Origin of the sequence: Desulfurobacterium sp. (assembly GCF_027028515.1) — a bacterium.
In the GTDB taxonomy this organism is placed as follows: Bacteria; Aquificota; Aquificia; order Desulfurobacteriales; family Desulfurobacteriaceae; genus Desulfurobacterium_A.
In genome coordinates this window covers 1-48805 of sequence record NZ_JALVIW010000107.1, presented here as the reverse complement: position 1 = coordinate 48805, position 48805 = coordinate 1, and the positions used below count along the sequence as shown (strand labels likewise).

Below are 48805 nucleotides of genomic sequence, written 5' to 3'. Positions count from 1 at the left end.
GAAATTTCCCTTCCCCAGAATGGAAAGCGTTTAACAACGGTGAGAAAGTAATCAAGTGTTTTCTCAGGAGTTCCTCGATAAAATCTTGTTAGACTCTCGTATCCTACGAGACCAAGAGAATAAACCATCAAAAGGACAACCGTGTTAAAAGGAAGGGCAAAAACAGGAATACCAAAATGCTGCCAGAACGTTTTCGTTGACTCAACAACAGGAACAGCTACAAGAGAAGCAATCAAAGCCATAAAGTAACTTTTAGGCGAAGGAATTAAAAAAACACCACCCACAGCCATAGCTATGAGTATGTAGTTGAACGCTGAAATATCCGTAAATGCCTTTTCAAGAGAACCGGTCATAAGAGCTGTCACAAAAGTAGCCCCGACGTAACCTATAAAAGCCAGAAATGAAAGTATCCGCGAGTAAACAAAGAGAGCTAGAAAAATCACTATACCTGGAAGTGTATAAGGAGAAAAAAGAATCGTCCCCATAGAGTCAAAAAAACCTTTTAGAAACAGCGGAAGATGAAAATCCCATTCAGGATAGTGGGGACATAAACTTGTAACAAAAAGGTTGGAGTAGCGTAAAGAAGCAAGGTAAACGATAAAGCTCCCTATAACAAATGGAATACTTAAAACAGGCAGTTTAAAATAGTAAGAAAAAATAGAAGATAGAGAATATGTCATCAAAAATGTAAGGATACCAAGACTTATTAAAAATATAAGCGTAAGGGGACCTAACTTAAACAGATAACCTATTGCAAGACCAACAAGGAGAGGATTGTAAATGTAAAAATCAAGACCCAAAAATGTTTCTTTAAGACCAAGAAGTCTGGCAAACAGATAGGCTGAAAGAACACACAGAAATCCGGCAAATCCCATATTGAAATTAATTATAGAAACCAGAAAGAGAACCGCTCCAAACACAGGTTCAGAAATGAAAAAGATGCCGGCATAACTATTAAAAAAGGCACGGAAAAATTTCCTCAATCTATCATCACTTTTCATTCGTAAATTCCGTAAGATTATATGATAGGGAAATTATAGAACAGATTTGGAAAGAAAGAGAGAGAAAATCTTGAGTAAAATAAGGTAGAGGCCACAAACCTCTACCATCTGCACCAGCCAGGACCTCTTCCCCAGCCTCTTCCTCTGCCTCTTCCAAATCCACCGCGCCAGCCGCCTCTAAACCTGAATCCCCAGCCGGCACCTGCACCTCTCCTGCCCCACCATCCTGGTGGCACATCTTCAAATCTTTCCTCTTTTCCTTCCTCGGTTTTCGTACCAATTCTCACAATATTTTCGCTACCGCAGGAAGGACAGCTAAGCATCCATCTTGGTTTTCCAAATGGCGCCTCAAACTCTTTACCACAGTCAAGGCACTTAAAAATTCTAACCGGCGTCTTCATATTAGCACCTCCTAACTTTATTCGTTAATTAAAATAAACCCTCCTTGCTCGATTTTCAAGTAAGAGTAAAAAGAATTTTGATAGAATTAGCTTGAATTACTATTCATGTCCTTAAAACAGGAGGAAAAATGTTACAACTTGACGTTGCAATAATAGGTGCAGGCGGTGCAGGACTTTATGCCGCTCTCTCTGCTGTAAAAAAGAATCCCTCATTAAAAGTGGGCGTTATTTCAAAAGTATTCCCAACCCGTTCACATACCGGTGCAGCCCAAGGTGGCGTAAATGCGGCTCTGTCCAACGTTGCTGAAGACTCTCCGGAAAAACATACATATGACACCATAAAGGGAAGTGACTTTTTAGCTGACCAGGACGCAGTTGAACTTATGTGTCACATAGCCCCTAAGATAATAAGAGAAATGGAACACATGGGACTTCCATTCTCAAGACTCGAAAATGGAAAGATTGCCCAGCGACCATTTGGCGGTGCGTCGTTCCCGAGAACCTGTTACGCTGCTGACAAAACAGGACACGTGATGCTCCAGACTCTATATGAACAGTGTATCAGGAGAAACGTAAAATTTTTCAATGAATGGTTTGTAACCGCACTTGTTCACGACAGTCAGAAAGTTTGCGGACTCATTGCCATAGACATGAAATCTGGAAAAATAGAAGTAATAAGAACAAAGGCTATCATCCTTGCCACCGGCGGACACGCAAGAATTTACTGGAAAAGAACATCAAATGCCCTCGGATGTACAGGAGATGGAACAGCAATAGCACTCAGAGCAGGTGTCCCTCTTAAAGATATGGAATTTGTCCAGTTTCATCCTACAGGTCTTAGAAGAACAGGTATTCTTGTTACCGAAGGTGCAAGAGGTGAAGGTGGTTATCTCATAAACAAAGACGGTGAAAGATTCATGAAAAGGTACGCTCCTGAAAAGATGGAACTTGCGCCAAGGGACATGGTATCAAGAGCCATAGAAATGGAAATAGCAGAGGGAAGAGGTTTCAAAGACAACGAAGGAAACGAATTTGTCTATCTTGACCTAAGACATCTTGGTAAGAAAAAGATCCTTGAAAGACTTCCACAGATAAGAGAACTAACGATAGACTTTGAAGGTATAGACCCTGTAGAAGAACCAATTCCAATAAGACCAACTGCCCATTATTGTATGGGTGGTATTGACACCGATATAGATGGAAAAACCATCATAGAAGGTCTCTTTGCTGCAGGAGAATGCGCCTGCGTATCGGTTCACGGCGCCAACAGGCTTGGAGGAAACTCTCTGCTTGACATAGTGGTATTTGGAAAAATAACAGGCGAACTGGCTTCAGATTATGCAGCCTCATCGCAACTTCCTGAATTTCCAACCTCTGCACTAAAAGATGAAAGAGAGCGAATAGAAAGCCTCTTTGAAAAAGATGGAAAAGAGAAACTTGCAACCCTCAGAAATGAACTAAGCGATATCCTCACCTACGGTGCCGGTATATTCAGAGAAGAGAGCAGGCTTAAAGAAGCCCTCAATAAAGTAAGAGAAATTAAAGAAAGGGCACAACATCTAAAGGTTGAAGACCTCTCTTATACGTTTAACACTAACCTTCAACAAACCCTTGAATTTCTCAACATGATTGAGCTTGCAGAAGTAACAGTAATGACAGCTCTTGAAAGGAGAGAAAGTAGAGGAGCCCATTATAGAGTTGACTATCCAGAGAGGAACGACAAGGAATTTCTCAAACATTCAATAGTAACATTTGAAAACGGTGAGTATAAACTCTCATACAAACCGGTAAACATAACCAAGTACAAACCTGAAGAGAGGAAATACTGATGGCTGAAACAAAAAAGGTGGTCTTTAGAATAAGCAGGTTCAACCCTGAATTTGACGAGAAACCTCACTTTCAGGATTTTAAAATAGAAGTACCGAAAGGAATGACCGTCCTTGAAGCTCTCTATTTCATAAAAGAAAACATAGATCCTACCCTTACATTTAGAGGATTTTGCAGAAGTGCCATATGTGGCTCATGTTCGGTAAAGGTTAACGGCCATCCAAAGCTTGCGTGCAAAACGCAGGTCTGGGAAGAGGTAAAAAGGTTCAAAACCAACGTTCTTAAATTAGAACCTTTGGGAAACATGAAGGTTATCAGAGACCTGGCCGTTGACTTTTCTGAAGCTGAAGAAAAATTCAAAAAGGTTAAACCTTTCCTGATCCCTGACCCTGAAGTGGTTCCGGAAACAAACGAAGAAGAATCGATTGTCTATCCGGAAGAGATGGAAAAGTTTGATAAGTTTACAGACTGTATCCTGTGTGGCACTTGCTACTCAATGTGTCCGGCCGTAATGTTCGTTGATGATTATGCAGGTCCCTTCCAGTTTGGAAGAATTTTTAGATTTGCGGAAGACCCAAGAGACGGACTCAAAAAAGAGCGCTCAAAAATAGCTTACGCATTTGAACTGTGGAAATGTATCAGGTGTGAAAGATGTGCGGATATCTGCCCGAAGCACATTCATCCTGTAGAAGCTGTAACCCGCCTGAGAGCCATGTCCATTGAAAAAGGACTAACACTAAATCCCGGTGCAAGGCACGCCATAGCATTTTACAAAAGCGTAACATCAACAGGTATGTTGAACGAGGCCATTCTTCCGATTATGTCAAAAGGTATAAAAGGCGTTTTAGAAAATATGCCGGTGGCACTCTCTTTCCTGCTTAAAGGAAAGATGCCGCCACCAATAGTAAAACCCATAGAAGACATTGAAGGCTTTAAAAAGGTCGCTTCTCTCTCCGCGGAGGTTGAATAATGAAAAAATACGCTTTCTACCCGGGTTGTGCCCCTAAAGGTGCATCGATAGAATCCTACATATCAGCAAAAGCAGTAATGGATAAATTAGGTATAGACTACACAGAACCTGCATCTTTCAGCTGCTGTGGTGCAGGAAACGTTGAAGAGGTAAAACCCTCAGTAGCTCTTGGAATAAACGCAAGAAATTTAGCCATAGCAGAGAAAGAGGATAGAAATATCCTTACAATATGTAGCACCTGCTACTTAGAACTTAGAAAGGCAAAGAAGACTCTTGACGAAAACGAAAGGCTTAAAGAAGAGATAAATGAAATCCTGTCAGAAGTGGGCTTAAGGTACGAAGGCAAAGCTGACATAAAGCTCCTGCACCAGGTAATTTTAGACGAGTTTAAAGAAAAACTTTCCTCTCTCGTAACAGATAGACTTGAAAATCTCAAAGTCTATCCTTTTTATGGTTGCCACACCATAAGACCAAGAGACATTACAGGTTATGACGACCCGGAAAATCCTTCATCCCTCGAAGAATTGATAAAACTTTTAGGTGCAACACCCGTATCTGGAGCTCGCAGGATTCTCTGCTGCGGGTTTCACGCTTCATTCTCAGCATCTGACATAGCCATGAAGCTGACAGGACTAAACCTTAAAGAAGCCCACGACATGGACGCCGACTGTGTAATAACACCCTGCCCTTTATGTCATCTGAACATGGATGCCAATCAGAAAAAAGCACTGAACACAATAAAAAGCCAATTTATAATGCCTGTTCTTCACGTTCAGCAGTTAATCGGGATAGCGATAGGCCTTTCTCCAGAAGAGGTGGCCCTTCAGAAAAACGTTATTCCGGCACTTTACATAGTTTAAAGGGGGAAACACCCCCTTTTACTTTTGTGACTTTAAAAATTCATTCAGCAATTCCACAGCCTTATACGCCGCCGTATAAGTAATTGATTTACAGAAAACGACTCTCCTTTCATCGTCAAGTCCGGCGTGCTCTTTTTTAATTAATTTAATTAATCTAAAAACCATTCCACCACACGTAAGGTCAGGAAGGGAAACCCTTACAGGATTTACATTATAAGGTGCAAAGGCCGGCTGCATTTCTGCCAGGAAAAACTTTAAAAGTTCATCAACAAGCGGTTTAACCTTTGAATCGTCTCCTTCAAGAACTGTACTTATTGCGGCACAAGCACCGTTCACTGCACCACATGTCCCATCCCACGCATATATTCCGGCCTTCCCATAAGACATAATGTAAGAAGGAATACTCTTATAAGGCTCACCAACTTTCTCCGCGAGCGTTTCAATAATAGCTTTAAAAACGCTCTCCGCACACTTTAATTCTGGAAAATAGTTAAACGCCTTCAACGCAACCTCTGCAGGTTCCAATTCCACATACCTCATAATCACCTCCCTAAAGTTTTTATAACAATATTCAGGGCAACCAGTAGAAGAACAATCGAAAATATCTTTCGAAGTTTCTCGGGATGGCTCTTATGCATAACCTTTACACCCATTTTAGTACCAACAAATATAAAAGGTATCATAAAAATCAGCGCCGGAAGATAAACATACCCCAAGAAAAAGGGTAACTTTGTACACTTCCAGCCATAAACAATGTAGTTTAACGTTGAAAAGAGAGAGTTAAAGAAAACAACACCTGTATTTGTAGCCATAGCTTCTTTGATAGGTATTCCGGCAAAAGAATGAAGTAACGGAGTTATAAGGGCTCCACCGCCAACGCCAAGCATGGAAGCTATAAATCCGGCAAAAAAACCTATGATAGCAATAACTTTAGCCGAAGGCAGAGAGGAAATTATTTCCTCACCGTTTCCATTCTTTTTCAAAAGCATTTTAAAGGACATAAAAGCAAGAAAGAGAGCAAAGAGAATTTTCGTTACATGAGGAGGAAGGAAAACAGCCGTCATAGCACTTCCGGCAAAAACACCGGGAATTGCACCAGTAATTAGAGCAAGAAAGATTTCCCTCCTAAAAAACTTTTCCTTTATGTGATGATAAGCTGAAGTTGATGAAGTAACTGTCATACATGCAAGAGATGTTGCAACCGACGATTTAACAATGATTTTACCCGGAATATCCAAAAACGGAAAAACAAACCAGAAAACGGGGACAAAAAGCATTCCTCCACCAATCCCAACGAGTCCGGCAAGAAAACCTATGAAAAATCCCGAAACAGAAAGAACTGCTGCAGCCTCAATGAGCGCTGAAACCAACATAAACCACCTCCCTCTCGAGTTAGTATGTGCTAACCTAAATTTAGACAATCATCAAAATATGTCAACTTTAAAACCCGCAGAACACACAGACTGCGTTGCTTTCATGGATTTCCATATTTTCATATAAAACTTATAATTTGGTTTTACTGTTTAGTTATATGTAGTCCTATAATAAATACCAATGTGATAATAAAGTGCACCTTGTATTACTCAATAAAAATATGTTGACATCTTGACAACGTTATTTTCAATCTGGTAGCATTAGTTAAAATAAAAACTAAGGAGGTAACACGATGAGAAGAATTCTCAGATTGGCTACTGCAGCTTTCATTTCAATGACTGCAGCAGCAAACGCACACTTCCTTTTATTAAAGCCAAATACAGACATGATCGGGGAAGGACAGAGCAGAGTACTCAAAATTGAAGCGAAGTTCACCCATCCTATGGAAGGCGGGCCGAACATGCCTTTTAGAATCGTAGATAGTGGAGCTGTAATAAACGGTAAAAAGTACAGGCTTCACTGGAAAAAAATTATGATCCCTGCCATGAAAGGAAGCAGCAAGAAAGTTCCCATGTATGAAACCACTTTTAAAATAAGAAGACCGGGAGTCTACCAGTTTTACGTAAATCCTACTCCCTATTATGAACCCGCGGAACAAAAATTTATTAAACAGATAACCAAAGTTTATGTAGAATCCTTTGGACTGGAAGATGGCTGGGATAAACCCATTGGACTACAGGCAGAAATAGTTCCTCTCACAAGACCTTTTGGTATCTGGGAAGGAAATACGTTTAGAGGCAGAGCTTACCTGAACGGCAAGCCTCTTGCAAATGCCGATGTTGAAGTTGAATACTTAAATACCAAAAACGTAAAAGTTCCCGCAGACCCCTTTGTAACACAGGTTGTTAAAACAGATAAAAACGGTTACTTTGAATACACAATCCCGTGGGCAGGCTGGTGGGGATTTTCAGTTCTCGGATACGGTGGAAAATTGAAATATAAAGATGGGAAATATTATCCTGTAGAGCTTGATTCCATTGTCTGGGTAAAAGCATATCCTAAACCAAGAGAGGTAAGATAAAATGCATATCTCTGAAGGTGTTCTTCCTGGATGGATGTTGCTCACAGGCTGGGGATTGACAGCTGCCGGAACTGCCCTGGGACTTAAGCAACTTGACAACAAAAAGATACCTGCAGCGGCCCTCCTGGCTGCTGCGTTCTTCGTGGCTTCACTAATTCATGTTCCAATAGGACCAACCAGCGTTCACTTGATTCTAAACGGACTGGTCGGCCTGTTGACCGGGTGGGTTACATTCCCAATTCTACTCGTAGGACTTTTTCTTCAGGCTGTTTTGTTTCAATTCGGAGGAATAACTGTTTTGGGAGTTAATACCTTTAACATGGCTTTTCCTGCCGTTATAAGTTACTACCTATGCAGAAATCTTTTAAAATCTGACAAACATTCTACGGTGGCTCTTGCTGGTGTAATTGCAGCGTTTGTGTCAATCATGGGTGCGGGTATACTCGTTGCTACAGAACTTTACTTAACAGGCCAGCAGTTTAAAAGCGCTGCAGAACTTGTTCTTCTGGCTCATGTACCGGTAGCAGTAATTGAATCAATTATAAACGTCTTTGTTCTTCTGTACATTAAAAAATCCATGCCGGAACTTCTCGGAGGAAGAAAATGAAAAAGTTAGCTATACTGATTTTTATATTTCTTCTATCAATAACCTCTGCTGCTTTTGCCCATAAAATATCTGTATTTGCAGATGTTGACAACGGAAAGGTTAACATAATGGGATACTTCAGTGACGGAACACCATGTAAAAACTCGGAAGTAAAGGTGTATGATGCAAAAACGGGAAAGCTTCTACTTACGGGGAAAACGGACAAAGAAGGAAATTTTTCATTCAAGCCTCCAAAAATAACCGACCTGAAAATTGTAGTAAACGCAGAATTGGGACACAGAGCAGAAACTATAGTGCCGGCTTCAGAGCTATCTGGAAGTGAAAATTCAGATATTTCCACAGAATCTTCTGCCGAAGAAAATCAAACGGCAGTTTCAGTTAAAACTCAAGAATCTACCTTTTCTTCTAACCCGACTATATCTAAAGAAGAACTCCAGAAGCTGGTAGAAAAAGCTGTAAATAAAGCAGTTGACAGAGAATTAAAGCCCATCCATCAGGAACTACTTGGAATAGAAATGGCTCTTACCAAACCTTCCATAGCAGAAATATTTGGTGGAATAGGCTGGATATTTGGACTTTTTGGAACTGCAGCCTATTTTTATTCAAGAAAGGAGAAAGATGGAAAATAAGCTTGCTGAAGGAAAAACACTCTTACATAGGCTCGATCCGAGGGTTAAAATAATTGTATTTCTTATGTTTGCCGTTTCCTGTGCCCTTTCTTCCTCTATATCTTTTCTCTTCTTCTCTTCCTTATTTATCCTTCTAATGGGCTTTGTCGTCAGACATGATCTGACGAAAGCCCTGAAATCTTTAATATTCGCAGACAGTTTTCTAATATTCCTTATAATAACCATGCTGTTCACGTATGATAAGGGAAGTAGTATTAAACTCGGAATAGTACATTTCTATCCGGAAGGATTAAAATATGGAGCCTTTCTTTTCTTCAAATCAAACGTTATCCTGCTGTTTATGCTCTTTCTCCTTGCAACCTCCACTGTTTTTGAAATAGCCCATGCACTACACCATTTAAAAGTACCGGCTAAACTTGTTCAAATACTGTTTTTCACGTTTAGATACATCCATGTAATAAGAGACGAATACAGAAGACTCCTGAAAGCTGCTGTCGCTCGCGGATTTAAACCAGGCACTAACATACATACTTATAAAACTTATGGTTACATTGTAGCCAACTTAATCATTAGAAGCTATCTTAAAGCAGATAGAATATATAAAGCTATGCTCTGCAGAGGATTTAAAGGTGAATTTCCGGTTTATCACCATTTTCACCTTGAGAAAAAAGATATAATGTTCGCTGCATTCTCAGTGCTTTTTCTCATTACAGCCTTCGCAGGGAGTATAATTTGGAAATTTTAAAGGTGGAAAACTTAACAGTTAAAAGAGACGAAAAAACGATCTTCGAAAATGTCAATTTCTCACTCAAAGAGGGCGAGAAATTCTTCATAGTGGGTCCCAACGGTGCTGGAAAAACCACTCTAATAGAAACTGTTGTGGGTTTTATAAAACCTGCATCAGGTAAGATATTTTTAAAAGGAAAAGAGATAAAGACAGAAGAGGACTACTACAAACTTAGAATAACGGTAGGATACATATTTCAAAATCCCGACGATCAGCTGTTTTCACCAACTGTTGAAGAGGATATAGCCTTCGGCCCCTTAAACATTGGAATACCAAGAGAGGAAATACCCCGGATAATAGATAATACCCTTTCAACACTTGGAATATCTCATTTAAAAGGAAAGATGACTTACAAACTATCTGGCGGGGAGAAGAGACTGGTATCAATAGCTTCCGTTTTAGCAATGAACCCAGAAGCATTGATAATGGACGAACCAACAGTCGGTATTGACGATAAAAAACTAAAATTATTAATAAAATTTTTGAAAACAACTAATAAAAGTTTAATCCTAATAACTCATAATAAAGAAATTATAAATTTCTTCAACTGGCCAACTTATAAACTCGAAAATGGAAAATTGAAATATATATAAGCAAATTTTGTTTAAGCACTGGTCTATTTGCAAAAAATTATCAAATAAGTTATAATATCGATTAAATAGTATTCTACACTAAGGGAGGTTATCATGAAAAAATTCCTGCTAATTTTGACACTAAGCTTTGCTATGTCGTCAACATGTCAAGCAAAAGTTTGGGAAACAACATGTAGCAACTGCCATGGGAAATTTGCTCCCTCACGGAAAGTCCTTTTACAAAAATTCAAAACACCTGAAGAACTTGTTAAAAGAGCTAGAGAATTGGTCATCAAGGGAGTAATGCCTAAACAACTTCCCTTCGGATTAGCGGCCAAAGAACTTTATGGAAGAACACCCAAAATTTCCTACCAAACAAAAATGAATAAATCAAATAAGAACAAATATACTCGATTCTTTTCAATTCTTCCTTCAACACCTCCAATACCTGAAGAAGATCCAATGACTGTTGAAAAAATTAAATTAGGTAAAATGCTTTACTTTGATCCTAGACTTTCAAGAAGTAAACTTATTTCCTGCAATACTTGCCATAATCTATCCATAGGAGGTGATGACAATCAGAAAACCTCCATTGGAGACAAATGGCAACATGGCCCCAGAAATGCTCCAACAGTATTTAATGCTGCTTTTCTTAGAGTCCAATTTTGGGACGGTAGAGCATCTACATTAGAAGAACAAGCTAAGGGACCTTTAACAGCTCATGTTGAAATGAATGCTACTCCTGAAATGATTGTTGAAAGATTAAGATCTATTCCGGAATATAAAGAAATGTTTAAGAAAGCATTTCCCGGAGAGAAAAATCCAATTACTTTTACAAATGTAGCAAAGGCAATAGCTACTTATGAGCGGACATTAATTACTCCAAATTCACCCTTTGATAAATATCTGGCAGGAGATAAACATGCCTTAAGCAAAATACAAGTTGAAGGATTAAAGCTATTTGTGGATAAGGGATGTGTCAATTGCCACAGAGGACCTGTCCTTTCTGATGGTTTATTTCATAAGTTTAAAATAAACAATGACAAAGGAAGATATAACGTAACCAAAAACCCGGCAGATATGTATAAATTTAGGACTCCACAACTTAGAAATGTTGCTGAAACGGCACCTTATTTCCACGACGGTTCTGTAGAAAATCTAACACAGGCTGTTAAAATAATGGGGAGAAAAATGCTTAAAGTAAATCTTACAAATAGTGAAGCTTATAAAATTAGAAAATTTTTAGAATCCTTAACAGGACAAGTACCTATGAAAGCTGTTGTTTTACCTATAATTGAAGACCCTGCAAAATAGGGGAGGAGAAACCTCCCCTATTTTTTTCTATATTTCAAGAATTATCAGCTCATTTTCATCATCATAGGCTATTATCTCTGCGTACCTTCCCCACTTAATAAGAATCTCAAGTTGCCGCTCCGCTTCCTCTTCAGGCATCTCAAGAGAAAGAGAAGCAACCAGAACATCCCACTTCAACGCCTTATTCTCGGCAGACCTTAAAACATTAATAAGCCACTGAAATATCGGAAGTTTTTTTACAGCAACAGCAAACATCTCTTTCCTTGCAAGAATACTTGCCTGAGAGAACGTCTCTCCAAGTGGTGTAAGAATAACATCACCATCTTTGACTTCAACAAACTTTAAAAGTTCCGCTGCTTCAATGAGGTTTAGCAACTTTTCAGAACCGATGTTAAGTTCATCCGCCAGCTTATATATGTCATACCTTTTCTCTGCTTTTTCATCAAGATACTCTATAAGACCTATAAGATCAGAAATATCAACATCAGGAAGGATAAACTTACCCGGTTTTTTCGCCTGAGCAAACGTGTGTACTTCCTCAATAGCTTTACCTGCAAGAATAGAATAAACCTTATCAACTATGTTTATAAATTCCTGAGATTTCCTGTCCCTTGGATGCGGCAAATCCACTATAAGTTCTGAAATAATTCTTCCAGGATTTTTATCCATAACCACAATCCTATCTGCCATAAAAACGGCCTCTTCAATGTTATGAGTAACCATCAAAATGGTTTTTGTGGGAAGTTTTCCTTCTATCCAGAGTTCCAGAAGCTCTCCCCTTATCGCTTCAGCACTCAAAACATCAAGGGCTGAAAATGGCTCATCAAGGCACAAAAGTTCCGGTTCAAGAGCTATAGCCCTTGCTATTCCAACCTTCTGACGCATACCCCCGGAGAGCTCACGGGGATATGCAGTTTCAAAACCATCAAGACCAACTCTATCAATAAGTTCAAGGGCTATTGGAACCCTTATCTTCCTTGGTATCCCTCGCGCTTTAAGGGCAATTTCAACATTTTCAAGAACGGTCAACCAGGGAAATAGAGCAAACGTCTGGAAAACAATCGTAGCATTAGGATTGACACCTTTAAGGGGTTCACCTTTATATAAAACTTCACCTTCAGTAGGTTTTTGAAGTCCTGTAATTATCCTTAAAAGGGTACTTTTACCACTACCAGAAGCGCCAACAAGACAGACAAACTCATCCTCGTAAAGCTTTAAGTTTATATTTTTCAATGCATAGAAAGACTTTTCTCTGCCTCTATACATGTGACTTACATTTTTTAAATCCACCAGTACTTTCTTTTCCATGCTTTTACTCCATTGAAAACTTTTCATGTGCAAGATCGTAAAGCTTTTTCCAGAACAGTCTGTTTATCAAAACAACTGTAACAATCATCACTACCGTAGAAGTTAAAAGGAGTGGATAATTACCATTTGCCGTTGAAAGGGCTATAAGTTCTCCAAGACCGTTTATCTTTAAAACTTTGCCACCAAACTTAATATACTCTGCAACTATGCTGGCATTCCAGGCACCACCTGCTGCAGTTATTCCACCGGTAACAACATAGGGAAATATAGCCGGCAGAATAAGCACCCTCCACTTTTCCCATTTAGACAGATGGAGAAGCTGCGTTGTATATTCAAGATCCTTTGGAATAGAAGAAGCTCCTGCTATAACATTAAAAAGGATATACCACTGGGTTCCAGCCATCATAAGGGCAATTGAAGCTATGTTTAAACCGCCCGGGAAATTTAAAAATATAAGAACGAAAACTGGAAAAAGGGCAGTTGCCGGAATCGAAGCAATAATCTGAACAAGCGGCTGAAGCCATCCGGCAAGTTTTTCATTCCTGCCAATGGCAACACCAACAGGGATAGTCCAGGCAAGAGAAAGAATAAGAGCAATAAAAACCCTCAACGTCGTAGCACCAAGAGCCCTGAATATCTCCTTCCACTCGTAAGAAGGAATATTCATCATAACACCAAAAGCTTTTACAGATTCATAAACAACAAACATAATAAAAACGTAGAAAACAACTTTTGAAAACAAACTTTCACCACGTTCCTCGTTTCTATCTCTAAACGGCCATCTTTTTACTGCCCACAGATCTACTTTTTCAGAAACAACCTGCCATGCGGCATCAAGTTTTTCAAGAACACCTGAAGATTGAAGAAGGTTATAAAACCATGAAGACGGCTCTTTTTCTGTCTCAACATACTCTATCTTAAACTTCACAGACCATGCAAGGAGAGGCCGCCATACAAGTTGGTCAAGAATCACAATAATAAGTATCAACGCAAAAAGTCCCATAAGTATAGCGTGTATATCTTTCCTATCAGCAGCAGTTTGAAGATAAGAACCAAGCCCTGGAAGACGAAAGTCCTTATTGCCCACTGTAAACATCTCTGCAGCCATAAGGAAAAACCAGCCACCAGCCCAGCTCATCATACTGTTCCATATAAGATTAATGGCGGCAAAAGGAAGTTCCAGCGTTTTCAAACGCAACAATCTGTTAAATCTAAATATTCTGCTTGCCTCATCAAGATCTTTTGGAATGGTAATTAAAGACTGATACCAGGCAAAAGTAATATTCCATGCCTGACTGGTAAATATTAAAACAATAGAAGCAAGCTCGGCAGCCACATTTTGAGATAAAAAAGTGCTTAAAGCAAGAAGCGTAACAGGGAGGAAAGAGAGAATGGGTACACTCTGAAGAACATCAAGAAGCGGCATGAGTATCATCTCGGCTTTTTTATTGTAAGCGGCAAAGTACCCATAAACAAGGCTAAAAATCAGAGATAAAAGGTAGGCGGCACCCATCCGCGAAAGGGAAAACAGGGAATACTTAAACAACGATAGAGGAGATAGAGAAATTGTTAGAGATTCACCGGAACCACCACCTTTACGGGCAAGTAAAAGCGCAAAGTAAAGGAAGGCAAGAAGTATAACTATGCCAATAACAAACCTGAAATCTTTTTTATCAAAAGATATTTTAAGCAGTTTTCTCACTGTTGCCTCCAGTCCCTCCATAAATGGCCAGGCTTATTGTAAACGATAGAACACTAATTTCAAAATTACGCCAGAGGCAAAAGTAGATTTTCAAGAAATATCTTCAACGACAAATTCTTGAAAAAAGAAGCCCGCCAGAAACGGCGGGTAAAGTTTAGAGACCTAAATAAGCCTTTTTAACCTGCTCATTATTAAGAAGATTTTCAGCTTTATCTTCCATAGTTATTCTGCCGCTTTCCATAACGTAGGCTCTATCGGCAATTTTAAGAGCCTGATGAGCATTCTGTTCGACAAGAAGAATTGTCGTTTTATGTTCTTTATTAATCTTAACTATAATATCAAAAATCTGCTTAATAATAAGAGGTGCAAGACCCAGGCTCGGTTCATCAAGCAACAGAAGTTTCGGTCTTGCCATTAGAGCCCTTGATATTGCAAGCATCTGTTGTTCACCACCAGAAAGCGTTCCACCAAGCTGATTTTTCCTTTCCGCCAGTATAGGAAACAGTTCGAATATATATTCAAGATCCTGTTTAATCCCCTCCTTATCCTTTCTCAAATAGGCACCCATATCGAGATTTTCCATAACAGTGAGTTCAGGAAATATCATACGGCCTTCTGGAACCTGAACGATACCTTTCGCAACTATTTTATGAGGAGGAAGTCCCTGAATAGGTTCACCGTTAAAGATAATTTCACCTGAACGGGGTGGAACAACTCCGCATATAGACATCAATGTTGTTGTTTTTCCGGCACCGTTAGCACCAATAAGCGTAACAATCTCACCCTCATCAACTTTCAAAGAAACATTGTGCAGTGCCTGAATGTTTCCGTAGAAAGTGTTTATATTTCTGACTTCAAGCATTGTGTTCCTCTCCAAGGTAAGCTTTTATAACAGCAGGATTCTGCCTTATCTCTTCAGGTGTTCCTTTTGCAAGGAGCTTTCCGTATTCCATAACATAAACGACCTCTGAAATGTGCATGACAAGCTTCATATCATGTTCAATTAAAAGGATAGAAACATCCTCATTGTCTCTAATGTGATAAATCAAATCCATAAGTTCTGCCGTCTCTTTCGGGTTCATACCGGCTGCCGGTTCATCAAGAAGGAGAACAGAAGGTTCCGTAGCAAGAGCCCTTGCAATCTCAAGACGCCTTTGAGCACCGTAAGGCAGATTTTTGGCAAGCTCGTTAACATACTTTTCAAGTCCGACAAGTTTAAGAAGTTCGTAACTTTTTTCTATCGTTTCTTCTTCCTCTTTTCTTGTCCTTGGTCCCTTAAATATAGCACCCAATATCCATGACTTCGTCCTGCAGTGCCTTCCAACCATAACATTTTCAAGGGCTGTCATGTTCGGGAAAAGACGGATATTCTGAAATGTTCTTGCAAGACCGAGCTCTGTAATCTTGTTTGGCTTCATACCGTTTATTCTTACCCTTTTCCCGTCTTTCGTTCTCAAGTAAATATCACCAGCCGTAGGCTTGTATATACCGGTAACGCAATTAAAGAAGGTAGTTTTCCCGGCACCATTAGGCCCTATAAGCGCAACAATTTGTTCAGGATAAACCTGCAGGCTCACGTTATCCACGGCCTTAAGTCCGCCAAACTGCATCGTCAAATTTCTAACGTCAAGAATAGGCTCACTCATTGCCACCCTCAGCCGTTTCTTTTTTCTTATAGACAAATCTACCGCCTCTAAACGGAATCAATCCTTCCGGCTTAAATACCATAACAAGAACAAGTGCAAGCGCAAAAATTAACATCCTGTAATCAGAAAATGCCCTCAAGTACTCAGGGAGAAGTATCATAACAAGAGCTGCAAGAACAACACCAACAATAGAACCCATACCACCAAGAACAACTATAGAAAGAATAACTACAGATTCAAAGAAAGTAAAACTTGCAGGACTGACATAGGTGGTTTTAGCGGCAAAAATTACACCGGCAAAACCTGCCCAGGTTGCACCAAGAGCAAAAGCGGTAAGCTTTGCGGTTACCCTGTCTATTCCCATGGCCTGACAGGCAATATCATCTTCTTTTAATGCAAGCCAGGCGCGGCCAAGCCTTGAATTCTGCAACCTGTTAACGACAAAAATCGTGAATATGACAAAGGCAAGGGTTATGTAATAGATGTATATGAGAGACTGATTAACATCCATTTTTACACCAAAAAGAGGAGGTCTTGGAACGCCTGAAATACCACTTGGACCAAAAGTAAAGCTATCCCAGTTTTCCAAAACTATTCTGATAATCTCACCAAAGCCCAAAGTAACAATAGCAAGATAGTCACCGCGAAGCCTGAGAACAGGAAAACCAAGCAGAATACCGGCAAAAGCCGCAAGAATTCCTGCAATTGGTAAAACTTCCCAGAAATTGAGGCCAAAATGGTAATTCAGCAGAGCATAAGCATAGGCACCTACAGCATAAAAAGCAACATAGCCAAGATCCAGCAATCCAGCAAGACCAACAACTATGTTAAGACCAAGACCTAACATAACATAGATAAGCGCCGTAGCCATAATATTTGTCTGATAGGTTGAAAATAGCCACGGAAACGCAACGGCAAAAAGTAAAACAGCAGCGTAAAACAGCCTGCTATACCTGGGATTGGAAAGGATTTTGTAAATTACAGAATCTTCGTCCACATTACCTCTGCGTTCTTTCCTCTCAAGAAAATACCGCCACAAGTATGAAAGAACAAAAGCTGCAATTGCAACATAAATAACGTTTTTCCAACGGAAAATCACCCTATTTTCAGCAGTATCTACTTTCATCACCACTATGGGAAACGTCAGAAAAACAAACCAAACAGCCGCTATTAATGACTTCTTTACCTCTTCTATAACTCCTTTCATCGCCTACCACCTGCTTAAACTTTTTCGGTATCGGTTTTACCAAGAATTCCCGCAGGACGGAAAATAAGAATCAAAACTAAAAGAATAAAAGCAAACACATCCTGATAGTCGCTTGAGATATATCCCGCACCAAAACTCTCTGTTAAACCCAAAATAATCCCTCCAAGAGCGGCACCGGGAATACTTCCAATTCCACCAAGAACGGCCGCCGTAAAAGCTTTAAGTCCTGCTATAAAACCGATAAAGAAGTTTATCTGTCCAACGTAAGAACCGATTAAAACACCGCCAATAGCTGCAAGGGCAGAACCTATAATAAAAGTCATGGAAATCGTTCTATCAACATCAACGCCACAGAGCATAGCCATCGTTTTATTTTGAGCTGTTGCTCTCATGGCCTTTCCAATTTTTGTCTTCTTAATAAAGAAATGGAGAGCTACCATAACTACGAACGTAACAATTATAATCACCAGTCCAACAGGATCTATGTAGTCACTTATCCTCTCAAGAATGCCTATATGCGGAATAAGGTCAGGAAATGGAACGAAATCCGGCGTCTGCGCCAGCATTACATAGTTTTGCAAAAAAAGTGACATACCAATAGCACTGATAAGAGGTGAAAGTCTCGGCGCATGTCTCAAAGGTTTATAAGCTATCTTCTCCACAGTGTAACCATAAGCTGAAGCATAGATAACCGCTATTACCGTAACGATAAGAAAAATAAGTCCCGTGCTCAAACCAAACTTGGCAAGCAGAACAGCAAAAATAAGAGCGGTAAAAGCTCCTATCATGTAGATTTCACCGTGAGCAAAGTTGATGAGCTGAATAATACCGTAAACCATAGTGTAACCAAGTGCTATAAGAGCGTAGATGCTACCTTTCGTCAGGCCACTAACCAAGAGGTCTGTAAAGTATCCCCAATCTATCATCCCACACACCTCTATTCATAGAATAGCGGCGGATAACTGCAGAAGCTATCCGCCGCCCTATAAATTTTACAGAAATTATAAACAAATTACTTAACCTGGACAAACTTGCCGTTTCTCACCTGATAAATGGCAAAACCAACACCTTCAGCTTCACCATTTTTATCAAACCTGATTTTTCCAAGAGGTGTTTCAACATACTGTGTATGAAGAACCTTTACAATCTTATCAAAATCGGTTGAACCTGCCTTCTGAATGGCGTTAAAGAGTGCCTGAGCAGCTGCATATCCGTTAAAGTAAAATGCTCCCGGCTCTGTTCCGTACTTTTTCTTGTGTTCTTCAAGGGCCACTTTGTAAAGAGGATTGCCTGAAATATCTTTTGGTCCTGAAGCGTAAACTCCTTCTGCATACTTTCCAGCAACCTGAATAAACTTATCGTTTTTAATACCGTCACCAGATATAAAAGGAACTTTTACTCTCATCCTTCTCATAGCCATAACAATTTTAGAAGCTTCCGGGTGGTAGCCACCAAACATTACAACATCAGGATGAACTCTCTTAATTCTCTGGACAATAGCGGAATAGTCCATTGCGCCTCTTGTAACTCCAGCAAAAAGCACAACCTTCGCCTTTCCACTTTTCTCAATATACTCTTTAACATAAGTTGCAAGACCTTTTCCGTAATCTTCCTTGTCGTGAATGATCGCTACTCTCTTAGCGTGAAGCCTATTAACAATAAAATCGGCATCGAGCTTAGCCTGAGCATTGTCAGGTGCAATTGTTCTAAAGAAAACAGGAGCACCAAGTTTTGTAAGAGACGGATTAGTAGCAGATGGAGAAATAACAGGTATTTTTGCCTGCTTGTAGATTGGAAGTGCAGCTTTTGTAGCACCACTACAGATGTGACCTATAACCCCGACAACTCCCTGAGTTACAAGATTGGTTGCAACATTGGTGGCTATTTCAGGCTTACACTGATCGTCAAGAACGATAACCTGAATCTTCTTACCAAGAAGACCACCGTTAGCATTGTACTTTTCCGCAACTATTTTAACAGCATGAACAGTTGGAATACCAAACGGTGCAAGATCACCAGTGTGAGGACCAGCAACACCAATCTTGATGACATCTTCCGCATGGGCAGGTGTAAAAACTGCCATTAACGCAAAAAGAGCCATCGAAAAGAAACTTAAGACTCTTTTCATTCCTTCTACCTCCCTTATCAGGATACTTAAATTTAGAGATGAATTTTATCGCAAACCAAGTAGCCTGTCCAGAATGATAGAAGCCGCTGAACGAACGGAAAGATGGTTGTAATCTGTAGGACCACATATTGGTTCAAGGATAAAATCAGAAGATTCTATAAACTCCTCAGTCAGTCCCCATCCAGTTCCAAAACAGATGAGAAATGGGACATCTTCATTCTCAATTTTAGATTTTAAATCCCGAAAACTAATGGTATGTTCGTATCTTTTTGCTGAAGTAGAAACAATGTAAGGTTTTTTGCCTTCTACTTTCTCAATGTCTGAAATTGCGTCTTCTATATAGGGAACAGCCTTAACAAGCTTTAAAGCTTCCCACCTTTTCGGATTGTACTCTCTGCCGTGACCGCCCTGCCAGAAAGAAAGCAATTTGTTGGCAAGCCAGAGATGGTTTTCTATAGGCTGCACTATGTAGTAACCTTTTACTCCGTAAGTTCTTGAAGACCTGGCGATATCGTGAATATCAAGTGTCGTAAGCGATGTGGCTACCACTCTCTTCTCTTTGTTATAAACAGGATAGTGAATCAAGGAGACATAAACCGCCATTTAATCGTTTCCTCCTTTTAAAAATGGATAAAGAGCAGCAAATAAAAGGTAAAGAGGCGCTACAACCGGTTTTATAGCGAGAATAATACTAAATCCTAAAATAAAAGAGGACTCTATAAGTGGAAGCTCTCTTTCAGTTTTTCTCGACTTAAGGCTCTTCTTAACAAATTCAGGGAATTGTTCAATCAGTGATGCGTAGGAAGCTGCAGCTTTCATCGTTCTGCGACGAAAATCTTCAACCATAAACTTTGGCATCAATTTCTTTAAATAAGGCTGAAGGACAGGCGGAAGTGTAAAATCGGGACAGATTATCCTTGCCACCGATTCTGTATGTGTCACCGTTTTTAAAAGAACCAATAATTCTTCAGGAAGAACGACATTAAACTGTCTTGTTATTGCAAGTTCTTCATAAAAAAACTTTTCAGCATCTATTTTTGAAAGAGGCCTATTGTAATATTTATCAAGGAAAATAAGAAGTTCCCTTTTAAAAAGTTGCTCGTTAACGTTATCCCCAACCGCACCAACTTTTTTAAGAGCTTCAACTATCATGTCAACATCTTTTTTCATGACGGCATAGGAAAACATAAAAAACGCAGAAAATGTATCAGGAGAAAGCCTCCCTATAATTCCAAAGTCAACAAACGCAAGTCTCCCATCGTCAAGAACGAAAATGTTTCCCGGATGAAGGTCACCGTGGAAAACGGAAAGTTCAAAAATCTGCCTGTTAACCAGGATCACGAAATCTTCAGCAAGCTTTTTCCTGTTGAATTTTTCAAGATTTTTTAAATCTGTAAGTTTTGTTCCCTTTATAAACTCAGAGACAAGAACATTTCTATTCGTATACTTCCAGTAAACTGCAGGAATAACAAGTCTTGGTTCTTTCTCTTCAGCAAACTTTCTGAACATTTCCATGTAAGAAGCTTCTTTGGTAAGATCAAATTCGTCAAGGAGAACTCTCTCAAATTCTTCTATTATCGACGGTATTCTGTAATCTCTCAAAGGTTTAATAAACTTAGATAACTTTCTCACCAATAACTTTAAAATAGTGATGTCTTTTTTTATCTGTTCTTCAACACCTGGTTTTATAACTTTAACGGCAACTTTTTGACCATTTTTAAGAACAGCGGTATGAACCTGAGCAATTGAACCAGAACCTATAGGTTTTTCAGAAAATTCTTTAAAAGCATTTCTAATATCACCAAGCACTTCTAAAATTTCATCAACAGGAGCCGGAGGAACATCATCCTGAAGTTTCTCAAGTTCTTTTATATACTCTTCCGGAAAAACATCCACTCTGGTCGAAAGCATCTGACCTATTTTTATGTAGGTTGGACCCAACCTTTCAAGAGCCACTCTCAGACGAACGGGCGGGGGGTATTCAAGTAAAAAGTTCCATCTCCGAAAAAATAACTTTCCCAACCACAATAAAGATGCAGGTAACTTTTCCTTCAAATACTCATAATTGCAAAAAAATAGAGCACCTGTTATATCTTTTACTCTTCTATTTCTTTCACCTATTGATATCACTCTTTTTCACCTTTTAACTTTTTCAGTTCCTCCTTCAATGCTTCAACTTCCTTCCTCAACGCTTCCACCTCTTTCTTTGTGGCAAGGTTCATTTTCCCAATTACCTCTTCCACCTTCTTTTCAACTTCCTTCTTCTGCTCTTCAAAAGTCTTCCTGAGATCAGCAAGTGCTTTTTTCCCTTCACTTTCCGCTATTTTACCCTCTTCCTCTAATTTACGAATAAACTCTTCCACTTTCCTATTGACAACAGAAATGGCACCTATCTCTACTAAGGCTATTTTTCTCACAAGTTCTGAGAGCCTTTCCATCTGCCCCTCCTTAAACTTTTAAGATATAGAACCCTCATCGAAAAATATGTCCCTTTTCCCGTCAATTACAACCTATCCCATTAGAGAAATTGGTTTAAAATAAAGGCTAACAAACTACCTGGAGAGTGTGAGTGAAAAAGGTAATCGCAATTGTTTTTCTTATCCTTGTCCAAATCAACAGTGCCGCAGCACAAATCCAGGGACCAATAACTCTAACAGCCAGGAAAATAGAAGGAAACATCAAAACTGAAATAAAAGCCGAAGGTAACGTTACTTTACAATTTGATAATACAACGATAAAGGGTGATGCCCTGACTTACAACAACGTAACAAAAACAGCAACACTTACAGGTAACGTTTTTATTGAACAACCCCCATTAAAGCTCTGGTGTTCAGAACTTAAATACAATTTTCAAAGCCAAAAAGCCGAGCTTTATCAGGTAAAAGGTGCTTTATCCCCGACAGATTTCATCCAGGCAGAGAAGTTGATTAGGATTTCCGATAAAGTCTGGTTGGCCTACAACGGAACCTACACACCGTGCTGTTGCTGCTGTGATAGACCTGATTGGTCAATAGAAGCCAAAACGTTCAAAATTAAAATCGGCGAAAGCTTTAAAGGAAAATGGGTGACTTTTGACATTCTCTCTGTTCCCGTAATTATTTCACCGGCAATAAGCGGCCCCATTATTGAAAATAGAACTTCCGGCTTTCTTGTTCCAAAGTTCGGCTACATAAAAGATCAGGGGCTAACTATCAAACAACCTTTCTACATTGTTCTGGGAAGAAGTGCGGATTTAACACTTACGTATGAAAAACGTTTCCGCAACGGTCACGGTGAAAGTGCAAAGCTGAGGTATGTGCTGTCGTCTTACAGCAAAGGCAACCTCTACTACTCTCGAATAGACTCAGGAAAAGAAACTAACTGGCAGTTAGATTTTAAGCACTCCTACCTTAAATCAGACTACTCTTATGGAAACATAAAGGTAAACATTGTAAGTAGCAGAAACTTCTTCACCGAAAATGGAACAACCGACGTTGAAACACTAACGCAGCAGTACACAAAATCCGACATAACATACTCCCGCCTGTGGAATCACGCCATCTTAAATATAAACCTTGTGTACCTTGATAGTTTAGATAATTCAACAGATTCCATATTTCAGAAATTACCGGAAATAAATTTTTACCTAATGGACACTCCTCTGTCTAAAAAACTTCCCATTACATTTAGTATGGATTCCGATTTTACCTACTTTTACAGAAAGGTGGGCTTTAGAGGAAGCAGATTTAATTTAGAACCTTCTCTTAGATACACACTATTCACCGGGAACATTAAAAACAGCTTCAAAATCAGCAATCAGATTTCCTATTATTCTATAACCGGCAACGGCACAGAAAACATTTATAGAAGCCTTTGGAAATACGAAGAAAGACATTTTTCAAACTTCCGACTTTCATCAGGTAATTTAACTGTATCTTTAAATCCAGAACTATCTCTAAATTACGTTCAAAACAAAGATCAAAACAACATTCCCGATTTTGACGGAACTGATATCGTAGAAAAAGAGAAAAAAATAACTGCCTCCATAGCAACATATTTCTACAAAAATGGTAATCAGATTGGAAAATTGACAATAAAAAACGGATATAACTTTTATCTAAAAACAAAACCCTGGGAAACATGGGATATAGATGCAGAAATTACACCAACACAACAACTAACTTTTCAAGAACATTTAGAAATCGACGGCAACACGAGAGACATAAATAAAACAAACTCCTATATAAGTTTTAAATCCCAAAAATTTTCATTCTGGACAAACTATTACCGCTCGTTCATTCCGGAAGAGAAAAATAATTACATCCGTTGGGGAGCAACCTTTCACATAAATCCCTACCTGACATTTTCCTATGCCCAACGCTATGACTTTAACTATAATTTTGATAGGGAAAGACAGTATGCCCTCATGATTAACAGAAACTGCTGGAAAGGCAGCATAGCATATCACTGGATAAAGAGCTTCGACGGAACGATAAACTATCAGATTATGCTAAGAATAGACCTTCTAAAACTTGGTGGTTATCAGTATAAATATGAAGGCATAGCGGAGGAGAAGGGAGGATAAAATGGAGTGTAAAAAAGAGGAGAATCTTCAATTTTGCAGTTGTACTTATACTGTGTGCAGCAAAAGGGGCATCTGTTGCAAATGCATAAAATACCACAGAGACATGGGAGAAATACCCGGCTGTCTATTCCCGAAAGAAGCAGAAAAGGTGTATGATAGAAGCATTGAATTTTTCATAAAATCATGGGCTGAAAAGCTTGGTTATAAACTTGTCAAAAAGTGAGGTTGCAATACATGAATGAAAATATCAGGAGATTCAACACATTTACAGGCGTGTTCATACCGACACTTCTTTCAATTTTCGGTGTAATCCTATTCCTGCGCACCGGCTGGGTAATAGGAAACACAGGACTTATAGAGGGTATTATTCTCATAACACTTGCAATGTCCATCTCTTTTGTTACGGGTCTTTCACTCTCTTCCATATCAACGAACAAAGAAGTGGGGGTCGGAGGTGTTTACTACATCATTTCAAGGAGTCTCGGCCTTGACGTTGGAGGAACTATAGGCATCCCTCTTTACATCTCTCAGGCTATATCTGTTGCCTTTTACCTGATAGGTTTTGCCGAATCCCTGAAAGGCATTTTCCCTAACATCTCCATAACAGTTGTAGCAACAGTAGTCTTGATAATTTTTACCGTGATAGCCTACATAGGTGCTGATTTTGTAATAAAACTTCAAATAGGCATATTTTTAGCCTTAATAGCGGGTATTTTATCGTTCATCTTCAACCCGCATTTTTCCCTCATAAGCAGTAACCTTGTTCCCCACTACTTAAACGGACAGAATTTCTGGACGGTCTTCGCAGTATTTTTCCCCGCTGTAACGGGAGTAACTGCGGGTATCGCCATGTCAGGCGAGCTCAAAAATCCCAAAAGAGCAATACCTGTTGGTATCATATCAGCACTTTTCGTATCTTACGTGACTTACATCTTCATCGCATATAAACTCGCCTGTACCGCACCTTACACCGTCCTTCAGAAAGACACACTCGTCATGGTGCACAATTCAATATTTCCATTCTTAGTATATATCGGTATATGGATGGCAACGCTGTCTTCTGCGCTAACATTCATCGTTGGTGCGCCAAGAACTCTACAGGCACTTGCATTTGATGGAATAGTCCCTTCTGCATTAGCTGCAACAATGGGTTCAAAAAAGGAAGAACCAAGAGCTGGCATACTCATCACCTATGCAATTGCTCAGAGCATATTATTTCTTGGATCATTAAACTTAGTAGCTTCAATAATCACAATGTTTTTCCTGATAACTTACGCAGTAACAAACTTGGCTGCAGCACTTTATGAACTTCTCAAACCACCAACATACCGTCCGTCGTTTAAAGTCCCCTGGTACGTTTCTGCATATGGTGTTGCGGGATCTTACATAGTTATGTTCTTGATAAATGCCGGAGCAACGGCTGTAGCCACAATTCTCCTGCTGCTTCTTTATGGATTCTTGAGAAGAAGACAGTACAAACAGGCATGGGGTGATATCAAAACGGGAATTCTAATATCCATAGCCAAATTTGCACTTTTAAAAGTTAATGAAAAAGAGCAGGATCCTAAGGAATGGCGCCCCAACGTACTTGTATTTTCAGGAAGACCGAAAGAACGGCCATACCTTGTTGATTTTGCAAGATTCCTCTCTTTTAACGACGGTCTCATCAGTCTGGTTAATATCCTTTTCTCCTCTGAAAACAAAAACATGGAAATAAAAAAACAGGAAGAGACAAGAATACTGGCAGAATTTATAAAGAAAAATAAGCTGGATTTCTTTCCAAAAGTTATTGTCGCAAAAAACGACAAGGAAATATTCCCGATAGTAGCTCAGAGTTACGGCTTTGGAACAGTGGAATCAAACACGGCTCTATTTGGATGGGGCAGGAACCTTCAAAATCAGTTAAGACTCATTAAAAGCATCAAAGAACTTACAAATTTGAAGAAAGATGTACTTATTCTGAACTTCAACCATTCCAGAGGATGGGGCAAAAAAAGGAACATTGACATATGGTGGGGCGGAAGAGGTGGTAACTTTGCACTAATGACCTTTATAGCCCACACACTTAAAGAACACCACGAGTGGAAAAAAGCGAGTATTCGCATAATGAGAGTGGTAAACTCACAGAAGGAAGCGCAAATTTTCGAAGAAGCTTACAAAAAGTTACTCAAAGCAGCAAGACTTGATACAGAAGTTAACATAATCATAAACAACGAACAGAAAAGGTTTCACGAACTGATAAAAGAAAACTCTATGTTTTCCGATCTGATAATACTTGGACTTGGCATTCCTGAAGAAGGAAAAGAGATGGAAACGGTAAAAAGAATAAACCTTATTACAGAAGACTTACCAACAACACTATTTGTTAGAAGCATGACACCAAAAGATATATGGGACATCGGGTGAAAACATTGCAACCGGCTGTGGAAAACTATACTTTTCCTCCAGCTAAAAACTCCTTTAACGGAGGGAAAAATGAAAAGACTCCCTGTAGTAGCTATAGTAGGAAGACCCAACGTTGGAAAATCTTCTCTTTTCAATAGACTTTTAGGAAAAAAAGCTGCCATCATTGACGATATACCAGGTGTAACAAGGGACCGTATCGTTCAGGAAGCAGATATAGACGATCATACGGTAATATTGGTGGATACGGGGGGCGTTGACACTTCGGGAGAAGGTTTTTCAGCTTCTGTAACAAAACAGGCCGAAAGGGCAATGGACGAAGCTGATGTTATTGTCTTCGTAATTGACGGACAGGAGGGAATAACACCACTTGATGAAGAAGTGGCAAGAATTCTTAGAAAGTGGAAGAAACCAATCATTGTGGCTGTCAACAAAATAGATGAACCCTTCATGGAATATCTTGCCTACGATGCCTACAAGCTCGGATTCGAAGAAGTTATCCCCATGTCAACAATACACAAAATAGGAATACCGACTTTAAAAGAAAAAGTCATAGAAAAACTACCTGAAGAACTTAAAGAGAGTGCAAAATCCCGGTTTAGAGAAAAAGAAAATGCGGAAAAAGTAAACCGAATTATTACGGGTGATGATGTTGAAGGCCTTGAAGAGATAGCAGAGGCTCTCGAAGAAGAGAAAGAGATTGAAGTCCGGGAAAATACGGAACCTCCCAAAATAGCAATAATCGGAAGACCGAATATGGGGAAATCAACACTCCTTAACGCTCTCGTCGGTGAAGAGAGAGCAATCGTCTCAGACATCCCGGGAACAACAAGAGATGCAATAGACAGCTATGTGGAAATAGATAGAAAAGAGTACATCTTTATAGACACTGCAGGAATCAGGAGAAGAGGAAAAATAAAGGATATAGAGTACTACAGTTACCTCAGGGCCCTTGATGCTATAGACAGGGCAGACATAGTTATTCTGTTAATAGATGCTGAAGAAGGAGCAACCGAAAGAGACGCCAAAATAGCAGGAATTGTCCTTCAGAAATACAAGCCAATAATTATTGCGGTAAACAAGATAGACAAGATAGAGAACCGCAAAGAGTGGGAAAAACTTCAAAGCAGGTTAGACATGGTATTTGACTTTATTCCATACGCACCGAGAGTTTTCATCTCTGCAAAAGAGAAAAAAAACTTAAAAGAACTCTTCAAACAGATTGATGACATATACAAACAGTACACAAAAAAAGTTAGAACAGGAGAGTTCAATCGTGCATTAAAAGAGTTGATGGAAATCCACCAGCCGCCTGTATATAAAAACAAGATTGTCAAGATTTACTACGGAACGCAGGTAAAGATAAAACCTCCCACATTCCTTTTATTCTCAAATTATCCGGAAGGCATCCCTTCCAACTTCAGAAGATTTTTAGAAAACAGGCTAAGAGAACGTTTCGGCTTTACAAAAATACCCATAAGAATCGTATTCAAAAAGCGGTAAAAGGAGGAAAGATGGATACGATAGAGATGACAGAAAAGTACGTAATGAAAACATACAATAGATATCCCGTATCTTTTGTAAGGGGAAGGGGATGTTACCTTTATGACGAAAATGGAAAAGAGTATCTCGATATGCTTGCAGGGATTGCTGTCTGTAACCTTGGACACTGCCATCCCGAAGTAACGGAAGCGATATGCGAACAAGCAAAAGAACTTATCCACACATCAAACCTATTCCACATTAAACCCCAGGCTGAACTTGCAAGGTTGATATGCGAAAACTCATTTGGTGAAAAGGTCTTTTTCTGTAACAGCGGAGCTGAAGCAAACGAAGGAGCTATAAAACTTGCAAGACGCTACGCATTTGAAAAAAGCAAAAAAGGTTATGAAATAGTTGCATTCAAAAACTCTTTCCACGGAAGAACATTCGCAAGCGTCTCTGTAACAGGACAGGGAAAGTACAACGAAGGTTTTGGCCCTATGTTATCAGATGTGAAATTTGCCGAATTCAATAATCTTGACTCTGTAAAAGCTGTCATAAGTGACAAAACCTGCGGAATTATTGTTGAACCTATCCAGGGAGAAGGCGGCATAGTTCCTGCAACAGAAGAATTCTTAAAAGGGTTAAGAGAAATTGCCGACGAAATAGACGCAATCCTGATTTTTGACGAAGTTCAGACAGGAATAGGTAGAACAGGAAAACTTTTTGCCTATCAACACTACAACGTTGAACCAGATGTTATGACTCTCGCAAAAGCTTTAGGCAATGGTGTTCCTATTGGCGCAATCGTTGCAAAAGGAAAAGCCGCAAACGTTCTCAAACCGGGCCTGCATGCTTCAACGTTCGGCGGTAATTTCCTTGCCACAGCTGCAGGCGTCAAGGTCATTGAAACAGTATCAAAAGATGAATTCCTTGAATCAGTTAACGAAAAAGGAAATCATCTTAAAGGTAAACTGTTAGAACTTAAAAAAGAATTCCCACACATTATAGAAAGCGTTAGAGGAATGGGATTAATGATTGGCGTCGTGTGCAAGATGGAATGTGGCAGGATCGTTGAAAAAGCTCTTGAAAAAGGACTTATAATAAATTGTACGGCCAAAAACGTCCTCCGATTTGCACCACCACTTATCATATCAGAAGAAGAGATAGATACAGGTATTCGCATCCTAAAAAATATACTATCAATCTTTTAACCGTTAGAGAATGTCTCTTGCGGTCTTTGCAGGGGACATTCAATTTTCACTATCTATAAAGCAGGGCGAGTACGATTATACCTAAAATAATGCGATATATACCAAACGGTATGAAAGTATGGGTTTTAATGAATTTGAGAAGCCATTTTACTGAGATATAAGCAAAGATAAAGGCTGTGATAAATCCTATTGCAAGAACAGTGAGATTGTTAAACGATAGCGTGTGGTAATTTTTGACAAGCTCAAGCCCTGTTGCCGCTCCCATCGTAGGTATTGCTAACAGGAATGAAAACTCTGTGGCCGTTACTCTGTCCATTCCGAGTATGAGACCACCGCTTATCGTGGCACCTGAACGGGATGTTCCCGGAACCATTGCTAACGACTGGAAAAGTCCCATAAGAACAGATTTAAAATAACTGATGTCTTCCGGTTTGTGAATTGTGTGTTCTTTTGCCTTATACATCAGTTCAATAATAATGAAAATGATACCCCAAACAATAAGAGAGATACTTACAACTACCGGATTGAAAAGCTTTTCCTCTATGATTTTGTGAAGAAGAAGTCCCAAAATGCCGGTGGGAATAAAAGCGGTTATCAGTTTTTTCCACAACGTTACATTGCTTTTAAGCTTTTCAAAATATATCAAAACAACGGCTAATATGGCACCAAGCTGAATTACGACTTCAAATGTTTGCTGAAATGCATCCTGCTTGAGTCCCATGAAGGTTGAAGCTATTATCATGTGGCCCGTGGAAGATATGGGTAAAAATTCCGTTATACCTTCTATGATACCGAGGATTATGGAATCAATAACGGTCATTTCAGCCTCCAAAGTGGTCAAATGAAGAAATCTGTGCAGGTTTTCCGTCTATGTACGTTCCACTGCCTTCTGTGACTCTGCCAACTATAAAGACATTTTTCTCTTTTTTAAACAGGCTTTTTAGCGATTCTGGAAATGTAAAAACAAGGTTAAAGTCCTCACCACCTGATAGGGCAAATTTGAAAGCTTTATCTCCAAATAGTTTTTTGACTTCTTTAGACACCGGTATCTTCTTGGATTCCAAGTTCACTGCAACATTGCTCTTTGAAGCTATTTCATGACAGGTAAGAAGAAGACCGTCACTGTTGTCCATACAGCACTTTACACCAGAAAGGACTAACTTCTTTCCCATCTCAATGGATGGACGGGGAAATAGAAATCTTTCAACAAGTTTCCGCTTTTCTATCGTGTCTATCTTTCCCGATTCAATGATGTTCAGCCCTGCTGCTGCGTCACCACAGATCCCCGTAACCGCAACAAGGTCACCAGGCTTTGCCGCACTCCGCGTCATTATCTCCTCGGCCTTTCCCGTCAGTGTTAGAGAAAATGCCTCACAATTTCCCTTTACAGTGTCACCGCCTACCAAAAGCACGTTAAAGTGGTTGCAGGCAGCCGATAAACCTTTTGCAAGTTCAACTATTTCACCTTCCTCGAAATCCTTTTTCAGCGTGAATGATGTTACCGCAGCGTGAGGCATTCCACCCATAGAAGCGATGTCGCTGACGGAAACAGCAAGCAACTTCCAGCCGATGCTTCTGTAAAGATGGGGAAACACCTTTCTCCACTCTTTTCTGTAATGTGTACCCTCTGTCAGTGTATCAACAGTTATCAGGTGGTATTCGTATCCTGATCTTATTGCTGCAGTGTCGTCACCTATACCAATCCCCTTTGCAGGACATTTAAAAAATCGAGAAATTTTTTCTATGAGATCAAACTCTTTCAAGTTTTCTCCTTTTAAACATTGAATCGGAAATAGATAATATCACCGTCTTTCACTTCATAATCTCTTCCTTCAAGTCTAACGAGTCCCTTTTCTTTACACCTCTGCATAGAACCTTCTCTTATAAGGTCTTCATAGCTTACAACTTCTGCCCTTATGAAACCTCTCTCAATGTCAGAGTGAATTTTTCCGGCAGCCTGAGGAGCTTTTGTTCCTTTTTTAATAGTCCAAGCTCTCACTTCCTGTTCACCTGCGGTGAAAAATGTTATCAAATCAAGCAATCTGTAGCCTTCCCTTATAACACTATTAAGCCCCGGCTCTTTTAGTCCCAATTCTTTGAGGAACTCTTCTTTTTCTCCCGGTTCAAGCTCGGAAAGTTCTGATTCTATTTTTGCACATATCTTAACTACCGGGGCTTTCTCTTTCCCCGCTAATTCTCTTACCTGTTTAACCAATTCGTTATCCTCTAAAAGGCCCTCTTCATCAACGTTTGCTATGTAGAGAACAGGCTTTGCAGTTAAAAGTCCCAGCTCTTTTACAATTTTTTTGAAATCTTCTCCTGCCTCCTCAAGGTAAGGGTGAATTCTCTCTCCCCTTTCTAAGATTCCTTTAAGATTTTCAAGTACTTCCACTTCTTTCCTTGCAGCCTTGTCGCCGGACTTTGCCTGCTTGGCAACTTTTTGAAGTCTCTTTTCAACGGTTTCAAGGTCTTTAAATATCAGTTCCATGTTTATCGTTTCAATATCTCTTACCGGATTTACTCCACCATCAACATGAACAACATTTGGGTCTTCAAAACATCTCACAACATGAGCTATAGCATCAACACTTCTGATATTTCCCAAAAATTGGTTTCCAAGACCTTCACCCTTGCTTGCACCCTTCACAAGTCCGGCTATGTCAACAAACTCTATTGTTGTCGGAACTATCCTTTTAGGGTTAACGATTTCGGCTATTTTTTGAAGCCTCTCATCGGGAACTTCAACTATTCCAACATTTGGCTCTATCGTGCAGAAAGGAAAGTTTGCAGCTGCTGCCTTTGAAGAGTTTGTTAATGCATTAAAAAGTGTTGATTTTCCAACATTCGGAAGTCCTACTATTCCACAGTTAAAACCCATTTCTTTCTCCTCCGTTATGTACAAATTGCAAGCTTAAAAGATACCTGGAAAGTGATATTATTGCAAATGGAAATATAGTTCCTAATTTTCTTTAGCGGATAAACTATCTTTAGGAGGTACTGGAGAACTTGATAAAAATTTCGCTTGAGTTGACGCCAGAAGAGTTTTATACGCTTGTCGGACATGGTGAGGAAAATCTAAAAAAGATTGCAAAGATCTTAAATCTTGACATAGGCTCTCGTGGCACCGAGATTATCGTCAAGGGTGAGAAAAATAGTGAAGAAAAGGCAGAACGTTTCTTTAAGGATATGGAAGAACTTTTCCATTCAGGATACTCTCTCTCTGGTAGTGACATTCAGATGTACATAAATCAGCTTCAGAGAAATGCAGGTAGTGTTGTAGTTAAAGATGAAGCTATTGTTACCACTTACAGAGGGAAAAAGATCGTTGCCAAAACGCCTACACAGAAAAAATACATAAATGCGATAAGAAAAAATACGATTGTTTTCGGTGTCGGTCCTGCCGGAACGGGTAAAACGTACCTCGCCGTCGCAGCTGCCGTCTCAGCTTTTAAGAGTGGACAGGTCAATAGACTCATACTTACAAGGCCTGCCGTTGAAGCTGGAGAAAAACTCGGGTTTCTGCCGGGCACTCTTCAGGAAAAGATAGATCCCTACTTAAAACCTCTGTACGATGCCCTGTTTGAAATGATAGAACCTGACAGGGTAAACCTCTTGATAGAACGGAACATTATTGAGATAGCGCCTCTTGCCTATATGAGGGGAAGAACGCTTAACGATGCATTTATTATTCTTGATGAAGCTCAGAACACGACGCGTGAACAGATGAAAATGTTTTTAACAAGGCTGGGATTCAATTCAAAGGTTGTCATAACCGGTGACATTACTCAGATAGACCTTCCCAAAAAGAAAGATTCTGGTCTCGTAGAAGCCACAAGGATTTTAAAAGGCATTGATGGAATAGAAATAGTAGAATTTAAAAGGGATGATGTGGTAAGACATAGACTTGTTCAGGAAATTATAAGGGCTTATGAGGAAAATGAAGAGTAAAGACTTGAAAAGTTACATTACCGAAGTTATTGAAAGGGTGAGTTTGCCGATTCTGGCAGTTGTTTGTTCGCTTTTCATTACATTTTTGATACTTCCGATAGGTTTTAGCCACGTTCCGGAACTGAAAGTCGGTGACATTTCACCTGTTGATATTCGTTCGCCTGCAAATTTAATAATTGAAGATAAAGAAGCCACAAAGTTGAAAATTGAAAAAGCCCTTCAGAGTCTCAAGCCTGTTTTCCAGGTGAATCCGCAAATCTTTACCGACATTCAGAACACTGTCGAAAAACATTTTTCAGCAAACGGAACAAAGGAAGAGATAAAACCAGGATTTATTGTTGACCTCCTTGAGAGGTATTACTCTACTGGTGTAGTTAATGATAAGACAGCCTCTGATTTTAATGGGAAAGCTGTAGAGGTTAAAAATCCGCTAACGTCAACAGTTACTGTTAAAGAGGTTTCAACATTTTACACCGTTTCAAAAGTTAAAAAGAGGATTAAATCTGAGCTTCTAAACTTTTACGGCAGGAAAAAAGGACTTGAGATTTTTAAGTTTATAGAACCTCTTATAAAGCCGAACATCTATTACAGCAGGGAAGAGACTTTAAAAGAGCAGAAAGAAGTAAAAGAGAAAATCAAACCGGTCCTCTACGAAATCAAAAAGGGTGAACTTATAGTCAAGAAAGGAACAAAGCTCACCAAAGAGGATATACAGAAAATAAACGCCATTAAAAATTTAAGGGGAAGAAGTAAGACAATAAATAAGTACGTGTCAATTTTTCTTATTTCTCTACTTATGTTTTATCTTACATATAAACTTTACTTTCTTGTCAGTCCTTCTGCTGCAAAGGTTACCAAGAATATCACCTTCTCATTTCTTATAATAACGCTGGATGTTTTTCTTATAAGAATTTTTACCTTTTTTGCAAAGCTTGTAGTTGAAGCAATGAATCTCCCGCTTAAAGAGGACCTTATTTTTATTCCAGTTATTACATCAACAGTTTTTATATCTATGTTCTTGACAAAAAAAGTTGCTGCTATTCACGCTATTCCTGTTTCTATTCTGCCGTCGTTTCTCCTTTCAAAGCCTTCATTTTTCATCATTCCGACAATTATAGGTTCTGTTTTTTCCTGTTTCGATTCAAGAACCTACAAAGATAGAAATGTCATATACAAGAGTAGCCTTTTTGCAGGGGTCGGTATTGCCGTTTCCGAAATATTACTTCTCCTCTACTATAACGGGTTTCACTTTAAAGAAGAGTTCATCTTCTATCCAATGTTTGCCATTATCGGTTCCGGAATAGCTTCAATTATCGTTATAGGGCTCTTACCTCTCTTTGGCTCTCTGTTTAAGTTCACCACAGACATGGTTTACATGGAACTTATAAATCTTAACCATCCTTTGCTCAGAAAGCTTGTTCTCAAGGCGCCAGGAACATACAGCCATTCCGTTATGGTAAGCACCCTTGCTGAAGCCGCGGCAGAAACAATAGGGGCAAATTCACTCCTCGCAAAAGCAGGTGGTCTGTTTCACGATATAGGAAAGTTGAAAAATCCTCAAGCGTTTGTTGAAAACCAGCAGAATGGGATAAACATGCACGACACAATTCCACCCGAAAAGAGCGCTGCAATCCTGCGGTCTCACGTTGAATACGGCGTTGAATTGGGAAAAAAATATAAGTTACCAGAACCTATCATAGATATTATCCGGCAACATCACGGAACAAAATTGATGAAATACTTTTACGCCAAGGCAAAAGAGCAAAATCCAGATGTTGATGAAAAACAGTTTAGATACCCGGGGCCAAAGCCTCAATTTAAAGAGGCCGGTATTGTTATGCTTGCCGATACTGTAGAAGCTGCTGTAAAGTCGGTTAAGGATAAAAAAGATGTTGACATTGACAGTCTCATCCACAAATTAATAATGGAAGATATAGAAGACGGTCAGCTTAATCAGTGCGGTTTAAGTTTAAAAGAGATTAACCTGATAGAGAAAGTGTTTAAAAAGATTCTTTCAGGTGTTTACCACAACAGAGTTGAATATCCGGAAGATATTAAGCAGGAAGAGGATTCAAAGGGATGATGGAAGAGATCGGGAAAACTTTAATAGTGATGGGATTCTTCCTTGCACTGACTGGAATCCTTCTCATTCTGATTTCAAAAACACCGGGAGGACTTCCGATCGGAAGGCTTCCCGGCGATATTTACATAAAGCGGGATAACTTTACTTTTTACTTTCCAATAACCACAAGTATAATACTCAGCATTCTCTTTTCACTTATTTTCTATTTGTTTTCAAAACATTAAGATTACCTGAAACTTAACCTTGGAAAAAAATCTCGTTGGATTCTTCTCGCATATTCCTAAGGCAGTGTCAAAATTCTACTATTAAATAAATGTAAACTCTTTATCAATCAGTTTCTAAGTTTCACCCCGTTTAACAAATTGGACCCAAATTGTTGTAAAATTTCCTATTAAATCCACTCTATGTCGGAGGTTGCCTTGCCAAAACGAACAGATCTTAAAAAAATCATGATAATCGGTTCCGGACCTATTGTGATAGGACAGGCTGCGGAGTTTGACTATTCCGGAACTCAAGCCTGTAAAGCTTTAAGAGAAGAAGGATACGAGGTTGTTCTCGTTAACTCGAACCCTGCAACGATTATGACCGATCCGGACATTTCCGATAGAACATACATTGAGCCTCTTACGGTTGAGGCTGTTGAGAAGATAATCAGAAAGGAAAAACCTGACGCGTTACTTCCTACGGTTGGCGGTCAGACTGCCCTTAACCTTGCCGTTGAACTTTACGAGTCCGGCGTCCTCGAAAAACATGGCGTCGAGCTTATAGGTGCCAATGTTGAGGCCATTAAGAAGGCTGAGGATAGAGAACTGTTTAAAGCCGCAATGCTGAAAATAGGGTTAGATGTTCCAAAAAGTGGTTTTGCCCGTTCAATGGAAGAAGCAATGGAAATCCTTGAAGAGGTTGGACTCCCCGCAATCATAAGACCATCATTCACACTCGGTGGTGAGGGCGGTGGTGTTGCCTACAACGTTGAAGAGTTTAAAGAAATTGTCAGGAAGGGACTTGATGCAAGCCCGATTACAGAGGTTCTCATAGAGGAATCTGTTTTAGGCTGGAAAGAGTACGAATTGGAAGTTATGAGGGACTTGAACGATAATGTTGTTATTATCTGTTCCATTGAAAACCTTGACCCGATGGGGGTTCACACCGGCGATTCTATCACTATTGCACCAGCCCAGACACTTACAGATAAGGAGTATCAGATTTTAAGGGACAGTGCCATAAAGATTATCAGGGAAATTGGCGTTGAAACTGGCGGATCTAACGTTCAATTTGCCGTGAATCCTGAAAATGGAAGGGTAATTGTTATCGAGATGAACCCGAGAGTTTCCCGTTCTTCAGCCCTTGCGTCAAAGGCTACAGGATTCTCTATCGCTAAAATTGCTGCAAAACTTGCCGTTGGCTACACACTTGATGAGCTTCCAAACGACATCACCAAAAAGACACCTGCATCTTTTGAACCTGCAATTGATTACTGCGTTGTTAAATTTCCAAGGTGGGCCTTTGAGAAATTCCCTGAAGCTGATGCTGTTTTAACTACCACTATGAAATCTGTCGGTGAAGTTATGGCTATCGGCAGAACGTTTAAAGAAGCCCTTATGAAAGCTATCCGTTCTCTTGAGAACGGAAGGTATGGTCTTTTCTTGAAAGGAATTGATCAGGTTTCCCGTTCTGAACTTGAGTCGAAGATCGCTGTTCCAACTCCTGACAGGATATGGTACATAGCGGAAGGTTTTAGAAGAGGAATGTCAATAGATGAAATTTACGAATTGTCAAAGATAGATAGATGGTTTTTACACAATATAAAACAGCTTGTTGACCTTGAAAAAGAGCTCGTCAAGTACAATGTTGACACTGTTCCTGAAGAGCTTCTTAAACTTGCCAAAAAGTGGGGATTTTCAGATATCTACCTTTCAAAAATCTGGAATGTACCTCAAAAAACAGTGAGGGAAAAGAGAGAAAAGGTTGTTCCGGTTCTTTACAAGAGTGTTGATACCTGCGCCGGCGAGTTTGAGGCTTACACACCTTACTACTATTCTACCTACGATGGGGTTGAGTGTGAGGCAAAACCTTCTGATAGAAAGAAGGTTGCCGTTTTTGGCTCAGGACCCAACCGTATAGGTCAGGGTGTTGAGTTTGACTACTGCTGTGTTCACTCTGTTTGGGCTTTGAGAGAACTTGGTTATGAAGCCCACATGGTAAACTGTAACCCCGAAACTGTTTCAACAGATTACGATACGTCAGATAAACTCTTTTTTGAGCCGCTTACACTTGAAGATGCCCTAAACATAGTAAGAAAAGAAGGACACGAAGGAGTTATCGTTCAATTTGGCGGTCAAACGCCGTTAAAGCTTTCTGTTCCTTTTGAAAGAGAAGGTGTGAAAATTTTAGGTACAAGTTCTGACAGCATTGACATAGCCGAAGATAGAGAAAGGTTCAGGGAACTTCTTAACCGTCTTGGGTTAAAGCAGCCCCCTTCAGGCATTGCTCACTCCCTTGAAGAGGCAGAGAGAGTGGCTGAAGAGATTGGTTTTCCGGTTCTCATGAGACCTTCTTATGTGCTTGGCGGAAGGGCTATGAGAATCGTTGACAGCATGGAAGAGCTTAGAAATTACATGAACGAAGCAGTTGAAGTTTCCGAAGACAAGCCCGTTCTTATAGATAAGTTTTTAGAGGATGCCGTGGAGTTTGATGTTGATGCAGTTTGTGACGGAAGCAGGGTCGTTATCGGTGGCGTTATGGAACATATAGAGGAAGCCGGCATTCACTCTGGTGATAGTGCCTGCGTTCTACCAACGTTCTCTGTTCCGAAAGAAATTGTTGAGAAGATGAAAGACATAACAAGAAAAATAGCGGTTGAACTGAAAGTTAAAGGTCTAATAAACATTCAATTTGCCGTTAAAGATGGTGAAATATACATAATTGAAGTCAATCCAAGAGCTTCAAGAACTGTTCCTTTTGTAAGTAAGGCTACAGGTATTCCGCTTGCCAAGATAGCGACAAAGGTCGCCCTCGGTAAAACGCTTGACGAACTCGGTGTTAAGGAAGTTGAGCCTCCCTATTACTCTGTAAAAGAGGCCGTTTTCCCCTTTAACAGGTTCACAAAAGTTGATCCTGTCCTGTCACCGGAGATGAAATCTACCGGTGAAGTTATGGGTATCGATGAAGACCTTGGCACGGCGTTTTACAAGGCGCAGCTTGCCGCAGGTTCAAGGCTTCCGATAGATCCTTCCAGAGGGAAGGTCTTTGTAAGTGTGAAAGATAAGGACAAACCAAAGGTCGTGAATATTGTTAAAGAGCTTATAAATATCGGTTTTGAAATTGTTTCTACTGAAGGAACCTACAGGTTTTTAAAAGAGCAGGAACTTCCCGTTTCCATAGTTTACAAGATCCAGGAGGGAAGAAGACCAAACATTGCCGATATGATAAAAAACAACGAGATTGCCCTCATTATCAATACACCAACAGGATCAAAGTCAAAGAGAGACGCGATGAGCATAAGGCGGCTGGCAGTTAATTACGGAATTCCTTACTACACCACTATAAGAGGTGCCGAAGCAGCCGTCATGGCTATCAAGTCTGTAAGAGAGAAAAACTTTGATGTTAAGCCCTTACAAGAATATCATAGATTTTAACTCGCATTGAGGTCCTCCTAAAGGGCCTCTCTTTCGTTTATATATTTTTCAACGGTTATTCCGGCTTTTAAAAGATAATCAGGAAGGAAAGAAAGAAGTTCTGATAGTTTTTTCTTAACGATTTTTTCCTTTAACCTCTTGGTGTTTCTGATAGGATCTTTTACCTTTGTTATGTTCGCAAACCGGATATTTGCAATCTGACGCTTTCCCTCTGTTATAGAACCAAAGATTTCAACGGTTATCGTTGCAGTTTTGTTTTCTCTTTTGATATTCACCGCTGTCTTAAGGTTGACGGTTGCGCTGATTCTCTTCGTTTCAACGGCAAGTTCCGGGTCAACAAACAGCTCCTGAAATGGCCAGATGCTTTCAATCTCTTTCAACGTTCCTCTCCAGGATTTTAAGTGTCGTCTCAATTTTATCAACGGAAGACGCTATCCAGACTTTTATCTCTATTTCCCTTTCGCTTCCGGAGTCGCAGGCCCAACGGTAATTCCTGAAAATGTTGTGAAACAGGTCGTACAAAATTTTCTTTTCCCTTATCTTTCTATTTTTTCCTAACAGTTCCTTTTTCATCTTTAAAATGTTCTTCTTTCTCTTTCTGAAAAGATTGCGAAAGACTCTGTTAGACAGCTTCTTCGTGTCAAAATTGACAATCTCTCTTTCAGCCACTTTTAAAAACCTTTCAAACAACTTTTCGTGGCTTTCCGAATAAACAGGTGTCATCTCTATTTCATGCCTTATTTCAAGCCGAACTCTCATAATGATAGAATTATAAACCAAACCTTTAAGCAGGGGCGTGATGAAGTATGAAATTTTTATATCGGAAAAACCGACTGATGGAAGGGAAATAGAAGAAATAAAAGGGATTCCCGTTATCAGACCGGTTCAGATCCACAGCAGTACAGTGGTTTTTGCAGGTAGAAGGTATTCAGGAAGGAAAGGAGATGCGATTGTTACCGATAACAGGAAAGTATGGGTTGGGGTTTTGAGCGCAGATTGCATTCCCATCCTTGTCGTGGCAAGGGGCATGGTTGCAGCTATTCATGCCGGATGGCGAGGAACACTAAAAGGTATCACTTTCAAAACTTTAAAGTACATTCAGACTTTTACAGATGTTCAAAAAATCATAATAGGTCCCGGTATCTGCAACAAGTGCTATGAGGTAGGTGAAGATGTTTACAAGCTTTTCAACCCACATTTAAGGAACAGGCTTTTCAGACCTTATGGAAGCAAGAAATATTTGTTTGACCTTAAAAAAGCAAATACCATTCAGGCAAAGTCAGCAGGCGTAAGTGTTATAGAGGATTTAAATCTCTGCACCGTTTGTAATAACGATAGGTTTTACTCTTTCAGGAAAGAGAAGACAGAAAAGAGGATTCTATCTGCTATAAGGCTTTTATGAACCAGCAATAGGAAAGAAGCAGCGAACTTCCCTGCCGTTTATCTCCTTGATTTCAGGAAGTTCTTTTTTGCAAATCTCTTTTGCCCTTTCACATCTTGGGTGGAACGGGCAGCCTGAAGGTTTTGATTTAATGTCAGGTACATTGCCGGGAAGGACTGGCAGTTTTCTCTTTCCCTTCCCTTCAACTTTCGGAATGCAGGCTATAAGTCCTTTCGTATAGGGATGAAAAGGGGTTTTAAGAATATTTTCTGTCCTCCCGCTTTCCATTACGTAGCCGGCATACATAACGTAAACTCTGTCGGTTATTTCAGAGATGACATCAAAGTCGTGGGATATGAATAGAAGTCCCGTATTTTCTTCCTTTACAAGGTTGTTCAAAAGGAAAATAATTTCTCTCTCAGTTTTCTTGTCAAGGGCGGTTGTCGGTTCGTCAGCTATTATAAAATCCGGGTTACAGGCTATTGCCATGGCTATCATTACCCTCTGTTTCAGTCCTCCTGAAAGCTGGTGAGGATAACTTTCGTACTTTACCTCCGCATCTGGTATGGCAGCCTTCCTGAGAAGCGAGATTACGCTTTCTCTAATGTTTTTTCTCCGGCCTTCGTGGTAGATAATTGCCTCTTCTATCTGATTGCCGATTTTCAGAAGGGGATTAAGAGCAGAGGACGGATCCTGAAATATGACTGAAACGGTTTTCCACCTTATTTTGCTATTGAGATCCCTTTCGTTCAAAAGGTAAATATCCTGATGGTTGACTTTCACGTTTCCTGTAACTTTAAAGCCTCCAGGCAAAAGCTTCATTACCGATAGAGCGGTTACCGATTTTCCGCTTCCACTCTCTCCAACTATCCCAACTCTTTCTCCCTTTTTCACTGTAAGGTTTACATCTTCAACGATTGTGAAGTTTTCGTAGATTATGGAAAGATTCTTTATCTCAATCATTTACAGTCACCTCAATCCAGTAAGAGCTTCCTGAAAACATCATTTCGTCAAAGAAGAATTTTCTACATATTAGCTTTTTCCCTGCCTCTTCCTTTGCTGCCATGTAATGGGCTATCACTTTTGGTACCGTCCCGAGGAAAAAGCCGTGGCTGTCTTTTATCGTGTACGTTACGGGAGTTTGAGGGTTAAGAACTTCTCTCGTTAGGACAATTGGCTCATCTGTTTTTATAACTCTTTCCCAATTCGGTCTGTATTTTCTCTCGGTTATTACCGGAAAGATGTATCTGTTTTCTAAAGCGAAAAACTGGTGGAAGTTTTCGTAGTTCTTGAGTTTTAAGAGAAATTGGAGGAGTTCTCTATTGCCGGCGATACCATCGATTCTCGTGTAGCCAAAGCACCTTAAAGCGTATATGCCTATGAGGTACCAGAGGTTTTTCTCTTCTAAAATCTCTTTTATTTTGCTCCCAACGGCTTTAAACATTACAGGACTTTCTGCGTACAAAGATTCCATAGCCGAGAAGAGAAATGTCAGATTTTCCAGAGAGAATTTGAAATCCTGGAGGTTTTTGATAAGTTCGTTTTTTCGTGAAACGGCCTTTTTTCGGTAAAAGAGCCTTGATAAAAGCCACTTCTTGTTGATTCTTGTAGAAAGAAGGTTTAAAACTTCCCTGTCAAGAAACCAGTTTATATAGAGGAAAAACCGTCCTTTCTCTCTTACAATTTCAACGTAGGGTCTGAATGTTTTATGCTTCAGGATGTCCTTCACGAGTGTTTTTAAAGCGTTTTCCACAAGTTCAATTAGAACCTTTTCTTCTTCCGGTTTTGTTTTAAGATGGCTTATCTCTATTTTCAACTCAACACCATCAACAATTTCCCGCGCTACTGGAACTATGAGAACCTTTCTGTCATGTACGATCTCATAATTTGTGTAGGCAACTCTTACGGGAAAGTATGGTTCTATGGTCTGAGAAATCGTTTCAAGGATTGAAGCGATTACTGAACTGTCCTTTCTATTTTTAAGATCAAGTAACTTTTTGTATTTAATTTTGAAATTTTCTTCGTTCTTTCTTTCAGGGAGCGAAGGTGTGTATAGCTGAAGCTTTTCAAGCTTTTCCCAGTAGAGTATATCAACGTCCTCTTCAAGGGGGATAAGATCTGTGTGAACATCATCATAACCTAACTTCATTGCGTTGTTTCTTATCCTTTTTGCCTTTTCAAAGAGACCGATTTCCTGCCTTGATATCTGCCAGAAGGATTCCTCTATGTGAAGAAACTCACCTTCAACGGGAAAGTAGAAGTTTTTATAGGCTTCTGTCAGAAACTTGTAGCTGTTAACTCTCTCTGGATGTTTGTAAAGGACAAGCTGAATGTCTGCCTCTTTTACGTGCCTGTTTGACGCTATCAGAAGGGACGGTGAGTTTGGAAACTGCTTTCTGAAGGTCCTTATCTTTTCCGTTATGTAGTTTTCTGTCAGAAAGTTTATTCCGGATTTTTTAATCTGATCTGGAAATATGGAAAATACCATGAGAACCTTTTCTTCTGGTTTAATAAATTTCTCCTGTTTTACGGGAATGCCGGTTTTTCCGGAAATGTACATGGCGAAGGGAAACGCGCAGGGATCGGCTGGATATACGGCATTAAACTTTATGTTAAGTCTGCGCGTCCTTAAAATAAAGTTGTCAATAGCATCCAGTATGTTCGCTTGAGATAGCGTGTCAACCTTATATATCGGTCTATAGGTGCAACTGCTAATTCTCATATTTCTCCCTGAATTCCTTGCTATATAAATATGGATTTTACATGATGATTGTGCAAATGGAACTTTGACGGAGTGGTATTACAGAGATGCTCTTGTTTTTCTCTCTTTTAGCTTTTTTATGGTGGAAAGGAATTCAAGTTCTTGTTCTTCCAAAGCTGCCTCTTCAGCCGATAAAACAATAGCAGAGGCCCTTTTATCAAGAGTTAAGAGGCTTTCTGTCAGATCCCCCATCTTGTTGTTCCTCTATTGCCGTTTTAACTGCCTCTGATAATAATTTTAGCTTATTATTTTTCCTCTGTAAAGCAGGAAAAAGCGGGCGGAAACCGTTCTTTTCAATCTCTTTTATCCTCATCTCTTCAAGTCGCACGCTCCTTATTTCTCCTGACAATCCTATCTCTCCAAAAACAGCAATATTTCTCCTTACAGGCTTACCAAGGTAACTTGACGCAATTGCCAGTGCAACGGGAAGATCAACGGCCGGTTCCTTTATTTTTACACCGCCTACGATATTTACAAAAACGTCAAAATTTCTTAACGGATATCCCAACTCCTTTTCAAGAACGGCTATGATAATGGAAAGACGGTTGGCATCTATGCCTTTTGCCCTCCTCTGAGGCGTTGAAAAAACAGCCCTTGACACTAAGGCCTGCACCTCAAGAAGCAGCGGCCTTGTCCCTTCTATGCTGCAGTAGATAACAGATCCCGGCTTTCCTACGGGGCGTTCCGACAGGAAAAAGAGTGAAGGATTTTTAACCTCTTTTAATCCCTTTTCTTCCATCTGAAATACGGCTATTTCCCCCGTCGAACCAAAACGGTTTTTTAGCGCTTTTAAGATTCTAAAATTGTGCCCTCTATCACCCTCAAACTGGTAAACAGCATCAACTATGTGCTCAAGAACCTTTGGACCGGCTATTGTTCCCTCTTTGTTTACATGGCCTACTATAAACGTTGTTATCCCCTTCGCTTTTGACAGGTTGGTTACAAAGGCAGTTCCTTCTCTTACCTGTGATACAGAACCTGCCGCAGATTCAATGTGCGGGAGATAAACTGTCTGTATTGAATCGACTATGAGAAATGCCGGTTTCTCCTTTTCAATAAAATTTTTTATCTCTTCAAGATTATTATTTGCAAGGACTAATATTTCAGGGCTTGATATTTCAAGTCTCCTTGCCCTCATTGATATCTGTTGAGGCGATTCTTCTGCCGAAACGTAGAGTACCTTACCGTGTTTAGAGAGTTTTTCCGAAAGTTGAAGCAGAAACGTTGATTTTCCTATACCCGGTTCACCTGACAGCAGGGAAACAGAACCTTTTACAATACCTCCACCCGCTACTCTGTCAAATTCTTCAATGCCGGATATGTACCGTTCTTTTTCTATTTCTGAAATTTCAGTTATTGGTGTAGGCTTTTCGGAAGAGGTTTCAATCCATGAAACGGAAGCTTTACCTGCAGGTTTTGAAATTACTTCTTCTATTAAGGTTCCCCAGCTTCCACACTCCGGACATTTTCCAGACCAGGTGGGACTTTTGTATCCACACGATTGACAGATATAAACGGTCTTTTTCTTTGCCATCTCTTAATCAAAGATAACCGTTTTGTTGTCATAAACAAGTATTTTGTTTTCGAGATGCCACCTTACAGCTTTCGCAAGGACAACTTTTTCAAGGTCTCTTCCCTTTCTTATCATGTCTTCAACAGTGTCTCTGTGCGTAACTCTGACAACGTCCTGTTCAATTATAGGTCCCTGGTCGAGCTCTTCTGTTACGTAGTGACTGGTTGCTCCAATTATCTTCACTCCCCTTTCATATGCCCTGTGGTATGGACGGGCACCAACAAAAGCCGGTAAGAAGGAATGGTGAATATTTATAATCCGGTTTGGAAATTCACGGACGAAATCATCTGTAAGTATCTGCATGTATCTTGCAAGAATTATAAGGTCAATGTTTTCTTTCTTTAAAAGTTCTATCTCTTTCTTTTCAACATCTTTTTTTGTCTCTTTCGTTTTCGGAAAGTGGTAAAAATCTATGCCAAACATCTTTACAACATTTTCAAGATCTCTATGGTTGCTGATTACGAGTCTAAGGTTTCCCCTCATCTCTCCAGCTTTAAATCTGTAGAGAAGGTCGTATAGACAGTGGTCGTACCTTGACACAAATATAGCAACGTTTGGAATTTCAGTGTTGAACTTCAAGTCCCACTTCATGGAAAATTTATTGGCTATGAAAGAGAAAGCGGTTGCTATCTTTTCCTTCGGAATTTTAAAATCTTTCAAATCCCACTCTATCCGCATGAAAAAGATGTGTTTCTGAAAATCAATATGCTGGTCGGCATGAATGATGTTCCCATCGTTTCTTGCGATAAAGCCGGTTATTTCTGCCAAGATACCTTTTCTATCGGGACATGATATAAGCAGTGTGGCTGTTTCTTCCATTGTTCCTCCGGTCTACTCAACAGTAACACTCTTTGCAAGGTTTCGCGGCTGGTCAACATCATATCCTAAAAAGTCTGCTATATGATACGCGAAAAGTTGAAGCGGCACAACGGTAAGGAAAGGATATAGAAGTTCTTCTGTTTCAGGTATTTCAATGGCAAAGTCTGCAAGTTTTTTAACTTCAAGACAATCCCTGTTTGTTATTGCAATGACTTTTCCTTTTCTCGCTTTCACTTCTTCAATGTTTGAAACCATCTTTTCATAAACCCTGTCTCTTGGTACCACTACAACAACAGGCATCTTCTCGTCTATAAGCGCAATAGGACCGTGTTTCATCTCTCCTGCTGGATAGCCTTCAGCATGTATATAGCTTATCTCCTTAAGTTTCAAAGCACCCTCAAGGGCTATCGGGTAGTTTACGAATCTTCCAAGATAGAGTGCATCCTGAGAGTTGTAAAACTCGAGAGCTATTTTCCTTACCTGCCCTTCTTCGCTTTCCCTATCAAGAAATTCTTTCATCTTTGCTGGAATTTCAGATAGCGCTTTTAAGAGTCTTTCTTCTTTTTTTTTCGTAATTTTGTTTCTTATCCGTGCCGCTTCAACGGCAAATAGGAAAAGAGCGGCAAGCTGTGTTGTAAAGGCTTTGGTTGATGCAACGCTTATTTCAGGCCCCGCGTGCGTGTAAATTGTATAGTCCGCCTCTCTCGTTATGGTTGAACCAATCACATTACATATTGCAACAACCTTTGCACCTTTCTTTTTGGCAAGTCTAACCGCCGCAAGGGTATCTGCAGTTTCCCCTGACTGAGATATGGCAATGATTAAGGTTTTTTCATCTATTATGGGATTTCTGTACCTATACTCCGAAGCATAATCCACAGATACGGGAATACCTGCTACCGACTCTATAAAGAACTTTCCTACTAAACCCGCATGGTAAGAAGTCCCACAGGCCACTATTTGAATTTTGCCAAATGTAGTTAAAAGCTCCCTGTTGTTTTCTTCCAACAGTGACAACTTGCCAGATATGGTATCTGCAACGGCCCTTGGCTGCTCGTATATTTCTTTTATCATAAAGTGCTTGTATCCGCCCTTTTCAGCCTGAGCTATTGACCAGGGAATTTCTTTAGTCTCTTTTGTTATTTCATTTCCATTCAGGTCAAATATGTGAACATTATCGGCAGTTATGACGGCACATTCGTTATCATCGAGGAAGATGACCCTGTTAGTGTAGGATAAAAAGGCAGGTACGTCCGACGCTAAAAAGTTTTCTCCCTCACCGACACCGATCACTAAAGGGCTGTCTTTCCTGACGCACACGATCTTGTCAGGCTCACCCTCATAGATAACGGCTGCCGCGTATGAACCTTTGAGTTTTGATGTTGCCGACAAAACTGCACTAAGAAGATTTTTACCATTTTTAATTTCCTCTTCGACAAGGTGTGCAATAACCTCCGTATCTGTTTTGGATTTAAAAATATGCCCTCTGCTTTCAAGTTCTTTTTTAAGCTCCGTAAAATTCTCAATTATTCCGTTGTGAACCACAGCTATTTTCCCGGTACAATCAACATGAGGATGAGCATTTACATCGTTTGGTTCACCGTGAGTTGCCCACCTCGTGTGTCCAATAGCTATATGGGGTAAAGACAGATCCCTGTTCAGTTCAAATTCAAGATCCCTTATTTTCCCGCTCTTTTTATAAATCTTAAGCTTCCCTGAATCTATGAATGCCACTCCGGCAGAGTCATACCCCCGGTATTCCAGTCGTTTTAATCCATTTATTACAATATTTTTAGCATTGTCTTTTCCTATATAGCCTACAATTCCACACACAGTATCCTCCAGACAACAATTTACCCTACCTCCCCTTTCTTTTAGAGTTAAAATATACCATAATTACCGTGTCAGATTATTACCTTTTTAAGGAGGAGAGTAAATGAACCTGAACGTGACTCCACTTGACTTTCAACCGACAAATGAACTTGCCGTAGAAATCGTTGAAAGGAAGGGTATAGGCCACCCGGATACCATTTGTGATGCTCTTGCTGAAAAGCTTTCAGCCGAACTTTGTAAGTTTTATAAAGAAAATTTTGGTTTTGTTCTTCATCACAACGTTGACAAGGGACTCCTGCTTGGTGGAAGCGCAACGCCATCTTTTGGCGGCGGTGAAATAACAGCACCAATTGAGATATATCTTGTTGGTAGAGCCATAAAAGAGTATAAGGGCATTAAGGTACCTGTAGAAGAATTTGCTATTGAAGGAACTAAAGAGTGGCTTAAAGAGAATATTCACGCTCTCAACCCGGATAGAGATGTCAGAATCCATTGCCTTGTAAGACCCGGTTCCGTTGACCTCGTGGACATCTACATGAGGCAACTTGAAACAGGCGTTCCCCTTGCAAATGACACTTCTTTTGGTGTAGGTTTTGCACCGTTTGATGAAGTAGAAAACATCACATTCAACGTTGAAAAAGTTCTAAACAGTAAAGAGATGAAGGAAAAACATCCAGAAATAGGCGAAGATATTAAAGTTATGGGTGTTCGCAAAGGGGGCACAATTGACGTTACCGTAGCTTGTGCTTTCGTTGATAAGTTCATTAAAGACATCAACGATTATGTGGAAAAGAGAGAAAACGTTAGAAGAATAGCAGAAGAAGTTGCCAAAAAATATACAAGCAGAGAAGTAATTATCCACATCAACACAGGAGATGATGTTGAAAGAGAAAATGTTTACATAACAGTTACTGGAACATCTGCAGAAGCTGGAGATGACGGTGAAGTGGGAAGGGGGAACAGAGTTAACGGCCTCATCACACCTTACAGACCGATGAGTCTCGAGGCAGCTGCCGGTAAAAATCCAATTACTCACGTTGGTAAACTTTATAACATCACAGCTAACCAGATATGCGAAGCTGTTGTAAAGGAAATCCCTGAAGTAGAAGAAGCTTATTGTTACATCGTCAGCCAGATTGGTAAACCGATTACTGAACCTTTAGCACTCGATGTTAAGATAAGAACAAAGGACGGAAAAATCGACATCTACAAGGACAAAATAGAACCTATAGCTAAAGAGTGTCTTGCTGACATTTCAAACATATGGAAGAAACTTGTTGCTGGAGAGATTTTAGTTTACTAATTGTTTTCTTTTTGTTCTCAATGGAAGCCCGGAAAATCCGGGCTTTTTCTTTTTAATCCTGTTATAATATTCTTACTCTATCTATCAGGAGGACTTATGAAAGCTGTTATTTTAGCCGGAGGAAGTGGAACAAGGCTTTATCCCGTAACCATTTCAGTAAATAAACATTTTCTCCCAATATACAACAAACCTATGATTTATTATCCCTTATCCCTTGTAATGCTCCTTGGTATAAAAGAAGTACTTTTTATCGTCAATCCCAGTGACATTGAATCCTTTAAAAAACTCTTTGGCAACGGTTCTCACCTTGGTATGAACATAAAATACACAATTCAGGAAAAACCTAATGGTTTAGCTGAAGGACTCGTTCTTGCTGAAGATTTCATTGG

At 39.8% G+C, this 48805-nt stretch carries 46 protein-coding genes; 21 read left to right on the top strand and 25 right to left on the bottom strand.

The window, feature by feature from the left end:
- Together MV676_RS09025 and MV676_RS09020 are read right to left on the bottom strand one after the other, a co-directional pair.
- On the bottom strand, positions 1–1001 hold a 1001-nt coding region (locus MV676_RS09025; protein ID WP_297446997.1), incomplete at its 3' end, for an urea transporter.
- A gap of 101 nt (positions 1002–1102) precedes the next feature.
- A complete protein-coding gene (locus MV676_RS09020) occupies positions 1103–1402 on the bottom strand; it encodes a hypothetical protein (RefSeq protein ID WP_022846527.1) in 300 nt (99 codons plus the stop codon).
- A gap of 128 nt (positions 1403–1530) precedes the next feature.
- Between MV676_RS09020 and sdhA the strand changes: the two genes are divergently transcribed.
- From sdhA to MV676_RS09005, 3 genes are read left to right on the top strand one after another with little or no spacing between them, the layout of a single operon-like run.
- Positions 1531–3231, top strand: coding sequence for a succinate dehydrogenase flavoprotein subunit (gene sdhA, locus MV676_RS09015; protein ID WP_022846526.1), 1701 nt, complete (start codon positions 1531–1533; stop codon positions 3229–3231).
- Positions 3231–4199: a succinate dehydrogenase/fumarate reductase iron-sulfur subunit gene (locus MV676_RS09010; protein ID WP_022846525.1), complete on the top strand. Its 969-nt coding sequence runs from the start codon at positions 3231–3233 to the stop codon at positions 4197–4199. The genes sdhA and MV676_RS09010 overlap by 1 nt, the downstream gene beginning before the upstream one ends.
- The gene (locus MV676_RS09005; protein ID WP_022846524.1) at positions 4199–5059 is read left to right on the top strand and encodes a CoB--CoM heterodisulfide reductase iron-sulfur subunit B family protein; all 861 of its coding nucleotides are present in this window, start codon (positions 4199–4201) and stop codon (positions 5057–5059) included. The genes MV676_RS09010 and MV676_RS09005 overlap by 1 nt, the downstream gene beginning before the upstream one ends.
- A gap of 18 nt (positions 5060–5077) precedes the next feature.
- On the opposite strand, the gene MV676_RS09000 is transcribed toward MV676_RS09005, so the two are convergent.
- Entirely contained in the window at positions 5078–5599 is a 522-nt protein-coding gene (locus tag MV676_RS09000) for a C-GCAxxG-C-C family protein (RefSeq protein WP_297446990.1), read from the bottom strand.
- A gap of 2 nt (positions 5600–5601) precedes the next feature.
- Entirely contained in the window at positions 5602–6432 is an 831-nt protein-coding gene (locus MV676_RS08995) for a sulfite exporter TauE/SafE family protein (protein ID WP_297446987.1), read from the bottom strand.
- Positions 6433–6725: 293 nt separating this feature from the next.
- Between MV676_RS08995 and MV676_RS08990 the strand changes: the two genes are divergently transcribed.
- The 6 genes from MV676_RS08990 (at position 6726) to MV676_RS08965 (ending at position 11423) form a co-directional block, all read left to right on the top strand.
- Positions 6726–7514, top strand: a complete 789-nt coding sequence (locus tag MV676_RS08990) for a DUF4198 domain-containing protein (protein WP_022846521.1) — start codon at positions 6726–6728, stop codon at positions 7512–7514.
- 1 nt (position 7515) lies between these two features.
- Positions 7516–8121, top strand: a complete 606-nt coding sequence (gene cbiM / locus MV676_RS08985; protein WP_022846520.1) for a cobalt transporter CbiM — start codon at positions 7516–7518, stop codon at positions 8119–8121.
- Positions 8118–8750, top strand: a complete 633-nt coding sequence (locus MV676_RS08980; protein WP_297446985.1) for a hypothetical protein — start codon at positions 8118–8120, stop codon at positions 8748–8750. The genes cbiM and MV676_RS08980 overlap by 4 nt, the downstream gene beginning before the upstream one ends.
- A complete protein-coding gene (gene cbiQ / locus MV676_RS08975) occupies positions 8740–9495 on the top strand; it encodes a cobalt ECF transporter T component CbiQ (protein ID WP_297446982.1) in 756 nt (251 codons plus the stop codon). Before MV676_RS08980 ends, cbiQ begins: the two co-directional genes overlap by 11 nt.
- Positions 9483–10130: an ABC transporter ATP-binding protein gene (locus MV676_RS08970; RefSeq protein ID WP_297446980.1), complete on the top strand. Its 648-nt coding sequence runs from the start codon at positions 9483–9485 to the stop codon at positions 10128–10130. The genes cbiQ and MV676_RS08970 overlap by 13 nt, the downstream gene beginning before the upstream one ends.
- A gap of 93 nt (positions 10131–10223) precedes the next feature.
- Positions 10224–11423: a cytochrome-c peroxidase gene (locus tag MV676_RS08965; protein WP_297446978.1), complete on the top strand. Its 1200-nt coding sequence runs from the start codon at positions 10224–10226 to the stop codon at positions 11421–11423.
- A 27-nt stretch (positions 11424–11450) separates the two neighbouring features.
- Here the strand turns inward: MV676_RS08965 and MV676_RS08960 are convergent, their stop codons facing one another.
- From MV676_RS08960 to MV676_RS08915, 10 genes are all read right to left on the bottom strand, one after another.
- Positions 11451–12731, bottom strand: coding sequence for an AAA-associated domain-containing protein (locus tag MV676_RS08960; RefSeq protein ID WP_297446975.1), 1281 nt, complete (start codon positions 12729–12731; stop codon positions 11451–11453).
- Positions 12732–12735: 4 nt separating this feature from the next.
- Positions 12736–14433, bottom strand: a complete 1698-nt coding sequence (locus MV676_RS08955) for an ABC transporter permease subunit (RefSeq protein WP_297446973.1) — start codon at positions 14431–14433, stop codon at positions 12736–12738.
- Between the two features lie 154 nt (positions 14434–14587).
- On the bottom strand, positions 14588–15295 hold the full coding sequence (locus tag MV676_RS08950; RefSeq protein WP_022846514.1) for an ABC transporter ATP-binding protein: 708 nt from the start codon (positions 15293–15295) through the stop codon (positions 14588–14590).
- On the bottom strand, positions 15288–16079 hold the full coding sequence (locus MV676_RS08945) for an ABC transporter ATP-binding protein (protein ID WP_297446970.1): 792 nt from the start codon (positions 16077–16079) through the stop codon (positions 15288–15290). Before MV676_RS08945 ends, MV676_RS08950 begins: the two co-directional genes overlap by 8 nt.
- Positions 16072–17286, bottom strand: a complete 1215-nt coding sequence (gene livM, locus MV676_RS08940; protein WP_297446968.1) for a high-affinity branched-chain amino acid ABC transporter permease LivM — start codon at positions 17284–17286, stop codon at positions 16072–16074. The genes MV676_RS08945 and livM overlap by 8 nt, the downstream gene beginning before the upstream one ends.
- Before the next feature lie 14 nt (positions 17287–17300).
- Positions 17301–18212, bottom strand: coding sequence for a branched-chain amino acid ABC transporter permease (locus MV676_RS08935; RefSeq protein ID WP_022846511.1), 912 nt, complete (start codon positions 18210–18212; stop codon positions 17301–17303).
- Between the two features lie 86 nt (positions 18213–18298).
- The gene (locus MV676_RS08930; RefSeq protein ID WP_297446965.1) at positions 18299–19414 is read right to left on the bottom strand and encodes a branched-chain amino acid ABC transporter substrate-binding protein; all 1116 of its coding nucleotides are present in this window, start codon (positions 19412–19414) and stop codon (positions 18299–18301) included.
- Between the two features lie 45 nt (positions 19415–19459).
- Positions 19460–20017 (bottom strand): RNA methyltransferase, encoded by a 558-nt coding sequence (locus MV676_RS08925; RefSeq protein WP_297446963.1) that lies wholly within the window; start codon positions 20015–20017, stop codon positions 19460–19462.
- Positions 20018–21544, bottom strand: coding sequence for an AarF/ABC1/UbiB kinase family protein (locus tag MV676_RS08920; protein ID WP_297446961.1), 1527 nt, complete (start codon positions 21542–21544; stop codon positions 20018–20020). It abuts the gene before it with no gap.
- The gene (locus MV676_RS08915) at positions 21541–21852 is read right to left on the bottom strand and encodes a hypothetical protein (protein ID WP_297446957.1); all 312 of its coding nucleotides are present in this window, start codon (positions 21850–21852) and stop codon (positions 21541–21543) included. Before MV676_RS08915 ends, MV676_RS08920 begins: the two co-directional genes overlap by 4 nt.
- Positions 21853–21983: 131 nt before the next feature.
- Here MV676_RS08915 and lptD point away from each other — a divergent pair, with 131 nt between their 5' ends.
- From lptD to MV676_RS08890, 5 genes are all read left to right on the top strand, one after another.
- Positions 21984–23978 (top strand): LPS assembly protein LptD, encoded by a 1995-nt coding sequence (gene lptD, locus MV676_RS08910; RefSeq protein WP_297446953.1) that lies wholly within the window; start codon positions 21984–21986, stop codon positions 23976–23978.
- A 1-nt stretch (position 23979) separates the two neighbouring features.
- Positions 23980–24201, top strand: a complete 222-nt coding sequence (locus MV676_RS08905; RefSeq protein ID WP_297446950.1) for a DUF6485 family protein — start codon at positions 23980–23982, stop codon at positions 24199–24201.
- A gap of 11 nt (positions 24202–24212) precedes the next feature.
- Positions 24213–26384 (top strand): amino acid permease, encoded by a 2172-nt coding sequence (locus MV676_RS08900; protein ID WP_297446948.1) that lies wholly within the window; start codon positions 24213–24215, stop codon positions 26382–26384.
- A 69-nt stretch (positions 26385–26453) separates the two neighbouring features.
- The gene (gene der / locus MV676_RS08895) at positions 26454–27884 is read left to right on the top strand and encodes a ribosome biogenesis GTPase Der (protein WP_297446945.1); all 1431 of its coding nucleotides are present in this window, start codon (positions 26454–26456) and stop codon (positions 27882–27884) included.
- 11 nt (positions 27885–27895) lie between these two features.
- Positions 27896–29077, top strand: a complete 1182-nt coding sequence (locus MV676_RS08890; protein WP_297446943.1) for an aspartate aminotransferase family protein — start codon at positions 27896–27898, stop codon at positions 29075–29077.
- Between the two features lie 49 nt (positions 29078–29126).
- Here MV676_RS08890 and MV676_RS08885 read toward each other — a convergent pair whose 3' ends face one another.
- From MV676_RS08885 to ychF, 3 genes are read right to left on the bottom strand one after another with little or no spacing between them, the layout of a single operon-like run.
- Entirely contained in the window at positions 29127–29897 is a 771-nt protein-coding gene (locus tag MV676_RS08885; RefSeq protein ID WP_297446941.1) for an undecaprenyl-diphosphate phosphatase, read from the bottom strand.
- Position 29898: 1 nt separating this feature from the next.
- Positions 29899–30840 carry a thiamine-phosphate kinase gene (gene thiL / locus MV676_RS08880; RefSeq protein WP_297446940.1) on the bottom strand — a complete coding sequence of 314 codons (942 nt, stop codon included), beginning with the start codon at positions 30838–30840 and terminating at the stop codon, positions 29899–29901.
- Positions 30841–30851: 11 nt separating this feature from the next.
- Positions 30852–31955, bottom strand: a complete 1104-nt coding sequence (gene ychF / locus MV676_RS08875; protein WP_297446937.1) for a redox-regulated ATPase YchF — start codon at positions 31953–31955, stop codon at positions 30852–30854.
- 128 nt (positions 31956–32083) lie between these two features.
- Between ychF and MV676_RS08870 the strand changes: the two genes are divergently transcribed.
- From MV676_RS08870 to carB, 4 genes are all read left to right on the top strand, one after another.
- A complete protein-coding gene (locus MV676_RS08870; RefSeq protein ID WP_297446935.1) occupies positions 32084–33025 on the top strand; it encodes a PhoH family protein in 942 nt (313 codons plus the stop codon).
- The gene (locus MV676_RS08865; RefSeq protein ID WP_297446932.1) at positions 33015–35108 is read left to right on the top strand and encodes an HDIG domain-containing metalloprotein; all 2094 of its coding nucleotides are present in this window, start codon (positions 33015–33017) and stop codon (positions 35106–35108) included. Before MV676_RS08870 ends, MV676_RS08865 begins: the two co-directional genes overlap by 11 nt.
- Positions 35108–35332 carry a DUF2905 domain-containing protein gene (locus tag MV676_RS08860; protein ID WP_343214964.1) on the top strand — a complete coding sequence of 75 codons (225 nt, stop codon included), beginning with the start codon at positions 35108–35110 and terminating at the stop codon, positions 35330–35332. The genes MV676_RS08865 and MV676_RS08860 overlap by 1 nt, the downstream gene beginning before the upstream one ends.
- A 195-nt stretch (positions 35333–35527) precedes the next feature.
- On the top strand, positions 35528–38746 hold the full coding sequence (gene carB, locus MV676_RS08855; RefSeq protein ID WP_297446927.1) for a carbamoyl-phosphate synthase large subunit: 3219 nt from the start codon (positions 35528–35530) through the stop codon (positions 38744–38746).
- 17 nt (positions 38747–38763) lie between these two features.
- On the opposite strand, the gene MV676_RS08850 is transcribed toward carB, so the two are convergent.
- The gene (locus MV676_RS08850; RefSeq protein ID WP_297446925.1) at positions 38764–39126 is read right to left on the bottom strand and encodes a hypothetical protein; all 363 of its coding nucleotides are present in this window, start codon (positions 39124–39126) and stop codon (positions 38764–38766) included.
- Entirely contained in the window at positions 39113–39505 is a 393-nt protein-coding gene (locus MV676_RS08845; protein ID WP_297446923.1) for a hypothetical protein, read from the bottom strand. Before MV676_RS08845 ends, MV676_RS08850 begins: the two co-directional genes overlap by 14 nt.
- Positions 39506–39545: 40 nt before the next feature.
- Here MV676_RS08845 and MV676_RS08840 point away from each other — a divergent pair, with 40 nt between their 5' ends.
- Complete coding sequence (locus tag MV676_RS08840; RefSeq protein WP_022846492.1) at positions 39546–40148, top strand: polyphenol oxidase family protein; 603 nt, start codon at positions 39546–39548, stop codon at positions 40146–40148.
- Here MV676_RS08840 and MV676_RS08835 read toward each other — a convergent pair.
- The 6 genes from MV676_RS08835 to glmS form a co-directional block, all read right to left on the bottom strand.
- The gene (locus tag MV676_RS08835; RefSeq protein ID WP_297446920.1) at positions 40143–41090 is read right to left on the bottom strand and encodes an ABC transporter ATP-binding protein; all 948 of its coding nucleotides are present in this window, start codon (positions 41088–41090) and stop codon (positions 40143–40145) included. The two genes, MV676_RS08840 and MV676_RS08835, sit on opposite strands and share 6 nt — an antisense overlap.
- A complete protein-coding gene (locus MV676_RS08830) occupies positions 41083–42849 on the bottom strand; it encodes a hypothetical protein (RefSeq protein WP_297446918.1) in 1767 nt (588 codons plus the stop codon). Before MV676_RS08830 ends, MV676_RS08835 begins: the two co-directional genes overlap by 8 nt.
- A gap of 78 nt (positions 42850–42927) precedes the next feature.
- The gene (locus MV676_RS08825; RefSeq protein ID WP_297446914.1) at positions 42928–43080 is read right to left on the bottom strand and encodes a hypothetical protein; all 153 of its coding nucleotides are present in this window, start codon (positions 43078–43080) and stop codon (positions 42928–42930) included.
- Positions 43046–44422, bottom strand: a complete 1377-nt coding sequence (radA, locus tag MV676_RS08820) for a DNA repair protein RadA (protein ID WP_297446912.1) — start codon at positions 44420–44422, stop codon at positions 43046–43048. Before radA ends, MV676_RS08825 begins: the two co-directional genes overlap by 35 nt.
- A gap of 3 nt (positions 44423–44425) precedes the next feature.
- On the bottom strand, positions 44426–45280 hold the full coding sequence (purU, locus tag MV676_RS08815) for a formyltetrahydrofolate deformylase (protein WP_022846479.1): 855 nt from the start codon (positions 45278–45280) through the stop codon (positions 44426–44428).
- Between the two features lie 12 nt (positions 45281–45292).
- Positions 45293–47113, bottom strand: coding sequence for a glutamine--fructose-6-phosphate transaminase (isomerizing) (gene glmS, locus MV676_RS08810; protein WP_297446909.1), 1821 nt, complete (start codon positions 47111–47113; stop codon positions 45293–45295).
- Positions 47114–47216: 103 nt separating this feature from the next.
- Between glmS and MV676_RS08805 the strand changes: the two genes are divergently transcribed.
- Together MV676_RS08805 and MV676_RS08800 are read left to right on the top strand one after the other, a co-directional pair.
- Positions 47217–48416, top strand: coding sequence for a methionine adenosyltransferase (locus MV676_RS08805; protein WP_297446907.1), 1200 nt, complete (start codon positions 47217–47219; stop codon positions 48414–48416).
- 96 nt (positions 48417–48512) lie between these two features.
- A partial coding sequence (locus MV676_RS08800) for a sugar phosphate nucleotidyltransferase (protein WP_297446905.1) occupies positions 48513–48805 on the top strand: 293 nt, incomplete at its 3' end.

What these genes read in the sequence shown, in the direction of transcription:
- MV676_RS09020 (WP_022846527.1), bottom strand. Translation starts at nt 1,402, where the DNA reads ATGAAGACGCCGGTTAGAATTTTTAAGTGCCTTGACTGTGGTAAAGAG.
- sdhA (WP_022846526.1), top strand. Translation starts at nt 1,531, where the DNA reads ATGTTACAACTTGACGTTGCAATAATAGGTGCAGGCGGTGCAGGACTT.
- MV676_RS09010 (WP_022846525.1), top strand. Translation starts at nt 3,231, where the DNA reads ATGGCTGAAACAAAAAAGGTGGTCTTTAGAATAAGCAGGTTCAACCCT.
- MV676_RS09005 (WP_022846524.1), top strand. Translation starts at nt 4,199, where the DNA reads ATGAAAAAATACGCTTTCTACCCGGGTTGTGCCCCTAAAGGTGCATCG.
- MV676_RS09000 (WP_297446990.1), bottom strand. Translation starts at nt 5,599, where the DNA reads ATGAGGTATGTGGAATTGGAACCTGCAGAGGTTGCGTTGAAGGCGTTT.
- MV676_RS08995 (WP_297446987.1), bottom strand. Translation starts at nt 6,432, where the DNA reads ATGTTGGTTTCAGCGCTCATTGAGGCTGCAGCAGTTCTTTCTGTTTCG.
- MV676_RS08990 (WP_022846521.1), top strand. Translation starts at nt 6,726, where the DNA reads ATGAGAAGAATTCTCAGATTGGCTACTGCAGCTTTCATTTCAATGACT.
- cbiM (WP_022846520.1), top strand. Translation starts at nt 7,516, where the DNA reads ATGCATATCTCTGAAGGTGTTCTTCCTGGATGGATGTTGCTCACAGGC.
- MV676_RS08980 (WP_297446985.1), top strand. Translation starts at nt 8,118, where the DNA reads ATGAAAAAGTTAGCTATACTGATTTTTATATTTCTTCTATCAATAACC.
- cbiQ (WP_297446982.1), top strand. Translation starts at nt 8,740, where the DNA reads ATGGAAAATAAGCTTGCTGAAGGAAAAACACTCTTACATAGGCTCGAT.
- MV676_RS08965 (WP_297446978.1), top strand. Translation starts at nt 10,224, where the DNA reads ATGAAAAAATTCCTGCTAATTTTGACACTAAGCTTTGCTATGTCGTCA.
- MV676_RS08960 (WP_297446975.1), bottom strand. Translation starts at nt 12,731, where the DNA reads ATGGAAAAGAAAGTACTGGTGGATTTAAAAAATGTAAGTCACATGTAT.
- MV676_RS08950 (WP_022846514.1), bottom strand. Translation starts at nt 15,295, where the DNA reads ATGCTTGAAGTCAGAAATATAAACACTTTCTACGGAAACATTCAGGCA.
- MV676_RS08945 (WP_297446970.1), bottom strand. Translation starts at nt 16,079, where the DNA reads ATGAGTGAGCCTATTCTTGACGTTAGAAATTTGACGATGCAGTTTGGC.
- livM (WP_297446968.1), bottom strand. Translation starts at nt 17,286, where the DNA reads ATGAAAGGAGTTATAGAAGAGGTAAAGAAGTCATTAATAGCGGCTGTT.
- MV676_RS08935 (WP_022846511.1), bottom strand. Translation starts at nt 18,212, where the DNA reads ATGATAGATTGGGGATACTTTACAGACCTCTTGGTTAGTGGCCTGACG.
- MV676_RS08930 (WP_297446965.1), bottom strand. Translation starts at nt 19,414, where the DNA reads ATGAAAAGAGTCTTAAGTTTCTTTTCGATGGCTCTTTTTGCGTTAATG.
- MV676_RS08925 (WP_297446963.1), bottom strand. Translation starts at nt 20,017, where the DNA reads ATGGCGGTTTATGTCTCCTTGATTCACTATCCTGTTTATAACAAAGAG.
- MV676_RS08915 (WP_297446957.1), bottom strand. Translation starts at nt 21,852, where the DNA reads ATGGAAAGGCTCTCAGAACTTGTGAGAAAAATAGCCTTAGTAGAGATA.
- MV676_RS08905 (WP_297446950.1), top strand. Translation starts at nt 23,980, where the DNA reads ATGGAGTGTAAAAAAGAGGAGAATCTTCAATTTTGCAGTTGTACTTAT.
- MV676_RS08900 (WP_297446948.1), top strand. Translation starts at nt 24,213, where the DNA reads ATGAATGAAAATATCAGGAGATTCAACACATTTACAGGCGTGTTCATA.
- der (WP_297446945.1), top strand. Translation starts at nt 26,454, where the DNA reads ATGAAAAGACTCCCTGTAGTAGCTATAGTAGGAAGACCCAACGTTGGA.
- MV676_RS08890 (WP_297446943.1), top strand. Translation starts at nt 27,896, where the DNA reads ATGGATACGATAGAGATGACAGAAAAGTACGTAATGAAAACATACAAT.
- MV676_RS08885 (WP_297446941.1), bottom strand. Translation starts at nt 29,897, where the DNA reads ATGACCGTTATTGATTCCATAATCCTCGGTATCATAGAAGGTATAACG.
- ychF (WP_297446937.1), bottom strand. Translation starts at nt 31,955, where the DNA reads ATGGGTTTTAACTGTGGAATAGTAGGACTTCCGAATGTTGGAAAATCA.
- MV676_RS08865 (WP_297446932.1), top strand. Translation starts at nt 33,015, where the DNA reads ATGAAGAGTAAAGACTTGAAAAGTTACATTACCGAAGTTATTGAAAGG.
- MV676_RS08860 (WP_343214964.1), top strand. Translation starts at nt 35,108, where the DNA reads ATGGAAGAGATCGGGAAAACTTTAATAGTGATGGGATTCTTCCTTGCA.
- MV676_RS08845 (WP_297446923.1), bottom strand. Translation starts at nt 39,505, where the DNA reads ATGAGAGTTCGGCTTGAAATAAGGCATGAAATAGAGATGACACCTGTT.
- MV676_RS08840 (WP_022846492.1), top strand. Translation starts at nt 39,546, where the DNA reads ATGAAGTATGAAATTTTTATATCGGAAAAACCGACTGATGGAAGGGAA.
- MV676_RS08835 (WP_297446920.1), bottom strand. Translation starts at nt 41,090, where the DNA reads ATGATTGAGATAAAGAATCTTTCCATAATCTACGAAAACTTCACAATC.
- MV676_RS08830 (WP_297446918.1), bottom strand. Translation starts at nt 42,849, where the DNA reads ATGAGAATTAGCAGTTGCACCTATAGACCGATATATAAGGTTGACACG.
- MV676_RS08825 (WP_297446914.1), bottom strand. Translation starts at nt 43,080, where the DNA reads ATGGGGGATCTGACAGAAAGCCTCTTAACTCTTGATAAAAGGGCCTCT.
- radA (WP_297446912.1), bottom strand. Translation starts at nt 44,422, where the DNA reads ATGGCAAAGAAAAAGACCGTTTATATCTGTCAATCGTGTGGATACAAA.
- purU (WP_022846479.1), bottom strand. Translation starts at nt 45,280, where the DNA reads ATGGAAGAAACAGCCACACTGCTTATATCATGTCCCGATAGAAAAGGT.
- MV676_RS08805 (WP_297446907.1), top strand. Translation starts at nt 47,217, where the DNA reads ATGAACCTGAACGTGACTCCACTTGACTTTCAACCGACAAATGAACTT.